General features: G+C 68.4%; 51 protein-coding genes, 2 pseudogenes and 1 riboswitch (1 of these 54 cut by a window edge). Of the genes and pseudogenes, 31 read left to right on the top strand and 22 right to left on the bottom strand.

Features of this window, described 5'->3' with window-relative positions; genetic code table 11:
- The 4 genes from LEL84_RS21055 to LEL84_RS21040 all read left to right on the top strand — a co-directional run.
- Positions 1-500, top strand: the 3' portion of a protein-coding gene (locus tag LEL84_RS21055) for a flavin reductase family protein (protein WP_058251687.1). The gene continues 46 nt to the left of window position 1, outside the view; the window shows 500 of its 546 coding nt (coding positions 47-546); its start codon lies beyond the left edge, outside the window; it ends in the stop codon at positions 498-500.
- A gap of 13 nt (positions 501-513) precedes the next feature.
- Entirely contained in the window at positions 514-1,602 is a 1,089-nt protein-coding gene (moaA, locus tag LEL84_RS21050; RefSeq protein ID WP_165630414.1) for a GTP 3',8-cyclase MoaA, read from the top strand.
- Positions 1,603-1,613: 11 nt separating this feature from the next.
- A complete protein-coding gene (locus tag LEL84_RS21045) occupies positions 1,614-1,862 on the top strand; it encodes a MoaD/ThiS family protein (RefSeq protein WP_165630415.1) in 249 nt (82 codons plus the stop codon).
- Between the two features lie 225 nt (positions 1,863-2,087).
- A riboswitch (cyclic di-AMP (ydaO/yuaA leader) is annotated at positions 2,088-2,304 on the top strand.
- 6 nt (positions 2,305-2,310) lie between these two features.
- The gene (locus LEL84_RS21040; protein ID WP_165630416.1) at positions 2,311-2,931 is read left to right on the top strand and encodes a transglycosylase family protein; all 621 of its coding nucleotides are present in this window, start codon (positions 2,311-2,313) and stop codon (positions 2,929-2,931) included.
- A 167-nt stretch (positions 2,932-3,098) separates the two neighbouring features.
- Here LEL84_RS21040 and LEL84_RS21035 read toward each other — a convergent pair whose 3' ends face one another.
- Genes LEL84_RS21035 through LEL84_RS21020 form a run of 4 tightly spaced genes read right to left on the bottom strand, consistent with a single transcriptional unit; the run spans position 3,099 to position 4,855 of the window.
- On the bottom strand, positions 3,099-3,545 hold the full coding sequence (locus LEL84_RS21035; RefSeq protein ID WP_065631944.1) for a molybdenum cofactor biosynthesis protein MoaE: 447 nt from the start codon (positions 3,543-3,545) through the stop codon (positions 3,099-3,101).
- Entirely contained in the window at positions 3,542-4,033 is a 492-nt protein-coding gene (locus LEL84_RS21030; RefSeq protein ID WP_068971701.1) for a molybdenum cofactor biosynthesis protein B, read from the bottom strand. The genes LEL84_RS21035 and LEL84_RS21030 overlap by 4 nt, the downstream gene beginning before the upstream one ends.
- Positions 4,026-4,577: a cyclic pyranopterin monophosphate synthase MoaC gene (moaC, locus tag LEL84_RS21025; protein WP_058251632.1), complete on the bottom strand. Its 552-nt coding sequence runs from the start codon at positions 4,575-4,577 to the stop codon at positions 4,026-4,028. Before moaC ends, LEL84_RS21030 begins: the two co-directional genes overlap by 8 nt.
- 5 nt (positions 4,578-4,582) lie before the next feature.
- Entirely contained in the window at positions 4,583-4,855 is a 273-nt protein-coding gene (locus tag LEL84_RS21020) for a hypothetical protein (protein ID WP_058251633.1), read from the bottom strand.
- Between the two features lie 101 nt (positions 4,856-4,956).
- Between LEL84_RS21020 and LEL84_RS21015 the strand changes: the two genes are divergently transcribed.
- The gene (locus LEL84_RS21015) at positions 4,957-7,071 is read left to right on the top strand and encodes a protein kinase domain-containing protein (RefSeq protein ID WP_226512707.1); all 2,115 of its coding nucleotides are present in this window, start codon (positions 4,957-4,959) and stop codon (positions 7,069-7,071) included.
- Between the two features lie 126 nt (positions 7,072-7,197).
- Positions 7,198-9,570 (top strand): protein kinase domain-containing protein, encoded by a 2,373-nt coding sequence (locus LEL84_RS21010; RefSeq protein ID WP_226512706.1) that lies wholly within the window; start codon positions 7,198-7,200, stop codon positions 9,568-9,570.
- Positions 9,571-9,580: 10 nt separating this feature from the next.
- Here LEL84_RS21010 and LEL84_RS21005 read toward each other — a convergent pair whose 3' ends face one another.
- Positions 9,581-10,342, bottom strand: a complete 762-nt coding sequence (locus LEL84_RS21005) for an IclR family transcriptional regulator (RefSeq protein ID WP_058251688.1) — start codon at positions 10,340-10,342, stop codon at positions 9,581-9,583.
- 155 nt (positions 10,343-10,497) lie between these two features.
- On the opposite strand from LEL84_RS21005, the gene LEL84_RS21000 reads away from it, so the two are divergent.
- From LEL84_RS21000 to LEL84_RS20965, 8 genes are all read left to right on the top strand, one after another.
- Positions 10,498-11,772, top strand: a complete 1,275-nt coding sequence (locus LEL84_RS21000; RefSeq protein WP_226512705.1) for a DUF6986 family protein — start codon at positions 10,498-10,500, stop codon at positions 11,770-11,772.
- A complete protein-coding gene (locus LEL84_RS20995) occupies positions 11,769-12,584 on the top strand; it encodes a bifunctional allantoicase/(S)-ureidoglycine aminohydrolase (protein ID WP_065631937.1) in 816 nt (271 codons plus the stop codon). Before LEL84_RS21000 ends, LEL84_RS20995 begins: the two co-directional genes overlap by 4 nt.
- 37 nt (positions 12,585-12,621) lie before the next feature.
- The gene (locus LEL84_RS20990; protein WP_226512704.1) at positions 12,622-13,284 is read left to right on the top strand and encodes a response regulator transcription factor; all 663 of its coding nucleotides are present in this window, start codon (positions 12,622-12,624) and stop codon (positions 13,282-13,284) included.
- Between the two features lie 3 nt (positions 13,285-13,287).
- Positions 13,288-14,709, top strand: coding sequence for a sensor histidine kinase (locus LEL84_RS20985; protein WP_226512703.1), 1,422 nt, complete (start codon positions 13,288-13,290; stop codon positions 14,707-14,709).
- A 136-nt stretch (positions 14,710-14,845) separates the two neighbouring features.
- Complete coding sequence (locus tag LEL84_RS20980; protein ID WP_226512702.1) at positions 14,846-16,237, top strand: MFS transporter; 1,392 nt, start codon at positions 14,846-14,848, stop codon at positions 16,235-16,237.
- A gap of 9 nt (positions 16,238-16,246) precedes the next feature.
- Entirely contained in the window at positions 16,247-17,185 is a 939-nt protein-coding gene (locus tag LEL84_RS20975; RefSeq protein WP_226512701.1) for a TAXI family TRAP transporter solute-binding subunit, read from the top strand.
- Between the two features lie 73 nt (positions 17,186-17,258).
- Positions 17,259-17,909 (top strand): LGFP repeat-containing protein, encoded by a 651-nt coding sequence (locus LEL84_RS20970; RefSeq protein ID WP_068972653.1) that lies wholly within the window; start codon positions 17,259-17,261, stop codon positions 17,907-17,909.
- Positions 17,910-17,913: 4 nt separating this feature from the next.
- Complete coding sequence (locus LEL84_RS20965; protein WP_068972646.1) at positions 17,914-18,900, top strand: alpha/beta hydrolase; 987 nt, start codon at positions 17,914-17,916, stop codon at positions 18,898-18,900.
- Here LEL84_RS20965 and LEL84_RS20960 read toward each other — a convergent pair whose 3' ends face one another.
- Positions 18,901-20,295, bottom strand: coding sequence for an HNH endonuclease signature motif containing protein (locus LEL84_RS20960; protein ID WP_226512700.1), 1,395 nt, complete (start codon positions 20,293-20,295; stop codon positions 18,901-18,903). It abuts the gene before it with no gap.
- A gap of 168 nt (positions 20,296-20,463) precedes the next feature.
- Complete coding sequence (locus LEL84_RS20955) at positions 20,464-20,856, bottom strand: winged helix-turn-helix transcriptional regulator (protein WP_137810530.1); 393 nt, start codon at positions 20,854-20,856, stop codon at positions 20,464-20,466.
- A gap of 93 nt (positions 20,857-20,949) precedes the next feature.
- On the opposite strand from LEL84_RS20955, the gene LEL84_RS20950 reads away from it, so the two are divergent.
- Together LEL84_RS20950 and LEL84_RS20945 are read left to right on the top strand one after the other, a co-directional pair.
- Positions 20,950-21,405 (top strand): hypothetical protein, encoded by a 456-nt coding sequence (locus LEL84_RS20950; RefSeq protein ID WP_223258874.1) that lies wholly within the window; start codon positions 20,950-20,952, stop codon positions 21,403-21,405.
- A gap of 86 nt (positions 21,406-21,491) precedes the next feature.
- Entirely contained in the window at positions 21,492-21,902 is a 411-nt protein-coding gene (locus LEL84_RS20945) for an STAS domain-containing protein (protein ID WP_226512699.1), read from the top strand.
- Between the two features lie 10 nt (positions 21,903-21,912).
- Here LEL84_RS20945 and LEL84_RS20940 read toward each other — a convergent pair whose 3' ends face one another.
- Complete coding sequence (locus tag LEL84_RS20940; RefSeq protein ID WP_068970596.1) at positions 21,913-22,677, bottom strand: alpha/beta fold hydrolase; 765 nt, start codon at positions 22,675-22,677, stop codon at positions 21,913-21,915.
- A 94-nt stretch (positions 22,678-22,771) separates the two neighbouring features.
- Between LEL84_RS20940 and LEL84_RS20935 the strand changes: the two genes are divergently transcribed.
- Positions 22,772-23,380: a TIGR03086 family metal-binding protein gene (locus LEL84_RS20935; protein WP_068970588.1), complete on the top strand. Its 609-nt coding sequence runs from the start codon at positions 22,772-22,774 to the stop codon at positions 23,378-23,380.
- Here LEL84_RS20935 and LEL84_RS20930 read toward each other — a convergent pair.
- Together LEL84_RS20930 and LEL84_RS20925 are read right to left on the bottom strand one after the other, a co-directional pair.
- A complete protein-coding gene (locus tag LEL84_RS20930) occupies positions 23,377-24,099 on the bottom strand; it encodes an aspartate/glutamate racemase family protein (protein WP_068970589.1) in 723 nt (240 codons plus the stop codon). The genes LEL84_RS20935 and LEL84_RS20930 overlap by 4 nt on opposite strands.
- A gap of 18 nt (positions 24,100-24,117) precedes the next feature.
- A complete protein-coding gene (locus tag LEL84_RS20925) occupies positions 24,118-25,629 on the bottom strand; it encodes an NCS1 family nucleobase:cation symporter-1 (RefSeq protein ID WP_068970590.1) in 1,512 nt (503 codons plus the stop codon).
- A gap of 246 nt (positions 25,630-25,875) precedes the next feature.
- On the opposite strand from LEL84_RS20925, the gene allB reads away from it, so the two are divergent.
- From allB to LEL84_RS20905, 4 genes are all read left to right on the top strand, one after another.
- Complete coding sequence (allB, locus tag LEL84_RS20920) at positions 25,876-27,249, top strand: allantoinase AllB (protein WP_226512698.1); 1,374 nt, start codon at positions 25,876-25,878, stop codon at positions 27,247-27,249.
- A gap of 42 nt (positions 27,250-27,291) precedes the next feature.
- Positions 27,292-29,640, top strand: a complete 2,349-nt coding sequence (locus LEL84_RS20915) for a helicase-associated domain-containing protein (RefSeq protein ID WP_226512697.1) — start codon at positions 27,292-27,294, stop codon at positions 29,638-29,640.
- Between the two features lie 55 nt (positions 29,641-29,695).
- Positions 29,696-30,625 carry an oxygenase MpaB family protein gene (locus tag LEL84_RS20910; protein ID WP_068970593.1) on the top strand — a complete coding sequence of 310 codons (930 nt, stop codon included), beginning with the start codon at positions 29,696-29,698 and terminating at the stop codon, positions 30,623-30,625.
- A 75-nt stretch (positions 30,626-30,700) separates the two neighbouring features.
- Positions 30,701-32,368, top strand: coding sequence for a DNA repair helicase XPB (locus LEL84_RS20905; RefSeq protein ID WP_321179980.1), 1,668 nt, complete (start codon positions 30,701-30,703; stop codon positions 32,366-32,368).
- Between the two features lie 7 nt (positions 32,369-32,375).
- Here LEL84_RS20905 and LEL84_RS20900 read toward each other — a convergent pair whose 3' ends face one another.
- The 3 genes from LEL84_RS20900 to LEL84_RS20890 form a co-directional block, all read right to left on the bottom strand.
- Positions 32,376-32,774, bottom strand: coding sequence for a type II toxin-antitoxin system VapC family toxin (locus LEL84_RS20900; RefSeq protein ID WP_068970594.1), 399 nt, complete (start codon positions 32,772-32,774; stop codon positions 32,376-32,378).
- Complete coding sequence (locus LEL84_RS20895; RefSeq protein WP_068970595.1) at positions 32,771-33,043, bottom strand: type II toxin-antitoxin system Phd/YefM family antitoxin; 273 nt, start codon at positions 33,041-33,043, stop codon at positions 32,771-32,773. The genes LEL84_RS20900 and LEL84_RS20895 overlap by 4 nt, the downstream gene beginning before the upstream one ends.
- A 141-nt stretch (positions 33,044-33,184) precedes the next feature.
- Positions 33,185-34,861: a serine/threonine-protein kinase gene (locus LEL84_RS20890; protein ID WP_226512696.1), complete on the bottom strand. Its 1,677-nt coding sequence runs from the start codon at positions 34,859-34,861 to the stop codon at positions 33,185-33,187.
- Positions 34,862-34,958: 97 nt separating this feature from the next.
- Here LEL84_RS20890 and LEL84_RS20885 point away from each other — a divergent pair, with 97 nt between their 5' ends.
- A complete protein-coding gene (locus LEL84_RS20885) occupies positions 34,959-36,125 on the top strand; it encodes a pyridoxal phosphate-dependent aminotransferase (protein WP_226512695.1) in 1,167 nt (388 codons plus the stop codon).
- Between the two features lie 435 nt (positions 36,126-36,560).
- On the opposite strand, the gene LEL84_RS20880 is transcribed toward LEL84_RS20885, so the two are convergent.
- The gene (locus LEL84_RS20880; RefSeq protein ID WP_226512694.1) at positions 36,561-37,544 is read right to left on the bottom strand and encodes an LLM class F420-dependent oxidoreductase; all 984 of its coding nucleotides are present in this window, start codon (positions 37,542-37,544) and stop codon (positions 36,561-36,563) included.
- 75 nt (positions 37,545-37,619) lie between these two features.
- On the opposite strand from LEL84_RS20880, the gene LEL84_RS20875 reads away from it, so the two are divergent.
- From LEL84_RS20875 to LEL84_RS20850, 6 genes are all read left to right on the top strand, one after another.
- Positions 37,620-38,201: a TetR/AcrR family transcriptional regulator gene (locus tag LEL84_RS20875; RefSeq protein WP_159370251.1), complete on the top strand. Its 582-nt coding sequence runs from the start codon at positions 37,620-37,622 to the stop codon at positions 38,199-38,201.
- Positions 38,194-39,780, top strand: coding sequence for a flavin-containing monooxygenase (locus tag LEL84_RS20870; RefSeq protein WP_226512693.1), 1,587 nt, complete (start codon positions 38,194-38,196; stop codon positions 39,778-39,780). Before LEL84_RS20875 ends, LEL84_RS20870 begins: the two co-directional genes overlap by 8 nt.
- Positions 39,777-41,495 carry a GMC family oxidoreductase N-terminal domain-containing protein gene (locus tag LEL84_RS20865; protein ID WP_226512692.1) on the top strand — a complete coding sequence of 573 codons (1,719 nt, stop codon included), beginning with the start codon at positions 39,777-39,779 and terminating at the stop codon, positions 41,493-41,495. The genes LEL84_RS20870 and LEL84_RS20865 overlap by 4 nt, the downstream gene beginning before the upstream one ends.
- Positions 41,496-42,229: 734 nt before the next feature.
- Positions 42,230-42,514 (top strand): GIY-YIG nuclease family protein, encoded by a 285-nt coding sequence (locus LEL84_RS20860; protein ID WP_065631742.1) that lies wholly within the window; start codon positions 42,230-42,232, stop codon positions 42,512-42,514.
- A 41-nt stretch (positions 42,515-42,555) separates the two neighbouring features.
- Positions 42,556-43,185, top strand: coding sequence for an alpha-ketoglutarate-dependent dioxygenase AlkB (locus LEL84_RS20855; RefSeq protein ID WP_226512691.1), 630 nt, complete (start codon positions 42,556-42,558; stop codon positions 43,183-43,185).
- Between the two features lie 301 nt (positions 43,186-43,486).
- Positions 43,487-44,005, top strand: coding sequence for a hypothetical protein (locus tag LEL84_RS20850; RefSeq protein ID WP_226512690.1), 519 nt, complete (start codon positions 43,487-43,489; stop codon positions 44,003-44,005).
- A 5-nt stretch (positions 44,006-44,010) separates the two neighbouring features.
- On the opposite strand, the gene LEL84_RS20845 is transcribed toward LEL84_RS20850, so the two are convergent.
- The 6 genes and pseudogenes from LEL84_RS20845 to LEL84_RS20820 all read right to left on the bottom strand — a co-directional run bounded on the left by LEL84_RS20845 (position 44,011) and on the right by LEL84_RS20820 (position 49,136).
- A complete protein-coding gene (locus tag LEL84_RS20845; protein ID WP_226512689.1) occupies positions 44,011-44,370 on the bottom strand; it encodes a hypothetical protein in 360 nt (119 codons plus the stop codon).
- Positions 44,331-44,666, bottom strand: a complete 336-nt coding sequence (locus LEL84_RS20840; protein ID WP_065631740.1) for a hypothetical protein — start codon at positions 44,664-44,666, stop codon at positions 44,331-44,333. Before LEL84_RS20840 ends, LEL84_RS20845 begins: the two co-directional genes overlap by 40 nt.
- A gap of 93 nt (positions 44,667-44,759) precedes the next feature.
- Positions 44,760-45,650: pseudogene (locus LEL84_RS20835) on the bottom strand (oxidoreductase).
- A gap of 90 nt (positions 45,651-45,740) precedes the next feature.
- Positions 45,741-47,456: an adenylate/guanylate cyclase domain-containing protein gene (locus LEL84_RS20830; RefSeq protein ID WP_058253918.1), complete on the bottom strand. Its 1,716-nt coding sequence runs from the start codon at positions 47,454-47,456 to the stop codon at positions 45,741-45,743.
- A 307-nt stretch (positions 47,457-47,763) separates the two neighbouring features.
- Positions 47,764-48,315 (bottom strand): YceI family protein, encoded by a 552-nt coding sequence (locus tag LEL84_RS20825; protein ID WP_065631738.1) that lies wholly within the window; start codon positions 48,313-48,315, stop codon positions 47,764-47,766.
- 125 nt (positions 48,316-48,440) lie between these two features.
- On the bottom strand, positions 48,441-49,136 hold the full coding sequence (locus LEL84_RS20820; RefSeq protein ID WP_226512688.1) for a hypothetical protein: 696 nt from the start codon (positions 49,134-49,136) through the stop codon (positions 48,441-48,443).
- 74 nt (positions 49,137-49,210) lie between these two features.
- On the opposite strand from LEL84_RS20820, the gene LEL84_RS20815 reads away from it, so the two are divergent.
- Complete coding sequence (locus tag LEL84_RS20815; protein ID WP_226512687.1) at positions 49,211-52,426, top strand: BTAD domain-containing putative transcriptional regulator; 3,216 nt, start codon at positions 49,211-49,213, stop codon at positions 52,424-52,426.
- Positions 52,427-52,430: 4 nt separating this feature from the next.
- Here the strand turns inward: LEL84_RS20815 and LEL84_RS20810 are convergent, their stop codons facing one another.
- Both LEL84_RS20810 and LEL84_RS20805 read right to left on the bottom strand, forming a co-directional pair.
- Positions 52,431-53,033, bottom strand: coding sequence for an NUDIX hydrolase (locus LEL84_RS20810; protein WP_226512686.1), 603 nt, complete (start codon positions 53,031-53,033; stop codon positions 52,431-52,433).
- On the bottom strand, positions 53,030-54,076 hold the full coding sequence (locus LEL84_RS20805) for a hypothetical protein (RefSeq protein ID WP_078113514.1): 1,047 nt from the start codon (positions 54,074-54,076) through the stop codon (positions 53,030-53,032). Before LEL84_RS20805 ends, LEL84_RS20810 begins: the two co-directional genes overlap by 4 nt.
- Before the next feature lie 481 nt (positions 54,077-54,557).
- Here LEL84_RS20805 and LEL84_RS20800 point away from each other — a divergent pair.
- Positions 54,558-55,193: pseudogene (locus LEL84_RS20800) on the top strand (DUF222 domain-containing protein); the annotation flags it as partial.
- Positions 55,194-55,529: 336 nt separating this feature from the next.
- Complete coding sequence (locus LEL84_RS20795; protein WP_226512685.1) at positions 55,530-57,014, top strand: PE-PPE domain-containing protein; 1,485 nt, start codon at positions 55,530-55,532, stop codon at positions 57,012-57,014.
- Positions 57,015-57,535: the final 521 nt, after the last annotated feature.

The following is a 57,535-nucleotide window of genomic DNA, read 5'->3' as shown; positions in this document are numbered from 1 at the left end:
ACGGGCGGGCGCTGCGTGACGCGTACAGCTGTTTCCCGTCGGGCGTCGTGGCGGTGTGTTGCGAACAGCGCGACGGGGATTCGACCACGCTGATCGGAATGGCTGCGAGCTCGTTCACCACCGTCTCGCTCGACCCGCCACTCGTCTCGGTCTGCGTCCAGAACACCTCGACGACCTGGCCGCGGATCCGCACGGCTCCGGCCATCGGGGTCAGCGTGTTCGCCGGCGACCAGATCGAACTCTGCAAGCAACTCGCCGGGTCGTCGGAGCACCGGTTCGACGGCATCACGCCGCTGAGCACCGATCGCGGGGCGGTCTTCGTGCCCGACGCGGCCGCCCACCTGTCGTGCACGATCCACAACGAGATCCAGGCCGGCGACCACACCGTCGTGTTGCTGGAGATCGAGACCTTGCGCGCCGATCCCGACATCGAGCCCCTGGTCTTCCACGCCAGCACCTTCCGCGCCCTGGAGGCGCGCACGGACCCGACCCGGAAGTGAGTCGCCCAGCACCATGAGCACGGTCGGCCTCGGACTGCCGCTGCCCCGCTCCCCGCGGGAAGCAGCGACCTCCGACGCGCCCACCGACGGGCCGTTGCTCGACACCTTCGGTCGGGTCGCCAAGGATCTCCGGGTCTCGGTCACCGACCGCTGCAATCTTCGGTGCTCGTACTGCATGCCGGCCGAGGGCCTCGACTGGATGCCCACCGACCAGGTGCTGTCCACCGACGAACTGATCCGGGTGCTGACCGTCGCCGTGCGCGACCTGGGGATCGAGCGCATCCGGTTCACCGGCGGCGAACCACTGTTGCGCCGCGACCTCGAGGACGTCATCGCCGCCGTCGCGGGCCTCCCGCAGTCACCCGAGATCGCGATGACGACGAACGGACTCGGTCTGCCCCGGCGGGTCGACGGACTGGTCGAGGCCGGCCTCGACCGCATCAACGTCTCGCTGGACACCATCGACCCGGTCCGCTTCGCCGAGATCACGCGCCGGGACCGTCTGACGGATGTGCTCGACGGCCTGGCGGCGGCCCGCCGCGCCGGGCTCGATCCGGTCAAGGTCAACGCCGTGGTGCCCGACCGTGGCGATTTACCCGGAGTCCCCGACCTGCTCGCCTACTGTCTCGAGCACGGCTACGAGTTGCGCATCATCGAGCAGATGCCACTCGACGCCGACCATGCGTGGCAGCGAGCGCAGATGGTGACCGCACAGGAGATCCTCGCGACCCTGCGGAAGCGATTCACCCTGCTGCCCGACCCCACGCCACGTGGGAGCGCTCCGGCCGCCACGTGGCTCGTCGACGGCCACCGCGGCACGCACGGCCCGGCACGGGTCGGGGTGATCGCGTCGGTCACCCGGCCGTTCTGCGGGGACTGCGACCGCACCCGGCTCACCGCGGACGGATCACTGCGCAACTGCCTGTTCGCGACGTCGGAAACCGACGTGCGGCACGCGCTGCGCACCCTCCCCGACGACGAGATCGACGCCGCCCTCGCGCGCCTGTGGCGCGCGAACATGTGGGCCAAGGCGGCCGGCCACGAGGTGAACGCGGCGGGCTTCACCCAACCGGATCGGCCGATGTCGGCGATCGGCGGCTAGGCTCGCGTCCGATGCAGCTCACAGTTCGTTTCTTCGCGGCCGCGCGCGCCGCGGCCGGTGCCGAGGAGAAGGTGATCGACGTCGACCCGTCGACCCCGCTCGGCGCCCTCGAGGGCATCCTCGCCGCCGGAAACCCCTCCCTCGCCACGGTTCTCGAACGCTGCTCGTATCTGCGCGACGAGATCGCGTTCTCCGATCGGACGCATGCGCTCGGCACGTGCACGACACTCGACGTCCTCCCCCCGTTTGCCGGTGGCTGACGACACACCCGGCTTGTGACCTTAGTCACATCACGGCGCGGTAACAGGATGGGCACGGGACGGCCACTAACCCGTTGAACTGGGATGACGGCCGAAGTGGGTCGGAAGACCCGGATCCGGGCCGAAAATCGCTTGCGTCCAAGCAGGTGATTCAGTCCAACGAACGACGTACTGTTCGAAGCGTCCTCCTCGGAGGTCACGACACAGCAACCAAGACATAACGTCCCACCGGCCGCGCCGAGCCTCGTTCCGCCGGTGGGAACGACAAGCAATCTAGGAACGAGGACGGGGGACCCAACCTCATCCCCTGAGACCGGGCACCACACCAGGTGTCCTCGGGGTTAAGTCCCGGAAGTCGCGGCGACCACCACGACGACCCGGGACCGAGCACCTCTCGCTCGAACCCGACAGCTGACTTCGTAGGCGCGTGGAGAGAGGAAACACATACATGTCCGGACGTCATCGCAAGCAGACGACCAGCACGGCCGCCAAGACCATCACCAAGGTCGCCCTCACCGGCGCGGTCCTCGGCGGCGGAGCAGCCCTCCTGGGCACCGGTACCGCCAATGCGGCCACCGACGCCGAGTGGAACCAGGTCGCGCAGTGCGAATCCGGTGGCAACTGGGCCATCTCGACCGGGAACGGCTACCACGGCGGCCTGCAGTTCTCCCCGAGCACCTGGACCGGCCACGGCGGCGGCGAGTTCGCCCCGACCGCCGATCAGGCCTCGCGCGAGGAGCAGATCGTCGTCGCCGAGCGTGTGCTCGGTTCGCAGGGCAAGGGCGCCTGGCCCACCTGTGGCACCGGCCTGTCGGGCTCGACCCCGCGCAGCGCGCCGACCGACACCCCGCGTGAGATCGCCCCGGTGCTCCCCGGCGGCAACGGCAGCGTCGATCTGGCGAAGACCACCGAGGACGTCGCCAACCAGGTCACCGACGCCCTCACTGAGGCCGGCGTCAGCCCCGAGATCAAGAACCTCTGGCAGGCGGCCAAGGACAGCGGCGTCACGCTGAACCAGGATCAGATCAAGCTGTTCAACGACAACAAGCACCTGCTGCCCAACCCCTGATCGCCGCTCGACGCCTGATCTGGGACCCAGACGAAGGGCCCCGCACGATGAACCATCCGTGCGGGGCCCTTTTCCATTGGTTTCGACAAGCTCAACCAGCGGGGGGTCAGCTCAACCAGCGGGGGTCAGCTCAACCAGCGGGGGTCAGCTCAACCAGTGGGGCGGGGTCAGGCCGAGTTGACCCATTCGTCGGTGCCGTCGTCGAAGAACTGGTGTTTCCAGACCGGCAGGCGGGCCTTGACCTCGTCGACGAGGCGCGAGCAGGTATCGAACGCCGCCCGACGATGGTCGGCCGCCACCGCGACCACGAACGCGATGTCGCCGATGACGAGGTCGCCGACCCGGTGGGACACCGCGACCGCGCGCACCCCGTCGACCGCGGAGACCTCCGCGACGACCTCGGCCAGGACCTTCGTCGCCGTGGGATGCCCCGAGTAATGCAGCGCGGTCACGGTGCGGCCGCCGTCGTGGTCGCGGACCGCGCCCACGAACCCGACCACCGCACCGGCTTTGCCGTCGGCGGCGTCGATGACCATCGCCTCGTGGTCGGCCAGCGTGATCGGCTCGTCGACGACCGCGGTGTGCACCACGTGCGAGCCGGCCTCTCGGGTCATCGGTGGTCGCCTCCGCGGATCTGATCGAGCGCGTGGTGGACGACCCCGGCGAGGACGCCGAGCCCGTCGCGGACCCCGCCGGTCGAACCGGGCAGGTTCACGACGAGGGTCGTCCCGGCGATTCCGGCGAGTCCACGTGAGAGGACCGCGGTGGGCACCGTCGGCAGCCCGGCCGAGCGGATGGCGTCGGTCAGACCCGGGATCTCGACGTCGAGGAGCGGGCGGGTCTGTTCCGGAGTCCGGTCCGTGGGCGTCAAACCCGTTCCGCCCGTGGTGATGACTAGGTCGACCTCGGCGTAGATCGCGGCGCGGAGGGCCTCGCCGACCGGCGGGCCGTCGGCGACGACGTCGCACTCGTCGACGGTAAAACCCTGCTCGACCAGCCAGGCCTCGATGATCGGTCCGGACCGGTCTTCGTAGACACCGCTGCTGGCGCGGTTCGACGCGACGACGACGCGCGCGACGCGGGAAGGATTCCGGTCAGTCATGAGCCGGGTCAGACGGTTCGCGGTACCAGTCGCCGGATTTGCCGCCGGTCTTGGCGAGGAGGCGGATGCCGTCCATCTGCGCCCGTCGGTCGACGGCCTTGACCATGTCGTGGAGCGTCAGCCCGGCGACTGCGACCGCGGTCAACGCCTCCATCTCCACACCCGTCTGGCCGGAGGTGGCCACGGTCGCGGTGACCTCGATGGTGTCGGCGCCGATCGCGAAGTCGACCTCCACCGACGACAACGCCAGCTGATGGCACAGCGGGATCAGCTCGTCGGTGCGTTTGGCCGCCATGATCCCGGCGATGCGCGCCGTGGCCAGCACATCTCCTTTGGGCAGCCGCGACTCGCTGAGGAGACCGATCACCTCGGCGGTGGTGTGGAACGTGCCGGCGGCGACGGCGCGACGCTTCGTCGTCGGCTTGGCGCCGACGTCGACCATGCGGGCCGTTCCGGACTCGTCCAGATGACTCAGCCGGGAGCCGCCGGCCGGCCCGGTGTCCCGGGCGTCCGACCCACCTTCGTCAGTCCCGGTGGGCGGCATCGACGTCAGCGGTTGACGATGGTCTTCGACTGCACGAACGGCAGGTCGTCGACCGGAAGCGGGAATTCGGTGTCGCCGAACGGCGACAGCGCACCCGAGATGTGGGTCGCGAGTTCGGAGACCGCGTGCTCGGCGGCATCACCGTTCTCGTCCTGCGGCCAGCCGTTGTCGACGTAGTGCTTCTTGCCCTTGGCAGATTCGACGACCTTGCCGGTGCCGGCCCCCGCTTCGCCGGAGGAGGGTGTTTCAGCGCCAGATTTGTTTGCCACGTCGTGCATTGTGCCATGCCGTTCGAATGAACAAGACCCGTGTCCGGGGCGGAAGTCCCGTGCCGGGGCTAAGGTCGTCCCAACACAGGTCACGCCCCCAGGAGGCGCCCATGGTCGCCCAACCGGTCCAGGTCGCCGGCTACCGGGTGATCACACGGCTGGGGAGCGGCGGAATGGGCACCGTCTACCTGGTCGAGAATCCGCAGCTTCGTCGGCGCGAGGCCCTCAAGGTGATCTCGATAGCCGAGACCGTCGACGAGGAGTTCGCCCGCCGGTTCAGTCGCGAGGCACAGACCGCGGCGGCCCTCGACCATCCGTCGATCGTCACGATCTACCACTACGGCGTCGCCGACGGCGACCCCTGGTTCACGATGGCCTACCTCGACGGCCGCGACCTCCGACGCGCCTCGCTCCGCCCGGACGAGGTGGTGGCTGTCGTCTCCCGGGTCGCCGACGCCCTCGACTACGCACACGAGCACGGCGTGATCCACCGCGACATCAAACCGGGCAACATCATGGTCACGCGCCGCGCGATGGACAACGCCCTCGACCGCGTCGTCGTGCTCGACTTCGGGATCGCGAAGCTCACCACCGCGACCACCTTGACGGCGCCGTCGTCGTTCGTGGGCACCCTCGTCTACGCCGCGCCGGAGATCCTCGACGGCAAACCCGCGGGCCCCGCATCGGATCAGTACGCGCTGGCCTGTACCGCCTACGAATTGCTCTCCGGCGCAACCCCGTTCGATGCCGACACGCAGACCCGTCACATCGTCGCCAAGCTCACAACACGCCCGGCGCCGATCAGCACCCACCGCCCCGAGCTCGCCGCCCTCGATCCCGTCTTCGACCGTGCGCTCGCGCGCGGCCCCCTCGACCGGTACCCCACCTGCGGCGCGTTCGCCGCGGATCTGCGCGCGGCGCTGGGGCGAACCCACTCCGACAACCGGCCACCCGCGCCCGTGGCTGCGACCCAGGTCATCACCCCGCCTCCACCGGCGAAACCGACCCAACCGTGGGTCTCCCCATCCCCCGCGCCCCCGACGCCCTCCCACCGGCGACGGTGGCCGCTCGCCCTCGCCGCGGTCGCCGCGGTCGCGGTGCTGGCCGTCGTCGTCGCGATCGGGGTCCTCACCCTCGGCGGCGGCGATGGCGGGGACGCGTCCGACGCCCCGTCGTCGCCGATCGCGGCGGCCGATGCCGGCGCCCAGCTCAGCGCCGGACTCGGGGCCACGTGTTCGATCCGGGACGGAACCGCCTATTGCTGGGGCGACAACGCGGCCGGCCAACTCGGCGACGGCACGACCGACACCCGCCAGACGCCCACGCCGGTCGCCGATCTCAGCGGCGTCACCGCGATCAGCACCGGTGGACCCAACAGCTGTGCGATCGCCGAGGGACTCGCGTACTGCTGGGGGAACAACGACTACGGGCAGATCGGCGACGGCACGACCGACGCGCGGCTGACGCCGACCCGGGTCGCCGGTCTCGCCGATGTCACCGCCATCTCGACCGCCAACTGGGCCACGTGCGCGATCTCGGCGGGCTCGGCGTACTGCTGGGGCACCAACGACTTCGACCAGCTCGGCGACGGTTCGACCGCAAATCAGTACCGGCCGGTCCGGGTCGCCGGGCTCGACGACGTGACCGCCATCAGCGTCGGCGTGAACTTCACATGTGCCGTCGCAGCCGGCGACGCCTACTGCTGGGGCCTCAACGACAACGGACAGGTCGGCGACGGCACGACCACCAACCGGTCCCGCCCGACCCGGGTCGCCGACCTGGACGGCGCGACGTCGGTCTCGGCGGGCGCCGCGACCGCCTGCGCGATCGCCGGGGCGAGTGCATATTGCTGGGGTGACAACGCGTTCGGCCAACTCGGTGACGGCACCACCTACGGCCGCCGCACGGCCACCCCGGTGTCCGGCCTGGACGGAGTCGAGGCCATCAGCACCGGCACGTCGAACACCACCTGCGCACTCGCGGCCGGGGTCGCGTACTGCTGGGGCGCCAACGCCTGGGGCTCGGTCGGCGACGGCACCCTGACCGACCGGCCGGCACCCACCCGGGTGAACGGATTGTCCGATGTCGGTGCGGTGTCCACCGGCGAACGGACCACCTGCGCGCTCGCGTCGTCATACCTGTGGTGCTGGGGTTTCAACGCCACCGGACAGCTCGGCGTCGGGGGCACCGACGACCGTCTGACCCCCACTCAGGTCACGTTCTAGCGTCGGCTCCGTCATCCGGTTGAAGGGTGCCCCGGACCTTTCCCGGTTCGGTATCGTCCCTGCATACGTCTGCGAGAGCAGCCATTTGGCAGCCGCTCTCCCGCCAAGCCAGAAAGAGGTGACGCCGTGCCGTTGAGTCCCGGCACCCACATCGCCGGTTATCGCGTGGTCTCCCAGCTCGGCGCGGGCGGTATGGGCGAGGTGTACCTCGTCGAGAACCTGCAACTCGAGCGGCGGGAGGCCCTGAAGGTCATCTCCACGGCGGTCAGTGCCCAGCCCGGGTTCAACCAGCGCTTCACCAACGAGGCCCGCACCACCGCGAAGCTCGACCATCGCAGCATCATCACCATCCACCAGTACGGCATCGAGGACGGCTCGCCCTGGTTCTCGATGAGTTACGTCGAGGGCAAGGACCTCACCGAGGAACGTCTGACGCCGGCGGAGGTGTCGACGGTCGTCGGACAGGTGGCCGACGCCCTCGACTACGCGCACCGCCACCACGTGGTGCACCGGGACATCAAGCCCGCCAACATCCTCGTCACGCGCGATCCGGCGACGAACGCCGTCGAACGCGCCCTCGTGCTCGACTTCGGCATCGCCAAGCTCGCCGGCTCGGCCAACCTGACCGGCACCCATTCGTTCATCGGGACGGTCGCCTTCTCGGCCCCGGAGACACTCGAGGGCGCCGACGCCACGGCCCGGTCGGACCAGTACTCGCTGGCCTGCACGGCCTACGCGATGCTCGCGGGGCAGCCGCCCTTCGTCGGACAGTCCGAACCGTCGGTGATGCTGGGCCACATCCAGCGCCCGGTTCCCCACATCGGCCAGCTGCGCGGCGACCTCGCGCACCTCGACCCGGTGTTCCAGCGCGCCCTGTCGAAGAATCCCGCGTCCCGCTACCCCGACTGCCGCAGTTTCGCGGCCGCCTTGAATTCGGCGCTCGAATCCCCTGCTGCACAGGGCAACACGATGATCGCGGGTTCGGTTCCGCCGCCCACCCTCGTCGGCGGTGGCACCGGCGGCCCGTCCACGGGTCACCCCTCGGGGCCCCAGCAGCAGTTCGGCCCACCCCATGGCCAGTACACCCCGCCACCGCAGCCGACGATGACCGGACCGTCGGGCCCGCAGCCGCTGATGAACAAGCCGTCGGGACCCCAGCCGATGTACTCCTCGGCCCCTCACCTCTCGGGCCCGCACGCGCAGCCCGGGCATCCCCAGGTCGGATACCCGGGTATGCCGCCGGTCCCGCCGAAGAAGAAGAAGCGGACCGGCCTCATCGTCGCCGGCGTCCTCGGCGCCGTGTTGCTGCTGGTGGTCGCCGCCGTCGTGGGACTCGCCGTCCTGGGCAGTACCGTCGCCGACCCCGAGAAGGCGACCGTCGCGCAGCCGGTGGTGAGCACGAACTTCGGCAGCAGCTGCGCAGTGGTCAACGGCAGCGTGCACTGCTGGGGCGACAACGACTCCGGTCAGCTCGGCGACGGTTCCACGACGCCGCACACCCGACCGGTGGCGGTGACCGGGGTCGCCAACGCGACCGCGGTCACCACCGGCGGCTACCTCACCGGCGAGAACGCCTACGTCTCGACGGCCTGCGCCATCGCCGCCGGCGACGCATTCTGTTGGGGCAACAACCATTATGGCGAAGTCGGCAACGGTTCCAGCGGTTCGACGGTGGACTCCGCGACCAAGGTCGGCGCCATCTCCGACGTCAAGGCGATCTCCACCGGCTGGGGCACCACCTGCGCGGTCGCCGGCACCGACGCCTACTGCTGGGGCAACAACGAATACGGCCAGCTCGGCACCGGCGGCGGCACCGACCCGGTCTCGGCACCGACGAAGGTCCCCGGGCTCGGCGTCGTCACCGACATCACCACCGCCTACGGCACCACCTGCGCGGTGTCGGACGGCTCGGCGTTCTGCTGGGGCGCCAACGACAACGGGCAGATAGGTGACGGCAGCACGACGGCGCGCTCGGCGCCGGTGAAGGTCGGCGCGCTGACCGACGTCACCGACATCACCGTCGGCGGCTATCACGAGGCATCCGACGACGACGATCCGAACACGAACACCAGCACGTACTTCCAGACGACCTGTGCGGTCGCCGGCGGGGACGCGTGGTGCTGGGGTTCCAACGCCTACGGCCAGATCGGCGACGGCACCACCGAGACCCGCCAGGCCCCCGTTCAGGTCGGCAATCTGAGCGGCGTCTCGGCCATCTCCACCGACTGGGGCACCACCTGCGCGGTCTCCGACAACCGGGCCTTCTGCTGGGGAGACGACGACCGCAGCCAGCTCGGCTCGTCCGGCGGGTCGGTGAAGATCCCCCGCGAGGTCTCGACGCTGACCGACGTCACCTCGATCTCGACCGGCAACGGGACGTCGTGCGCGATGGCGGCCGCGTCGGTGTACTGCTGGGGATTCAACAACGACGGTCAGGTCGGCGATGGTTCCAGCGGCGACGGCGCCAACCGCACGACGCCCACGAAACTGACCATCTAGCCGCCCGCCCCTAGGACTCGCGCGACCCGATCAGCGCCTCGGACACGGTCTCCGCGGCCGTGCGGAGCGCCCCGACCGCGCGGGCCCGGAGCCCGTCGTCGAATCGGGCGACCGGCCCGGAGATCCCGACCGCCATGGGCGTGGGCGCACCGGGGACGGCGACCGCCATCCCGCAGACGCCGACCTCGTGTTCCTGTTCGTCGGTGGCGACCCCGCTCGCCCGTACCTGCTCGACGGCCGCGAACACACCCGACAGCGACGTGACGCTCCACTGGGTGGCGGGGGTGAGCCCGGCCTGCGTGACGTGTTTGAGGATGCGCGCATCGTCGAGTTCGGCGAGCACGGCCTTGCCGACCGCGGTGTTGTGCATCGTGACCCGCCGGCCGACCTCGTTGTTGGTGCGCATGCTGTGCGGGGACGGAACCTGCGCCACGTAGATGACCATGTCGCCGTCGAGGACGGCGAGACTGGCGGTCTCGCTGAGTTCGCCGACCAGGGAGGCGAGGACGGGTGCGGCGACCGCGCCGAGCTGCCGGTTGGCCACCTCGCCGAGTCGGATGAGCCGGGGCCCCAGGGCGTACGACCGGTTCGGGAGCTGCCGGACATAGCCGATTCCCACGAGTGTCCGCAGCAGCCGGTGGATGGTCGGGGGCGGCAGCGGGGATTCCGCCGACAGATGGCTCAGTGAGCACTCGCCGCCGGCGCGGCCGATGAGCTCGAGCAGTTCGAATGCGCGCTCGACGGATTGCACACCGCCGGAGTTCCCCGCCATCACCACCTCCACAGTCCGACATCACGCTACGTTCCATGATGTGAAACCACAATCCGGGTCCGTCAGCTCACACGGGTGGCCGCATCCAGCAGTTCTGGAGTAAACTCCGCTCTGCGGAATTAGATTTCCATTGTTTCGACATGAAGGGGGCGCCCGTGAGCGTGCAACCCGGTCGCCTCGGCGCGGCCTTCCTCGCCGATATCGAGGCCGCCCTCGCACCGTCGGACGCGGTGCTCTCCGATCGGTACCCGGGCGACGACGGGAGCCGGCAGCCCGTCCACACGGTCTACGTCCCCGCCGACCGGTACACCGCCGACCTCACGCGGGAGTGGGGACGCTCGGCGCTCGACGCAGCCGCCGACCACGGCGGCCTCGCCACGATCGCCCGCTCGACCGTCGCCCGGACCGACTCGGCGGCCACCGCACTCGCAGATCTCGTCGAGAACAAGCTGCGCACCGAGCCCATCGAGGACCTGCGCATCGACTTCGAGGACGGATACGGTGTCCGCGCCGATGACGAGGAGGACGCCCACGTCGGCGCCGCCGTCGCCGCGATCCGGGCGGCGGGCGACGCCTCACCGCCGTTCCTCGGCATCCGCTTCAAGTGTTTCGAGGCCGATGTGCGCGCCCGCGGCCTGCGCACCCTAGACCTGTTCGTCGCCGGCCTCGCGGACACCGGGGACCTCCCGGCGGGTTTGACGCTCACGCTGCCCAAGGTCACCTCGACCGATCAGGTCGTCGCGATGGTCGCCGTCGCCCGCGAACTCGAGCGAGTCCATGGACTCTCCGACGGCCGCATCGGTTTCGAGATCCAGGTGGAGACCCCGCAGTCGGTGATGAGCGCCGACGGCACCGCGGCCGTGGCGGCGATGATCCAGGCCGGCGAGGGCCGGGTGACCGCACTGCACTACGGAACCTACGACTATTCGGCGTCCCTCGGCATCGCCGCGGCGTATCAGTCGATGGAACATCCCGTCGCCGACCACGCGAAGGCCGTGATGCAACTCGCCGCGGCCGGCACCGGTGTGCGGTTGTCGGACGGATCGACGAACATCCTCCCCGTCGGAGACGCCGAGGCCGTCGAAGCCGGCTGGGCGTTGCACGCGCGACTGGTCCGGCGCCACCTCGAGCGCGGCTTCTATCAGGGGTGGGACCTCCACCCCGCGCAGCTCGTCACCCGCTTCCTGGCCACATACGCCTTCTATCGCGACGGATTCGATTCCGCCGCAGTGCGTCTGCGCAACTACGCGCACAAGCTCGAGTCGTCGGTGCTCGACGAACCGGCGACGGCCCGCGCACTCGCCGGCTTCATCCGACGCGGCGAGGTGTGCGGCGCGCTGACCGTCGACGAGGTCGAGACCGCGACCGATCTGCCCATCGAGAAGGTGCGCGACTTCGCACTCCCCCACTCACAGAGGACAACCCGATGAACGCGACGCCGTACTACACCCCCGCCGGTGGACTCCCGCCGCAGACCGACCTGCTGAGCGACCGCGCGGTCGTCACCGAGGCGTACACGGTGATCCCGCGCGGCGTGCTCCGCGACATCGTCACCTCGGTCTTCCCGGAGTGGACCGACACCCGCGCCTGGGTGCTCAACCGCCCGGTACCCGGTGGCGCGCAGACCTTCGCCCAGACCATCGTCGAGGTCGCCCCGGGCGGCGGATCGGCTGCGCCCGAACCGCAGTCGGAGGTCGAGGGTTTCGTCTTCGTCACCGCCGGATCGCTGACTGTGAGCATCGCGGGCGAGGAACACGTCCTGACCGACGGCGGCTTCGGCTACCTGCCCGCGGGCACACCGTGGTCGGCACACAACCGCGGCGACGTCCCCGTCTCCTTCCACTGGATTCGTAAGCGTTACGAGCCCATCGCGGGTCACGAGCCGGCCCCGAAGTTCGGCAACGAGCGCGACATCGAGCCCTCCCCGATGCCCGACACCGACGGCGCCTGGCGCACAACACGAATGCTCGATCCGCTGGATCTCGCCTACGACATGCACGTCAACATCGTGACCTTCGAGCCCGGCGCGTCGATCCCCTTCGCCGAGACCCACGTGATGGAACACGGCCTCTACGTCCTGGAGGGCAAAGCCGTCTACCGGCTCAACGAGGACTGGGTGGAGGTCCAGGAGGGCGACTACATGTCCCTGCGCGCCTTCTGCCCGCAGGCCTGCTACGCCGGCGGGCCGTCGAACTTCCGGTACCTCCTATACAAGGACGTGAATCGGCAGATCGTGCTCTGAGAGGTCGCCTCCGGTTCCTGTCGTACCGTGAGAGACGATGCGTATCGCGGTGGTGGAAGACGACGACGGGGTCGGTGACGCACTCGTCGACGCCCTGAACGAGGTCGGCCACGAACCTCGTCGGATGCGCCGCGGTGCCGATCTCCTCCTCGGTCACCGGGACTTCGACCTCGCGCTTCTCGACCTGGGGCTGCCCGACGAGGACGGGCTGACTGTGCTGCGCAGGCTGCGGGCGGTGAGTGAGATGCCGGTCGTGGTGCTCACCGCGCGGCAGGACGAGAGGTCGGTGGTGCGTGCGCTCCGCGGGGGCGCCGACGACTATGTGGTGAAACCGGCGCGCCTCGGCGAGCTGATGGCCCGCCTGGAGGTGGTCGCCCGTCGGCGCACCGCCGACGCACCGGCACCCGCGGCGCGACAGATCGCCACCGGCGACATCGTCGTCGATCTCGACGCGCGACTGGTGACCGTGGCCGGCACCGACGTCGCCCTCACTCCCAAGGAGTTCGAACTCCTCGCGCACCTCGTCACCCGCCGGGGGGAGGCGGTGAGCCGCGAACAGTTGATGGACGCGATCTGGGGCGACGCCTACGTCGCCATCTCGCGCAGCCTCGACGTCCACATGACCGCGCTCCGGGCCAAGCTCGGCAGGCCGGGCGTGATCGAGACGATCCGCGGGTACGGCTACCGCTGGGGTTCCTGAACGATGTGGCGCCGCGTACTGCTCGTGCTCGTCGTCTATTCGGCGATCGTGGTCCTGGGCCTGGCGGTACCTCTCGCGACGACGGCGAGTCGTGAACGGCTGCAACGGTTCACCGAGAGCCGGACCGCGTCCGCGGTCTATTTCACCGACCTCGCGGATCGAGACCCGGAGATGCGGGGTACGGAACTCCAGCGGGCCGCCGAGCGCTACCGCGACCTCTACGACGAAGGTGTCCTGGTGGTCGATCGAGCCGGCACGACGCGCGCCTCGGCCGGCCTCTCGGCCCGGTCACCCGAGGTCGCCGAGGCCGTCTCCGAGGCACTGCGCAATCAACGCACCCGGATCGCGTCGGGGTTGACACCCTGGTCGCCCGACTCGGTACTCGTGGCCATGCCGATCGGCACGGGCACCCAGGTCGACGGCGCGGTCGTCATCGAGGCATCGACGACGGCGGCGAAACGCGATGTCGTCGGAACGTGGGCAGTGATCGCCGCCGGGGCCCTCGCGATGCTCGTGATCGGGTCGATGATCGCGGTTGCGTTGTCGCGGTGGACGGTTCGCCCACTCACGGCGTTGTCGGCACGGGTGCGCTCGCTGCGCGCCTCGATCATCGACAGCGGCCCGTCAGCGCACGACACGCCCCTGGGTGGGCCGCCCGGTCAACGGCACACCGGCCCACCGGAGGTCCGCGAGCTGGCCCGGATCTTCGACGCGATGGCGGACGACGTCGAGAACGCCACCGCCGCCCAGCGCCGCCTGGTCGCCGACACCGCGCACGCACTTCGTAATCCCTTGGCAGCGGTCCGCTTTCGCCTCGACACCCTCGGCCTCGGATTGGCCGGCCGCTCGCTGGAATCGCATCAGAAGACCATCGTGGAGATCGACCGGCTCGACCGCATCGTCGACGACCTCCTCGTCCTCGCCACCGCCGAGTCGCGGCCCGCCGGTTCCACCACAGGGGTCTGCGACGTCGCCGCCGTGCTGGTCGAGCGCCACGATTTCTGGGCGGACGCGCTCGCCGACGCGGGGATGTCGGCGTCGATCACTTCGCCGCCCCGGCCCGGGTCGGTGATCGCCGCGCTCGACGAGGACGACCTCATCCGGGCGATGGACGTCCTGATGAGCAACGCGGTCAACCACGCCGGGGAAGGTGCCCACGTAGAGCTGGGCTGTCGATCCGAGGGAGCGCGTATCCGGGTCTGGGTCGCCGACACCGGACAGGGCGTGACGGCCGACGACTTGCCACGGATCACGGAGCGGTTCTTCCGCGCGTCGTCCGGCAGCGGGCCGGGCTCCGGACTCGGATTGGCCATCGCCGCGGCCCTTGTCGAAGGAGCCGGCGGCGAACTGGAGGTGACCGCCGGACGCCCCGCGGGACTGCGGGTGGACCTCTGGATCCCGGCGGCCGACGTCCCGTTCCACTAGGCCGTGGACGACCTGTCCTAAGGGACTGTTAGGAAACGGCGATCGGCTTCCGTTCCGCCTGTGACTGCGTTCACAGTATTAGGGGCACCGACGCCGGACCGGGTCGGGTGCACGTTCGACGACCTGGAGGACCCTGATGACCGACTCGCCCACCCGGCAGCCCGCGAACGCCCGGAGCGCACCGCCGACGTCGTCGGCCGCGGCGACGCGTCGTGCCGTGCTCAACACCCTGCGCGGGTCCTCCGGCAACCTCGTCGAGTGGTACGACGTCTACGTCTACACCGTCTTCGCGACGTACTTCGAGAGCCAGTTCTTCGACTCGGCCGACAAGAACTCGACCGTCTACGTGTACGCCATCTTCGCCGTCACCTTCCTGATGCGGCCGGTCGGCTCCTGGTTCTTCGGTCGGTACGCGGACCGTCGGGGCCGCCGGGCGGCGCTGACGTTCAGCGTGTCGTTGATGGCGGCGTGCTCCCTCGTCATCGCGCTGACACCGGGTCGCGAGTCGATCGGCGTATGGGCGGCGGTCGTCCTGGTGCTCTGTCGACTGGTACAGGGGTTCGCGACCGGCGGTGAGTACGGCGCGTCGGCCACCTACATGTCCGAGGCGGCCACCCGCGAGCGTCGCGGCTTCTTCTCGTCGTTCCAGTACGTCACACTCATCGGCGGACACGTACTGGCGCAGCTCACCCTGCTGGTGATGCAGGGCTTCCTCGACAAGGACCAGATCTCCGACTTCGGTTGGCGCATCGCGTTCCTCATCGGCGGCGTGGCCGCCGTGGTCGTCTTCTGGCTGCGCCGCAGCATGGACGAGTCGCTCACCCCGGAGCAGTTGGAGGCCGTCCGCAGCGGGGCCGACTCCGAGTCCGGCTCGATCCGCGAACTCGTCCTGAACTACTGGCGACCCCTGCTGGTCTGCTTCCTGGTCACCATCGGCGGCACCATCGCCTTCTACACCTACAGCGTCAACGCACCGGCCATCGTCAAGACCGCCTACGAAGACCACGGTCGCACCGGGACCTGGATCAACCTCATCGGTTTGATCTTCCTGATGGTGTTGCAGCCGATCGGCGGGATGATCAGCGACAAGGTCGGACGCAAACCCGTCCTCATCTTCTTCGGCGTCGGCGGTGTCCTGTACACCTACGTCCTGATCACCTACCTGCCCCAAACAACCTCGGTGGCAACGTCGTTGACCCTGCTCGCCATCGGCTACATCATCCTCACCGGCTACACCTCCATCAACGCGATCGTGAAGGCGGAGCTCTTCCCCTCTCACGTCCGCGCGCTGGGAGTGGGTCTGGGCTACGCGCTCGCGAACTCGGCGTTCGGCGGCACCGCACCGCTGATCTACCAGGCCGCCAAGAACGGCGGTCATGTCCCGTGGTTCATCGCCTACGTCACCGTCGTGATCGCAGTCTCGCTGATGGTCTACATCTTCGTCCTGCGCAACAAGGCGGAGACCCCGCTCGATCGCGAGCAGGGGCGGGCCTTCCTCGACGCAGAGGCCGTTGCCCGGCGGGCCTAAGGTGTCACCATGTCGTTCGCGCGCGGGCCGGTGGACCGGCGGATAATGCTCCGCGGGGCCACCGGCCTGGGCGCGCTGCTTCTCCTGACCGCGTGCGGAACCGAACGCGGCGCACCGGTACGCCTCGCGGCGGGAGAGCCCGGCGGGTTCTTCTGGGAGTTCGCCGGTCTTCTCGCCGCGGCGGCGGACCGGTCCGGCGCGCCGGAGATCCGCCCGCGGCAATCCGGCGGCTCTGCTGAGAACCTCGACGCCCTGGCGGACGGTTCCGCGGAACTCGCCATCAGTCTCAGCGACACGGCCATCGAGCGCGCGGGCCCACAGCTGACGGCGCTCGGATGCGTGTACGAGAACTACTTTCAGGTGGCGGTCCGCACCGGGTCCGGGATCGCGACGGTCGCCGACCTGCGCGGGCGGTCGGTGAGTGTCGGAGCACCGGGGTCCGGCGCCGCCGGACTCTCCGAGCGGGTACTCGCCGCAGCCGGCCTCGATGCCGGCCGCGACATCCGCCCGGTCCAGCAGACGATGGCCGACGCCGGCGCCGCCCTTGCCGCGGGAGAGGTCGACGCCGTCATGTGGGCGGGCGGTCTGCCGACCCCGGCGTTCACCGACTTGCGCGTGCCGATCGTCCTGCTCGACCTCGGTGGCGTAGTCGCGGGCCTACGACAGCGGTTCGGACCCGCATACGAGCCCGTACGCATCCCGGCCGACATCTACGGCCGGCACCCCGCGGTCACCACCGTCGGGATCGCGAATCTCCTGCTCGCCCGTCGGGATGTGCCGGATGCGACCGCCGCGGCCATCGCCGACGTCCTGCTCGACCAGGCTGCTCACCTCGTGCCCGCCCAGGCGATCGGCAGCCAGTTCCTCGACGCGCAGTCGTTGATCCTCACCGGACCCATCCCCCTGCATCCGGGTGCCGCGGGCGAGTACCGCCGTCGGCACGGGTGAACCGCAGCCGCTCGGCGACGGGTCGCGGTCCGTGATACACCTAGGCCGACGAGTCGAGGGTCGAGAGGATCACATGAAACTGGTGGCATCCCGCCGCTCCGAGTTGGTCGCCGGATTGTTCGCGATCACACTGATCGCCGCCGGTTGCGGCACGTCAGACGCCGACGAGTCACCCTCCGGAGCCTCGACGACCGGGGGTTCGACGACGACCTCAGCGGCCGGCGACACGACGGGCCCCGTTCCTGTCGTGGAAAACGCGAAGCCCACCGAGACGACGGTCATGGGCGAGGACGATGTCGAGGTGACCCTCACCGGTCCGATCGCAACGAAGTACGCGTCGGCGACCGAGGCACAGCGGGCCGCCCTGGGCAAGCCGTTGACCGGGGATCACAACGCGGGGACACGAGAGAGTGGCGTTGTCTACCAACAGTTCCGCGGTGGCGTGATCATCGCGAGGGACAGCGACCCCGCAACGCCCGGGTACATCGTCACCTCCGGCAAGATCCGGGACGCCTGGAACACCGAGCGCGCTCCGGACGGCACCCCGTTGCTCCTCGGCACCAACGGCTCGGCCGGGCCGCTCGGTGTGCCCACGAGCGACGTGACGGTCGACGGTGACCTCGAGGTGGTCACCTTCGAGCACGGCGAGATCTCCGAGAACACCGAGACCGGCGAGGTGACCGTCACGGTCAACGGCAAGATCGTGCCCTCCGGTTTGCGGTGAGGCGATGAGACGTCGGATTGTCGCGGTGGCTGTCAGCGTGATCGCGCTCGTGGCCGGTGGTTGCTCGACTCCGCCGGACCAGCAGTCGTCAACGCCATCACCGTCTTTCGGTACGCCATCGGCTGCGCACGGACCCGCGACGGCTCCCCCGGTCCCCGCGGGGACCGAATCCTTCGACGTCGTCCGCGTCGAGTATCTCGATTCCGACGATGCCGACCCCGCCGAGAACTGGGCCGATCTGTACCTGCCTGCGGGCGCCCGCGACGACGACTCGCTGCCGCTGGTGACGATCATCCATGGTGGCGGTTGGGAAAGCCGGGCCGGTGCAGAGCAATTCGACGAGATGGCCAGAGACCTCGCCGACCGGGGGTTGGCCGTCTACAACGTGGAGTACCGACGTCTGGGCACCGGCGGAGGGTGGCCCACGACCTTCCACGACGTGGCCCGAGCACTCGACCATGTGCCCGCGATGGCCGAGACCTACCCGCAGTTGCGAATCGACGACGAGCTGGTGGTCGGTCACAGCGCCGGTGCGCAATTGGCCGTGTGGGGCGGCACGCGCCATCGCCTCACCGATGACGAAGTGGGTTCGCGTCCGGCCTTCGTTCCATCCCGGGCGGTGTCCATCTCCGGCCCGCTCGACATGCGCTACGCCGTCGGCCACGGCAACAACCGGGTGATCACCCATGTCCTGGGTGGCACACCACGACAGGTCCCCGCGCGCTATGACTCGGTCGACCCTATCCGCAATCTCGATCCGGCGCTACCGGTCACCTTGTTCCACGGACTGGCCGACGACGACGTCGATCCGACCAACTCCCGCCGCTACGCGACCGCCCTTGACGCCGCCGGCGGCTCGGCCGAGCTGCACATGTTCGACGGCGAGACCCACACCTCCCTCGTCCACCGCCAGTCCCCGTCCTACACCCGAATTCTCGACCGGCTCACCGAGATCACGCGGACCGACATCGATGAGCTGCGCGACGAATAGCTACGCCGCCTCTCGGACGACTGGTGCTGAGCGAGTCTCGTTGCGCTGCTTCCATTCCCACACCGCGTAGAGCACCTCGGTGGTGTAACCCAAATCCATCCGACCCCCACCGATCGGCACCGTCGCCTCTGTATCGATTCGAGGGTTCGGCTGCCACTCCGGCGGCTTCGAAGTCTTTGGCGCCGCTTCGATCTCGGCACCGTCCGGGCGATGAAAGCTGAACCGCTGCTCACCGTGTGCGGTGATCGCAAACTCGCCCTGATGCAACGCCCGATGACACGACCCACACAACGAGATCAGATTGTCCGGATCCGTCCGCCCACCCGCCGACCACAACTGCACATGATGGGCATGCAGATGACGCGTCCGACCACACCCCGGCACCTGACAACACCGATCCCGCACGAACAACGCCCTGATCAGGGCTTTGTTCGGCACCCGCTTCCGACGCCCCACCCCCAACAACGCCAGCTTGCCGGGCTGCCCGGGAACCCGGCGACTCACCACATCCCGAGTCGACGCCCCGCACCGGGCTTCGTCCACCTCGGCCTCCGACAACGCCGGACCGTCATCGAGATGAGCCGACTCCACCCCGTCACCGGCATGAATCAGGATCTCCGCACCCGGCGCAAGATCGGGCATCGCGATCCCGTCATGCACCATGTCGGCCATCGCCACCACCGCCGGCGCAACATTCGACGGCACCTGCCGCCACAGATCCCGACGCCGAGACGGAACCACCTCCGAATCCTCAGGTGCCGAACCGGCGTCAGTGTTCCGCGGAACACTCTCAGCCGACGGTAGATCCGGATCATCGCAGGTCCGGGTGCGTTCATACTCCGCACGCACCGTCCCGGCCAAAAACCGCGCCCCATCCAACGGACTCAACCGCAGCGACACCGACAACGACCCGTCATCGTTCCACTTCCACCGGCCCGTCGACTCCACCGGCGGCCGGCTTTCCTCTTCGACGCCACAGTTGCGGTCGACCTGGCCCATCGCCCGTACCGCCCGATCCAACTGACTCGCCGTGCACGACAACGCCAGATTCACCAACTCCGCCTCCCGCTCCGGCGTAGCCACCCGTGTCAGGGCGCGGACCTTCGAATACGTCAGCCGACCCTCGCGAAACGCCGTGCGGATCGCCGGCAATTCTCGTATCGCCTTGGCGACCCTCAACTGCTCATGCGCCGTTCGCGGTGCAATGCCGGCCTTCCACGACAACCAGTGCGCCAGCGAATGAATCCCCGGCCCCCGCCACGACTCCCGCCCATCGAGTTCTGCCACCAACTCAAGAAAGTCCGCTGTCAGCGCAGTGATCTGCGCGGCATACCCCAGCACACGGCCCTCGAGCACCTCATCCGTCAGCGACTCCGGATCCGCACCGTCGAACATCGACGACACATCCCCACCGGAACGAAAAGCACTGACCCCCACCGCAACCCCCAGAACCGAGCGAGAAGTACAGCAACAAGATATCGCCCGGCACCGACAAACGCGCGCGCCTCAACCCGAGGTCACAGTGTTCCGCGGAACAGTGCGCCGGCTGGCGGCGACCTCGACTCAGCTCGCCGCACTCTCCCGCTGCGCGACCTTGGGTTCGATCACCTCGGTCGCGTAGGTCTTACCCCACTCGTTGAGGGCGGTGACGAAGGGGCGCAACGCCCGTCCCTGTTCGGTGAGCGAGTACTCAACTCTCGGTGGGACTTCGGGATAGGCCGTGCGCTGCACGATGCCGTCACATTCGAGTTCACGTAGCTGGCGGGTGAGCACTCGTGGCGTGACCGGACCGACTGCCCGCCCGAGGGCGCCGTATCGCATCGGCCCCTCGAGAAGGTTCTTGACGATGGTCATCTTCCAGGAACCGCCGAGCACGGCGACGCTCACCTCGACCGGGCACACCTCGTAGGCGCGTCGAACCGGGTCGCGCAACACGGGATCATCCTGGTTCTCCATCGCACATCCCTGCCATCGCCGTGGACATTCTCGTCCATATGGACAATATTGTGCATACTACCGCCGACGTGCATCAGGCGTTAGACAGAAGTCATGTACCTTTCCGTCGACAACCCCGAGAACTCTGTAGACCAGGACTTCGCGCGCTTCACCTCCCCGACGGTCGGAGCAACCCTCGGCTCGGTCGCGATTCTCGCGACCGTCGCGACTGCGGTCCTCTCCGACACCGGAACACTGTCGGGGTTGCTCGGGATGGCCGGCGCCGGGGCGCTCCTGGCCCTGATGCAGATCGCCGTGCAGTGTCAGGCGGCGATACTCGTCCTGCGAGACAGACGATGGCTTCCGGCACTGCCGCCCGCGGCGATCTGCGCCGCGACACTGACCGCGCTCTACCTGCTGGCCTTCGATCACGCTGCCGGCTGGTACCTGCTCCTCATCAGCGCAGTAGCTGTCGCCGGGTATGTCGCGGTGCTCGGGGAGGGGCACGCAGCCATCCGCGTCTTCGACGGCGCCGAACGTCATATCGAGGACACACCAAGGCACCGGTGAAGCCAACTGCCGACGCCACCAGGCGGACCTCGAGGCGCTGCCATCTCACGGACGGGCGACTTCGAGCGAACAGGGAGGCAGGCTACATGAGGACAGACAGCTTCGAACCGGTGGTCGTCGACGATGACCAGGACGCGTCCCGGGCAGGTCGCGCGCTGGCAGTGATCTCGACGCAGCGCGATCAACTCATAATCCTGACCGTGCACGGCAGCATCGACCTGCTCACCGTCCCGCAGTTGGGTGCCGCAGTTCTTGAAGCAGTGAGCGAGCAACCCCGGGGGCTGATCGTCGATCTCACCGCCACCGACTTCCTCGCGTCGTCCGGCATCGCCGCGCTCCTCGCCGCACACGCGGCCGTAATCCCGGCTGGCGGCCGGTTCGGCGTCGTCGGCGGGCATCCCGCCATCACTCGGCCCCTGCGGCTGACGGGCCTGGATGACACTCTCGACCTCTACCCCACCCTGGCCGACGCGTTCTCGGCGATGGTCCCGGACTGAGGGCGCCGGCTCACTCCGCGCCGAGAAACTGGACGAGGACCGCGTTCACCGCCTGCGGCGCCTCGATCGGGATGAGGTGCGTCCCGGGGATCACGGCCAGCCGGGCACCCGGAATGGCGGCGACGACGTCGCGGCTGTGCTCGAGCGTCACCTCGTCGCGGTCACCCTGCATGACCAGCGTCGGTGCGGTGATCGCGGCCAGATCACGGAGATCGATTTCGGGTTCGGAGTTGATCATGGCCATCGTCTTGTCGAAGATGACCTGGAAATGTTCTGCCCCGTCCGGGGATTCGGACGCGTAGTCCGCAGCGAAGAACTTCATCAGCTCGTCATCGGCGGAATCGAGCGCGTCGAGGATGCCGCCGACCGCCCGGCCCGAACTGTTGTAGTACTGGCCGATCAGTACCAGATGCCGGACCAGGTCGGGCCGGCGCAGCGCGACCAGCACACCCACCACCGCGCCATCGCTCCACCCGACGATCTCGGCGGGACCACCGACCACCTCGTCGAGGTAGGCGATCGTCTCCTCGGCCATGTCCGCGTAGTGGAACTCGTCGGTCACGTCCGGGCTGTGTCCGTGACCGTGACGCTCCGGACAGAACACCTTCCACCCCGCGTCCACAAGGGCCGGCACCTGCCCGCCCCACGACGATGCACCCGAGAAGGCGCCGTGGAGCAGCACGAGCGGCTGCCCGGCGCCCTGGATCTCGTGCCAGACACGGGTATTCGGCGTCGGATGACTGATGGTCGTGTACTCGCGGATCGGAGAGGTCACGTGACCACCGTACGGGGGCATCGGTGCGGCCGATGAGAAACCGGCGTCGAGCGGGTCAGCCTTGTTGAGTGCACACACGACGAGAGGGAGTCCCATGCCCACCGACACCACGCAGGCACGATCGATATCGGCGGCCGCCGATCACATGCTCGCTCTGACCGCCACAGTCGCCGACGCCGACCTGGGCCGTCCGACCCCCTGCGGCGACATGGACCTCGCCGCGCTGGTCGCCCACGTCGACGGCCTGTCCCAGGCCTTCGCGGCCGCGGCGCGGAAGGACTTCGGACCGCTGACCTCGACGCCGCCGGACCCAGCGCAGAGTCAGCTCTCGACGCAGTGGCGCGACGACCTGCGTCGCCACGTCCACGACCTCGCCGACTCCTGGGATGACCCCGCCGCCTGGGACGGCATGACCCGGGCGGGCGGTGTCGAACTGCCGGCCGAGATCATGGGACTCGTGGCGCTGTCGGAACTCGTGCTGCACGGATGGGACATCGCACGTGCCATGGGCATCCCGTTCGACATCTCCGACGACATCCTCCAGGTCGTCTTCGACCTCCACTACCCACCCCAACCGCAGGAAGAGCGCGACGGCATGTTCGGGCCGGTGGTCGAGGTACCCGACGACGCACCCCTCGTCGACCGCCTCGCCGCCTTGACCGGACGGGATCCCCGGTGGCCGCAGGCGGCGAAGGCGGACTAGCGGTTGAACGGCCAGCCGGTGATCTTCTTCTCCCGCGGCGGGGCGTAGGTCCGTATCTTCGACGTCGAGAGCCCCATTCGGACAAGACCTTCGGCGATCGTGACCGCCGCCCGCACACCGTCGACGATCGGCACTCCGGTCGCCTCACGAACCTGCTCCTCGAGTTCGGCCATGCCGCCGCACCCGAGGCAGATCACCTCGGCGTGGTCGTCGCTGACCGCACGCGTGGACTGTTCCACGATCGCCTTCACGGCCCGCTCCGGGTCCGACTCGAGTTCCAGCACACCGAGTCCCGACGCCCGCACCGATGCGCACCGCTGGTCGAGGCCGGCGAGCTTGAGCCGGTCCTCGATGAGCGGGACCGTCCGGTCCAGGGTCGTCACCACCGAGAAGCGGTGTCCCAGATACATCGCCGTCGACGCCGCGGCCTCGGTGATGTCGACGACCGGCACCTCGAGGAGCTCCTGGAGTCCCTCTCGGCCGTGTTCGCCGTAACCGGCCTGGATGACCGCGTCATACGGTTCGGGGTAGGCGAGGATCGCGTCCATCACGGCGATCGCGGCGAGGTAGGACTCGAAATTCCCCTCACACGAGTCGGCGCCGAAACGCGGTGTGATCCCCACGATCTCGGTCCCCGGGGAGGCGACCGAGCGGGCCGAGTCGGCGATGGCCTCGGTCATCGACACGGTGGTGTTGACGTTGGCGACCAGGATGCGCACGGTGATGTCCTTTGTGGGTCAGTGAGTGCTGGCGACGGAGATCGACTCGCCCGACACCTCGGCGAACGGACCGCGACGGTCGGCGACCGCCAGGTACACGATCGCACCGAGACCGGCGCCGATGAACCAGGAGAACTCCGAGATCACCTCGAAGGCCGGGACGAAGGCCATCACCAGGGCGATGGCCGCAGTCGGGACGAGCGCGAGGATCGCCCGCATGTTGACCCCGTTCCGGTAGTGGTAGGCGGCGCCCGGTGCCTCGGTGAACAACGCGGGCACGTCGATTCGCGAACGGCGGACGAGCCAGTAATCGGCCATGACGATACCGAACAGCGGGCCGAGAAGGGCACCGAGTCCGCCGAGGAAGTAGTTGATCACCGCCGGCGAGTTGTAGAGGTTCCACGGCAGGATGACCAAGCCGATGATCGCGGCGACGAGCGCCGCGCGCCGGAAGTCGAGGTGGCGCGGGAACAGGTTGGACAGCGCGTAGATCGGCGCGACGAAGTTGGCCATGAGGTTCACGGCGACAGTGAGGATCAGCAGCGCGAGGCAGGCCAGCACCAGCAGGAACGTGTTGGGAACGGTCTGGACGATGTCCGACGGCGACTCGATGACTGTGCCGTTGATGCGGAACTGCGCTCCGGCGAGGGTGATCACGATGGCGCCGAAGAGCAGCATGTTCAGCGGGATGCCCCAGAAGTTCCCGCGCACGATCGCTTTTCGCGATTCCGCGTTGCGGGTGAAGTCACAGAAGTTGAGGACGAAGGTCCCGTAGATCGCCACCCACAGGCTCGCGCCGCCGATGATCTGGAGCCACATGTCCACGCCGGTCAGCGAATCGGGCGTCGACCACGCGATGGTCCAGTCGGCGTTGCTCAGCATCCAGACGGCCAGGGCGACCATGGTGACCAGGATGACCGGACCGGCGAAGGCCTCGTAGCGACGGATCATCTCCATGCCGTAACTGACGATGATCACCTGGATCACCCACAGCGAGACGAACGAGATCCAGCCCAGGGTGGAGAGCCCGAGGAAACGATTGGTGTCCAGGTCGGCGGCGCCGGGGAACAGCGCCACCAGCATGATTCGCAGGACGACCGACGCGAGGTAGGTCTGGATGCCGAACCACGCGATCGCCACCCCACCGCGGATGAGGGCGGGGATCTGGGCGCCGCGGAACCCGAACGAGATGCGGCTCATGACCGGGAACGGCACGCCCGTCTTCTCCCCCATGAAGCCGGAGAGATTCAGCAGCAGGAAGAGGAACACCCCACCCAGCACCAGGGCGGTCAGGATCTGCCACCCGCCGAGCCCGAGCGCGAACAGACCGATGGCGAAGGCGTAGTTGCCGAGACTGTGTACGTCGTTGGCCCACAACGTGAAGATGTTGTAGGTGTTCCAGCGTCGTCCGACGCGGCTGGTCGGTGCCAGGTCGTCGTTGTACAGCTTCGGACTCAGCCCGGCCGGGACGGTGCCGGTGACCTCCGAAACCGGTCCGTCGACGGGGGCTGTGTGCTGCTCAGTGCTCATGTCTGCACTTTCGGTCGGACGGTCATCGATGACCGCGCTCCTACACTCGCGGAGTTCCGTGATGTGGAATGAATTTTCCGCGTTCGTGACAGTTAGCCTGACGATCGAGGCCGTTGTCAATAGCACGACACCGGCCTACTCGCGAGTTGAGTTCCGAAATGACGCAGCTTCATTCCATGATGAGGAATAACCTGGGTTAGTCTCTGGAACGACACCGGACACGGCACCAGCAAGGAGTCCCGCCCCATGACCGCAACACCCGATGCCCCGGCCGCTACTTCCGACGCACCGTTCGACCTGGTCGTGCGGGGTGAACAGACTCTCACCACGGCCGGCATCGTGGCCCGCGAGATCGGTATCCGCGACGGTCGGATCGTCGCGATCGAGCCCCTCGGCAGCGGACTGACCGGGGCCGAGGTCATCGAGCTCGCCGACGATCAGGTCATGATCCCCGGACTCGTGGACACCCACGTACACGTCAACGAGCCCGGGCGCACCGAGTGGGAGGGTTTCGACTCGGCCACCCGGGCGGCGGCCGCGGGTGGTGTCACCACGCTCATCGACATGCCGCTCAACTCGATCCCGCCGACCGTGAACGTCGACGCGTTGGCCGAGAAACGTGCTGCGGCACAAGGTAAGACACACATCGACGTCGGATTCTGGGGCGGCGCCATCCCGGGCAACGAGGACGATCTGCGCGGCCTGCACGACGCGGGTGTGTTCGGCTTCAAGTGCTTCCTGCTGCATTCGGGAGTGGACGAGTTCCCGCACCTGACGGCCGACGAGATGGAAGCCGACATGGCCAAACTCGCCGAATTCGACTCGCTGATGATCGTCCACGCCGAGGACTCCCGCGCCATCGACAAGGCCCCCTCCCCCGAGGGCGATGAGTACACCCGCTTCCTCGCGTCCCGTCCGCGCGGCGCCGAGAACCTGGCGATCGCGGAGGTCATCGAGCGGGCGCGCTGGACCGGCGTCCGCGCCCACGTCCTCCACCTGTCGTCGTCGGACGCGCTGCCGATGCTGGCCAGCGCGAAGCGCGACGGTGTGAAGATCACTGTCGAGACCTGCCCGCATTACCTCACCCTGCTGGCCGAAGAGGTACCCAACGGCGCGACGGCCTTCAAGTGCTGCCCGCCCATCCGCGAGGCCGGCAACCGTGAACTGCTGTGGGAGGGGCTGCTGGCCGGCACCATCGACTGCATCGTCTCCGACCACTCGCCCTCGACCGTCGACCTCAAGGACCCCGAGAACGGCGACTTCGGCGTCGCATGGGGTGGGGTCGCCTCGCTTCAGCTCGGGCTGTCGCTCATCTGGTCCGAGGCAAAGAAGCGCGGCATCGACCTGCCGCAGGTCATCGAGTGGATGGCGTCGAAACCCGCCGACCTCGCCGGTCTGCCGACGAAGGGCCGCATCGCCCTCGGTTGCGACGCCGACTTCGCGATCTTCGAGCCGGAGTCCGCGCAGATCGTCGACGTCAACCGCCTCCACCACAAGAATCCGGTGAGCCCGTACGACGGCCGTGCGCTCGCCGGCGTGGTCAGGGGCACCTGGGTTCGCGGGCAGAAGGTGGACTTCGAGACCGCCCGGGGCCGGATGCTCCGGCGCGGCGACGTCTGAGCCCCGGTCCCCGCTGCCTGAGCCCCCGGTAAGCTGGGCCGAATGAGTTCGGATGACCAGCACACCGGCCTGGCCGATGAGTTGGCCGCGCGTTCCGACGACGCGCTGACCGAGCTCCTCCTCGAACGCCCCGACCTCGCCTCACCGACGCCGTCGGGGACGCGGGTACTGGCGCAACGGGCGCTGTCGGCGGCGTCGTTGGCCCTGGCCGGCGAGGATCTCGACGTCCTTGCCGTCGCGGTTCTGGAAGAGGTCGCCGCCCGCCACAGCCGCAGCCCGAAGAAGTCGCGGCGTCCGTCGGTCACCACGATCGTCAAGGCCCTGTCCAGCCGCGCCGATGCGGCCGCCGTGCGCGCCCGCCTCGATCTCCTCCGACACCGCGCGATCCTCTGGGGCGACGACTCGTCGCTGTGCGCCGGTGAACACGTCGACTCCGCGATGCCGTGGAAGGCCAAGCACCTCAGCGGTCCGCTCGTCGGGCGGTCGGGCGAGGAGATCGCGGCGATGATCGCCGATCTCGACGAGCGACCCCTCGGTCTGCTGCACACCCTCGCCCGCGGTCCGGCCCTGGGCCGCAGTCGTGATGCGGCCCACGACGCCGACCCGTCCTCCCCGGTCGCCCGACTGATCTCGTCGGGCCTCCTCGCGCGCATCGACGATCAGACCGTCGAGCTACCGCCGATGGTGGGCGCCGTGCTCCGCGAGGAACCTGCTTGGCGCACAGACGTGTTGGAGCCGCCACCGCTCCACGAACCCGGCGCGAAGCCACGTTTCGGGGCCAAGGCGGTCGACGCCGCAGCCGGCGGCGAGGCACTCGAACTCATCCGTCACCTCACCCAGCTGATCGCGGTCCTCGGCGCGACGCCGGCGGCGGTGCTCCGCTCCGGCGCGCTCGGCGTCCGCGAGCTCCGTCGTCTGGCGAAGCTGACCGGTCTCGAGACACAGCGGGTCGCGTTCCTCGTCGAACTCGCCGCCTATCTCCGGCTCATCGACGCGGGCTTCCCGGATCCCCCGCCGCCCAACGATTCCGGCGAGCAGTCCTTCGCGCCCACCTCCACCGCCGACACCTGGTTGCACCAACCGCGCGAACGCCAGTGGCTCGCGCTGGCCGACGCCTGGATGCACATGCCGCGCCGCGCCTGGCAGGTCGGCGAACCCGATCGCGACGGCAACGCGCTGCCGACGCTGGGCTCGGACCTCCACGACGCGTACGCCCCGGTGCAGCGTCAGCTCATCCTGTCCACCCTCGCCCACGCCGACCCCGCGGTGGGCGTCCCCGCCGACACCCTCCTCGCGAACCTCCATTGGCACCGCCCCCGTCAGATCCGGCGCTTCAGCCACCGCGTCGTCGCCGAGACCCTGCGTGAGGCACGGGAATTGGGCCTGGTTGCGCATGACGCTCTGACCACCGTCGGTCGTGCGTACACCATCGAGGAGTCACCGGACTCCGACCCCGCCGACGTCGACGCCGCGGTGCTCGCCGCGATGCGCAAGGCCCTGCCCGAACCGGTGGACCACTTCCTGACCCAGGCCGACCTGACGCTGACCGTACCCGGCCCGATGACGCCCGAACTCGCCGAACAGGTGGAGCTCGTCGCCGATCTGGAATCGGGCGGTGCGGCATCGGTCTATCGGGTCTCACCCGAGAGCGTGCGCCGAGCGCTCGACGCGGGCCGCAGCAGCAACGAATTGCTCTCGATGTTCACGAAACACTCGAGAACCCCGGTGCCACAGTCACTCACGTATCTCATCGACGACGTCGCACGACGCCACGGCCAGTTGCGCGTGGGCGTCGCGTCGGCGTTCATCCGCTGCGAGGACCCGACGGTGCTGGCCGCCGTGCTGCGCAGCGCAGCCGCCGAACCGCTCGCGCTTCGCGCGCTGGCCCCCACGGTCGCGGTGTCGCCGTCGGAGGTCCGCGACGTGATCGATCAGCTGCGGGCGGCGGGATTCGCTCCGGCGGGCGAAGATTCGTCCGGAGCCCTGGTCGACCTCCGCGAACGCGGCAGCCGGGTTTCGGTGTCACGGGCACGTCGGCAGGCCCAGCCACGCCGGAACGCGCCGTCGGAGGCACAGCTGCGGTCGGTGGTGACCCGCATCCGCTCGACCGACCGGGCGGCGGCGGCGACCCCGGTGCGCGGCGCCGTCACGACGACCCCGGTGCGGGCGAGCGGCGGAGGCGAATCCGCCACCGCGCTCATCCAGCTCGCACTGCGCGCCAACCGCAGGCTGCGCGTGGGATACGTCGACGCACAGGGATCGGCGAGCCGGCATGTGGTGACCCCGAAAATCCTCGGCGCCGGCCAGCTCGTGGCCGTCGAGGAGGGCAGTAATGACGAGCAACGGTTCTCGCTGCACCGCCTCACCAGCGTCGAGCTGCTCGACGCCTGAGTCCAGCGGGTAGAGACATCATGTGAAAGACGTCTCATCCTTGGTAGCCTCGGGTATGACCGCGGCACCGAAACTCCCCGCTCGCGAACATCTCGGCCTCGTCGCCGACACCTACCAGCACGACCTCGTCGCGCGGATGAAACCCGCGCCGAAGCGTCGCCGGGTGAAGCGGCCGGTCGATCTGGTCACCGCCATCGGGCCTTCTCTCGCCGGCACCAACGTGATCATGCAGCTCGCCAATCCGAAGGTCGGGTACGGCGTCCACGAGAGCCGTGTGCCGTCGGGCAATGCGATCAAGCGACCCATCAAACGGGGGCGCACCACCGGCACATTCCTCGCCGTCGCACTGATGGGCTCCGACGACGACAAGGCCTACATCCACGAGGCCGTCGGCCGCATCCACGACGAGGTGTACTCCACCCAGTCGAGTCCCGTCCGCTACAGCGGGAACGACTCGCGTCTGCAGCTGTGGGTCGCGGTGTGTCTGCTCAAGTACTTCATCGACCAGTACGAACTGCTTTACGGTCCGCTGAGCGCCGAGGAGAAGCAGATGGTGCTCACCGAGGCGCACCCGCTGGGCACCGCACTCAACGTTCCCCGGGACAAGTGGCCGGCGACCTACGACGATCTGCTCGTCTACTGGAACGCCGAACTGTCCTCGCTGCGCATCGACGACCCGGTGCGCGACGAGCTCCGCAGCCTCGCCGACCTGTCCTTCCTGGAGTACCGCGTCGGAAAGCTCGGCACGCTGCTCCACGCCACGATCGGGCCGTCGCTCGCCTACGCGATCAAGGCCGGGCTGCCGCCGGAGTTCCGCACGATGATGCGGTGGCGGTGGACCGAACGCGACGAACGCCGCTATCAGCGGGCGCTCGCCGGCTTCCGCCGCGTCGACCCACTGGTGGCACCCGTACTGCGCGGAATCTTCCGGCTCAACATCATCGATCTGCGGGTGCGCCGCAAGCTCGGTATCCCCGTCTTCTGACTTCGCCGAGGTCACTCTCGTCACAGCGCAGGCCCGACGCTGACAATCGTCGGTGCGATCTGGACAATGGAGCGGGTGACCGATGGACCCCTGATCGTGCAATCCGACAAGACGCTGCTGCTCGAGGTGGATCACCCCGACGCCGCGGCGGCGCGCGCGGCGATCGCACCCTTCGCCGAACTCGAACGCGCCCCCGAGCACGTCCACACCTACCGGGTCACCCCGCTCGCACTGTGGAACGCCCGCGCCGCAGGTCACGACGCCGAACAGGTCGTCGACGCACTCGTGACATACTCGCGCTACGCGGTGCCCCAGCCGCTGCTGATGGACGTCGTGGACACCATGGGCCGGTTCGGCCGGCTGCAACTGGTCAAGCATCCCGCCCACGGGCTGACCCTGGTCAGCCTCGACCAGGCCGTCCTCATCGAGGTGATGCGCAACAAGAAGGTCGCCCCGATGCTGGGTGCCCGCATCGACGACGACACGGTGATCGTCCACCCGTCCGAGCGGGGTCGCCTCAAGCAGGTGCTGCTGAAGGTCGGCTGGCCGGCCGAGGACCTCGCCGGATACGTCGACGGCGAGGCCCACGCCATCGACCTCGCCCAGGACGACTGGCAGCTGCGTGACTACCAGGAGATGGCAGCCGACTCGTTCTGGGCCGGCGGCTCGGGCGTGGTGGTGCTCCCCTGCGGTGCCGGCAAGACGATGGTCGGCGCGGCGGCGATGGCCAAGGCCGGCGCGACGACGCTGATCCTGGTGACCAACACGGTCGCCGGCCGCCAGTGGAAACGTGAACTCATCGCACGCACGACGCTCACCGAGGAAGAGATCGGCGAGTACTCGGGCGAGCGCAAAGAGATCCGTCCCGTCACCATCGCCACCTACCAGGTGATGACGCGGAAGTCGAAGGGCGAGTATAAGAATCTCGACCTGTTCGACTCCCGCGACTGGGGTCTGATCATCTACGACGAGGTCCATCTCCTCCCCGCACCCGTCTTCCGGATGACCGCCGACCTGCAATCGCGTCGTCGACTCGGCCTCACCGCGACCCTGGTCCGCGAGGACGGCCGCGAAGGCGACGTCTTCAGCCTGATCGGACCCAAGCGCTACGACGCCCCGTGGAAGGACATCGAGGCACAGGGCTGGATCGCCCCGGCCGACTGCGTCGAGGTCAGGGTGACCCTGACCGACGAGGAACGCCTGCAGTATGCGGTGGCCGAACCCGAGGAGAAGTACAAGCTCTGCTCGACGGCCCACACCAAGGTCAACGTGGTCAAGGCGATCCTCGACAAGCACCGGGGTCAGCAGACCCTGATCATCGGCGCGTACATCGATCAGCTCGAGGAACTGGGCCGCGAACTCGACGCCCCGGTGATCCAGGGATCGACGAAGAACAAGGAACGCGAGGTCCTGTTCGACCGGTTCCGCTCCGGCGAGTTGCAGACCCTTGTCGTGTCCAAGGTGGCGAACTTCTCCATCGACCTCCCCGAGGCGTCGGTCGCGGTGCAGGTGTCGGGGACGTTCGGGTCACGCCAGGAGGAGGCCCAGCGCCTCGGCCGGCTGTTGCGCCCGAAACGCGATGGCGGACAGGCGCATTTCTACTCGGTGGTGTCGCGCGACACCCTCGACGCCGACTACGCCGCGCACCGCCAACGGTTCCTCGCCGAGCAGGGATACGCCTACCGCATCACCGACGCCGACGACCTCCTCGGCCCGACGATCGGTGAGGGTTCAGCCGGCTGAGTCACAACTAGGCGCCTGGAGCGACCACCGGATAACCGAGCGCAGACGCACCCGCCGTGAGTCGCTGGTCGTAGGCGACGAACGCGGTCATCTCGGCGCGGATCACGGTTGCCGAGGCCAAGTGCAAGGCGTCGAGCGAGCGCAGCGAGGACGGGCCGATCGATTCGGCGATGTCGATGACGGCGGCGCTCAGCGGGATCACGTCCAGAGCATCGAGGAGATCACGCGCTCGCTCATGAAGGCCCGGGCTGCCATCACGCAACGCGGTGCGCATCAATTCGACTCGTCCCAGCGCACTCGTCACCGTCGGGACCCCTGGATGCAGCGCGAACCACTCGATCAGCGGTGCGGTCTCGGCCTCGCGCACCACGAGTTTCACCATCGCTGAGGTGTCGAGATAGATCAACGATCCTCGCGAACCTGGTCGAGGACTTCAGTGAGCGCGCGCGTCGGCAACGTCTCGGGGTGCAGTCCGGTTATGCCGCCCGCACGGCGGGCCGGCACGAGTATCCCGGCCTCGATGAGCGCGTCTCTACTTCTTTCCCCCGCAGACACCGGGACCAACCGCGCAACCGTGCGGCCTCGGTTGGTGATGGCCAACTCTTCCCCGGCCTCGACTTGCGCCAGATACTGCGAGGCGTGCTGCCTGAGCTCGCGGATACCGATCGTCCTCATTCCTGCAGGGTAGCACCTGAAGTGCTACTTGACCCCGTGCTTCCGGAGGAGCCTCACCTTCCGCTCCCTGATCCGGAAGAACGACCTGCCCCCTGCTCCCTGAGGAGCGCCCGGAGCTTGCGGAGGGCGCGTCACGAAGGGTCAGATCTCTACGAGGCAGTACCCGATCGACTCCGGCTCGTAGAAGACCCATGTCGTCTCCTCGCCCGCGCAAGTCACCGACGCATCCGACCGCGTCGTGACACGGGCGAGGACGGTCTGCGCCGTTGCGGCGCTCGTACAGGAGGCTTCCCGGTAGTCGGCGAGGGAGCCGCCCGACAGCGGCACCAGATAGCACAGATTCTCGTAGAAATTCGGTGTGAGACAGACTTTGTCGGAGCTGCCCGGGAAGGTGAGCGTCGAGTTCTGCGGGCTCGCACACGACGACGACGCGGCGATCTTCGACGCGGTGTAGAAGTTGAGACCGGCCGAGTCGCAGTCGACTTTCGACGCGTTCACGCTCGTCGCCGACCCGGAGTCGGTCGCGATGCCGATGCACTCGCCGACCTGCACGTCACCCGGTCCGTTGACCGGCGACGTGGAGGAGTCGGTGGTGCGGGGAGCAGACGTGCCGGCGCCGGAGGTCGGGGTCTGCGGTCCAGCGGCCGTGGTGGACCGCGACGTGGAGGTGTCGCTCGCGGTCGGGGCGCTCGACACCTGCGTCGCGACGTAGACGACCCCGGCCGCGATCGCGAGAACGAGGACGGCCGCGAGTGACCCCAGTGCGATCAGCAGCCCGGACCGCTTCTTCGGTGGTGGTGGCGCGTAGCCACCCTGCGAGGGGAACCCGCCGAGGTAGGTCCCCGGTTGCGACTGGTAAGGCGAATACTGCTGCGGCCCTTGCGGATAGGACACGGGGTTCACCGGAACGGGCGGGGCCACCGGAACCGGCGGCACGGGCGACGGTGCGCGCACCGTCGGCTCCTTGGACAGCTGAGGAACGGTGAGCGCGCGTTCGAGGTCGACGGCGAAGTCGCGGCACGACCCGTACCGGCGGTCCGACTCTTTCGCGAGGGCGCGACCGAACACTGCGTCGACATCGCCCGAGATACCCGGACGCAGGGTGGACGGTCGCGGCGGCATCGCCTGCAGGTGGCCGGCGATGATCGACGCGGTGCCGGCACCCTGGAACGGCGGCCGCCCGGTGAGCAGTTCGAAGACGGTGGCCGCGAGCGCGTACTGGTCGGCGCGGCCGTCGACCGGATCGCCGAGCAACTGTTCGGGTGAGGCATACGCGACGGTGCCGAGGAAGACGTTGGTCGAGGTGAGATGACTGACGTCCTGCTCCGACTTGGCGATTCCGAAGTCCGCGAGCAACACTCGCGGCTCCGGACCACCCGCGCCCTGCAGCAGGATGTTGGCCGGCTTGACGTCGCGATGAAGCAGCCCCGTCGCGTGGGCCCGGTCGAGCGCGGCGCCCACCGCGCGCACGATCGCGATCACCGTCGCGGTGTCGAGTCCCCGCGGGTTCTGCCGAAGCAGCTTCAGCGCGTCGATGCCGTCGATGTACTCCATCGCGATCCATAGGTGGCCGTCGTACTCACCGGAATTGAAGATCGTCACGATCGACGGGTGGACGACGCTCGAGGCGTGCTCGGCCTCTTTGACGAACCGCTGCCGGTACATCGGGTCGCGACTGAGATCGGCGGGCAGTACCTTCAGCGCCTCGTTCCGTGGCAGGTGCGGGTGCCGCGCAAGGTAGATCTCGCCCATGCCACCCCGGCCGACGAGTCGGATGATGGTGTAGCCGGCGAAGTGCTCGCCGGGATTGCGCGGCATCGCTCCTCCTCACCCGTGTCGGCGACTGGGGTCAGTCTGTCACCCCCGCAGCGCCCACCGCGACCGTTGAAGAGAGGACCTGTGCCACTGTTGGAACATGTCATCCGCGAACCGGACAGTCGACCGCCTGCGTCCGTTCACCACGACGATCTTCGCCGAGATGTCGGCGCTGGCCGTCGAGCACGACGCCGTGAACCTCGGACAGGGCTTTCCCGACACCGACGGGCCGGCATCGATGCTCGATGCCGCGCGCGAAGCCATCAGTGACGGTCGCAATCAGTACCCGCCGGGTATCGGTGTGCCGGAGTTGCGGCACGCGGTCGCGCGGCAGCAGCGTGACCGGTACGGCCTGGACTACGACCCCGACCGCGAGGTGTTGATCACGGTCGGCGCGACCGAGGCGATCGCCGGTGCCGTCGTCGGTCTGGTGGAGCCGGGTGACGAGGTCATCATGATCGAGCCCTACTACGACGCCTACGCCGCCGCTGTCGCGATGGCCGGGGGTGTGCGGCGCGTCGTGCCGCTGGTCCCCGACGGCGACGGCTTCCGTCTTGATCGCGAGCGGCTCGCCGCGGCCTTCGGGCCGAAGACGTCGATGGTGGTGGTGAACAGCCCGCACAATCCGACGGGGACCGTGCTGTCGACCGACGACCTCGCCGAGATCGCACGGCTGTGCGTCGAGCACGACGTCATCGCCGTCACCGACGAGGTCTACGAATACCTCGTCTTCGACGGACGGACGCACACCCCGCTCGCGGCGCTACCGGGTATGCGGGAACGCACGCTGCGTATCTCCAGCTCCGGCAAGACCTTCAACTGCACCGGCTGGAAGGTCGGCTGGGTGAGCGGTCCGCCCGAGCTCGTCGGCGCGGCGCGGACGGCGAAGCAATACATGTCCTATGTCGGCTCCGGGCCGTTCCAACCCGCGGTGGCACACGCGCTGGAGCACGAGTTGGACTGGGTCCGCGAGTCGGCGCGGGGGCTGCAGGCCAAACGCGACCTGATCTCGACCGCGCTGTCCGACGCCGGTTTCGCCGTACACCGTAGCGAGGCAACCTATTTCGTCTGTGCCGACCCTCGTCCCCTCGGCGTCGACGACGGCATCGAGTTCTGCCGAACGCTGCCCGAACGCATCGGCGTGGCCGCGGTGCCGGTCTGTGTGTTCACCGACGACCGCGAACCCTGGCACCACATGCTCCGGTTCGCCTTCGCCAAACGCGACGAGGTGATCGCCGAAGCCGCCGAGCGGTTGCGCCGGCTCTGATTCCCGCTGCTTGAGCCGGCACCGAGCGGAGCCGCCGGGCCGAGCAAGCGACGAAGGAGCGCGTCGAGGTCGAGGCGCCGAGTCGAAGCCACCTGGCGACCACCCCCGCTGGTTGAGCCGGCCCCGAGCGCAGCTGCCGGGCCGAGCCAAGCGACGAAGGAGCGCGTCGAGGTCGAGGCGCCGAGTCGAAGCCACCCCCGCTGGTTGAGCGGCCCCGAGCGGAGCGAGGCGCCGAGTCGAAGCCACCTAGTGACCACCCCCGCTGGTTGAGCCGGCACCGAGCGGAGCGAGGCGCCGAGTCGAAGCCACTTGGTGACCACCCCCGCTGGTTGAGCCGGCCCCGAGCGCAGCGAGGCGCCGAGTCGAAGCCACTTGGTGACCTCGACAAGCTCGGCCAGCGGAAGGAGGCTCGGCCAGCGGGCGGGGCAATGCGGCTCAGCGCAGCGCCGGGATCACCCGCTGCTCGAACATCTCGAGGTCCTCACGGTCGCCGGCGATGTTCGGGAAATAGCAGATCCCGTAGGACATCCCGGCGTCGGCGAGCCCGCGAAGGTTCTCGGCGACCTGTTCAGGCGTCCCAACCGCGGGCATCCCCCGGAACGCGCCCAAACTGCCGGAGGCAGCGTCGGGCCCGACGATCTTGCTCAGCCGGGCTTCGAGGTCGGTGAGCTTGCGCTCCACGTCGGCCTCGGTCTCGCCGAGCATCACGTTGTAATTGGCCGAGCGGGTGATCGACGCGAAGTCGCGTCCGAGGTCGGCGCAATGTTGTTGCAGGACGGACGATTTGTGCGCGAACCCGTCCGGCGTGCCGTCGAAGTTGGTGTAGTCGGCGTACTTGGCCGCGATACGCAGCGTCTTCTTCTCCCCGCCGCCGGCGATCCATAGTGGCAGCCGCCCGGCCGTGGGCTGCGGGGCGCAGATGGCGTCGTCGACGTTGTAGTGCTTGCCGTCGAGCGTCGCCCGTCCGGTCTCCCAGGCCTGCTTCATGATCTGCACGCCCTCGTCGAGCCGCGCCAGCCGCTCACCCGCCGACGGGAATCCGTAACCGTATGCACGCCATTCGTGTTCGTACCAGCCGCCACCGATGCCCATCTGCACGCGACCGCCGGAGATCAGGTCCGCGGTGGCGGCGACCTTCGCGAGGTACATCGGGTTGCGATAACCCATCGCGGTGCACATCTGGCCGATCTCGACCCGACTCGTGGTGGCGGCCAGGGCGGCCACGAGAGTCCACGCCTCATGCGTGGCCTCGTCGGTGGGCAGCGGGACGGTGTAAAAGTGGTCGTACACCCAGATCGAGTCCCAGCCGCCCGACTCGGCGCGGTCGGCGACCGACGACATCACCCCCCACTGGTCCGCGGGTTCCACACCCACGAGATCGAGACGCCAGCCCTGGGGAATGAAGAGTCCGAATCGCATGAGGTCCAACGTACCGGTGGAAAACTCTTCCGAAACTTACAAGCAGTCCGGACTGTTTGTGCTATCGTCGCTGATGTGACCGAACCCACCCGAGCCCCACGTCGTCGTACGCAGGCCGAACGCACCGCGACCACCCGTGCGCTCATCCTCGACGCGACCGTCGACGCCCTCGTCGACGTCGGCTACGCAGCCACCACCACGCAAGAGGTGAACCGCCGCGCCGGCATCTCCCGCGGGGCGCTCCTGCATCACTTCCCCACCCGGGAATCACTGGTGGTCGCCGCGGTCGGGCACCTCGTCGAACGGCGACTGGCAGAGATCCTGTCTCGGCCCCGCACGGGCGACGAGGGACTCGAGATCCTCGTCGAGGCGTTCAGCGGCCCACTGTTCGACGCCGCTCTCGAGTTGTGGGTCGCCGCCCGCTGCGACGTCGGGCTACGAACCGCGATCATCCCGCTCGAACAACAGGTCTCCGACGCCCTCGCCGTCGGTTGTGCCGAGTTGTTCGGCGACCGGTACACCGCCGCGGAACTCGAACTCTCCATCGAACTCGCACGCGGACTCGCGGTGTCGCGCATCCTGCGCTCGCCCGACGCCGACCGCGCGCTGCTCGACCGACTCCTGCCCGTATGGAAGGAACTCCTGTCTCATGACTGAACCCAGTCCGACTCTCCCGCAGCAGAACACGCTGCCCCGGCGCGTCGACGTCCTCGTCGTCGGCGTCGGATTCGGCGGCCTCGCCGCCCTGCATCGTCTGCGCAAGGACCATCCGCAGCTGCAGACCCTGGCAATCGAGCGCGGCGACGGCGCGGGTGGCGTCTGGCGCGAGAACGACTACCCGGGCGCGGCCTGCGACGTCCCGACGTCGCTGTACTCGCTGTCGTTCGCGCCGAACCCGGAGTGGTCGCACACCTACGGTCGTCGCGACGAGATCCATCGGTATCTACGCTCGGTCGCAGTCGATTTCGCCGATCAGATCCGATACAACTGTGCGCTGACGTCGGCGCGCTGGGACGGTGGCACGCAGGAGTGGGTCGTCGACACCACCGACGGTGAGATCCGGTGCCGCTACCTGGTCGCGGCGCCCGGTGCGCTGTCCGAACCCGGCCTGCCGACCGTCCCCGGCGCCGACGAGTTCACCGGCACGATGTTCCACTCCGCCGACTGGGATCATTCCCACGACCTGCACGGTCGACGCGTCGCAATCGTGGGCACCGGCGCGTCGGCGATCCAGATCGTGCCCGAGATCGTGGACGAGGTCGGGCATCTCACGGTCTTCCAGCGCACCCCCGCCTGGGTCGTCCCGCGTCTGGACCGCAACATCGGCACCCTCGAACGCGCGCTCTATCGTCGGGTTCCCGGTATCCACCGCCTGGTCCGGCGGATGGTGTGGACCTATCGCGAGGCCTACGTCCTCATGATGGCCCGCAATCCCAAGCTGCTGCCGATCGCGAAGACCATCGCGCTGGCCCAGCTGCGTGTCCAGGTCCGCGACCGTGCGCTACGCCGTCGGCTCACCCCCGACTACACCATCGGCTGCAAGCGGATGTTGTTGACCAACAAGTGGTTCCCCGCACTCCAGCGTGACAACGCGACCGTCACCGGCGCGATCACCCGTCTCACCGCACGCGGCGCCGTCGACGATCAGGGTCGCGAGCACGAGGTCGACACGGTCGTCTTCGCGACCGGGTTCACCCCCACCGAGCCGCCCATCGCGTCGGCGATCACCGGGCGCGACGGCCGCACGCTGGCCCAGGCGTGGAAGGGTTCACCGCGCGCCTACCGCGGGGTCGAGGTCCACGGCTTCCCCAATCTGTTCTTCCTGTACGGCCCCAACACGAATCTCGGTCACAGCTCGATCGTGCTGATGCTGGAGCCGCAGGCGTACTACATGAGCAAGGCCCTCGCCGAACTCTCGCGTAGCGGCCGGTCGACCTTCGAGGTCACCGAAGACGCGCAGGACCGCTACAACTCCGAGCTCGATCCCGAACTCGAACGCACCGTGTGGAATTCGGGTGGCTGCTCGAGCTGGTATCTCGACTCCACCGGTCGCAACTCGGTGATGTGGCCGAAGTTCACGAGCGACTTCCGCCGGATGATGTCGTCCTTCGAACCCACCGACCACCGCTTCGACGCCGCGATCCCCGTCGCACCCGTCGACCAGGCCGTCACCACCGGATCAGACGCTGCATCCGACACCACCGAATCCGACACCGAGAGGACCGTCGCACCGTGAGTTCCACCCCTGACCATTACGACGCCATCGTCATCGGCTCCGGTTTCGGCGGATCGGTTGCGGCCCTGCGACTCACCGAGAAGGGCTACCGCGTCGCGGTCATCGAGTCCGGTCGGCGTTTCTCCGACGGCGACCTGCCCAAGACGAGCTGGCGCCTCAAGGACTACGTCTGGGCACCCGCGCTCGGATTGTTCGGGGTGCAGCGCATGCACCTGCTGCGCGACGTGCTCGTGATGGCCGGTGCGGGCGTCGGCGGTGGATCGCTAAACTACGCGAACACCCTGTACCGTCCGCTGCCGGCGTTCTTCGACGACCCGCATTGGGGATCGATCACCGACTGGGCATCCGAGCTCGACCCGTATTACGACCAGGCCTCACGCATGCTCGGCGTGACCACGTATCCGAAGGTGACGCCCGCCGACCGCGTGATCCGCAAGGTCGCCGAGGAGATGGGCGTCGGCGACACCTTCGTCCACACCCCGGTCGGCGTGTTCTTCGGCGAGGCGGGCAAGACGGTCGACGACCCGTTCTTCGGCGGCGCCGGCCCGGCACGCACCGGGTGCACCGACTGCGGCGCCTGCATGACGGGATGTCCGGTGGGAGCGAAGAACACGCTCGTCAAGAACTACCTCTACCTGGCCGAACAGGCCGGTGCCGAGATCATCCCGATGACGACCGTGGACACCGTCCGGCCGCGTTCCGGCGACGGGTACGTCGTGGAGTCGCACCGGTCGGGCCGACGCTGGTCGCGCCGTGGGCGCCGCACCTTCACCGCTGATCACGTGGTGTTCGCCGCCGGCACCTACGGCACCAACAAGCTGCTGCTGGACATGCAGCAGGGCGGCCACCTGCCCGGGCTGTCGTCTCGCCTGGGCAAGGTGGTCCGCACCAATTCCGAGGCGGTCCTGGCCGCCACCGCACGCGACCTCGACATCGACTACACCGAGGGTGTCGCAATCACGTCGTCGTTCCATCCCAACGACCACACGCACATCGAACCCGTGCGATATGGCAAGGGCAGCAACCTGATCGGCATGCTGCAGGCCATCCTCGTCGACGGGGGTGGTCCGCTGCCGCGACTGCTGCAGGCGCTGATCGAGATGGTCCGTCACCCGGTGATCACGCTGCGCGGCCTCTCGGTACGACGCTGGTCGGAGCGCACCATCATCGCACTCGTCATGCAGACCGCCGACAACTCGCTCGAGTTGTTCTCCCGCCGAGGTCGTTTCGGCCCGATGCTGCGCAGCCGGCAGGGCGAGGGCGATCCCCCGCCGACGTGGATTCCGGAGGGCCACGAGGCGGTGCGCGCCGTCGCACGCGAGATCGACGGCGACGCCGGCGGTTCCATCGTCGACCTGCTGAACATCCCGATGACGGCCCATTTCCTGGGCGGCTGCTCGATCGGACGGTCGGCGGCCGACGGCGTGGTGGACCCGTACCACCGGGTGTTCAACCACCCGGGGCTGCACATTGTCGACGGTGCGACCGTCTCGGCCAACCTCGGCGTCAACCCGTCGCTGACCATCACCGCGCAGGCCGAACGCGCCCTGGCGATGTGGCCCAATGCCGGCGAGGCCGACCCGCGGCCCGAGCTCGGTGCGGCGTACCGGCCCGTCGAGCCGGTGGAGCCCCACCACCCGACGGTCCCCGCCCACGCGCCCGGCGCGCTGCGCCTCCCGATCACGCCGGTCTCCGACGCCACACGCGCCGGCTGACCCGACCCCTCGCTGGTTGAGCCGGCACCGAGCGAAGCCGCCGGGCCGAGCAAGCGACAAAGGAGCGCGTCGAGGTCGAGGCGCCGAGTCGAAGCCACTCGGCGAGCAGAGCCCACCCCCGCTGGTTGAGCCGGCACCGAGCGAAGCGAGGCGCCGAGTCGAAACCACCTGGCGACCGATCATGCGAGGTGACCTCAACGCACGCGACCTCCCCGCGACGCTCGGCCAACCCCCGCTGGTTGAGCCGGCACCGAGCGAAGCGAGGCGCCGAGTCGAAGCCACTTGGCGACCGATCTGCGAAGTGACCTCAACGCACGCGGCCTCCGCGCGACGCTCGGCCCACCCCCGCTGGTTGAGCCGGCACCGAGCGAAGCGAGGAGCCGAGTCGAAGCCACCTGGCGACCGATCATGCGAGGTGACCTCAACGCACGCGACCTCCCCGCGACGCTCGGCCAACCCCCGCTGGTTGAGCCGGCACCGAGCGAAGCGAGGCGCCGAGTCGAAGCCACTTGGCGACCGATCATGCGAAGTGACCTCAACGCACGCGACCTCCCCGCGACGCTCGGCCAACCCCCGCTGGTTGAGCCGGCACCGAGCGAAGCGAGGCGCCGAGTCGAAGCCACTTGGCGACCGATCTGCGAAACCTGCCAACGACCCTGTGGACAGACTCATCACGATCCGCTGGCTGTGGAGGCATCGACCGATTTGTCGCAGCAATCCTCGACAGTCACACCATGAGTGGCTTTCTCTACATCCTCGAATGTTCCGACGGCACGCTGTACGTCGGGAGTACTCGGAACGTCGAGCATCGAGTCGACCAGCACCAGACCGGAAACGGCTCGCGCTACACGCGTCCTCGTCGGCCGGTCCGGCTCGTATTCCAGCAGGAGTTTCCCAACATCGGCGAGGCTTACGCGGCCGAGCGCCGTGTCCACGGCTGGTCTCGCGCGAAACGGTCCGCCCTCGTCGCAGGACGGTTCGACCTGCTTCCGGAACTGTCGCGCACGAATCCTGGATAAGGCGCTCGAACACACGTGCGACCTGGGTGTAGCCTGAAGTCATGTCTCTCGGCACCCAGGGCTCTTTGTTCTCCGAGCAGGCTGCAGAGCCGACGCTCGGCGACCTGTCGACATCGATCTCGCGCCGTCCGCTGACCGAGGGGGCGTGGGTCGACCTGTGTCCCGGTTGGATCAGTGGTGCCGACGAGCTCTTCGACCGCCTCCTCGAGTGCGTCCCCTGGCGGGCCGAGCGTCGTCGTATGTACGAGCGGGTGGTCGAGGTCCCGCGGCTCGTCTCGATCTACCAGGCCGATGACCGATTCCCCGACCCGATCATCACCGGCGCACGCGCCGCATTGACCGAGCACTACCGCGCCGAACTGCCGGAGGGATTCGCGACTGCCGGGATCAGCCTCTATCGCGACGGCAATGACTCGGTTGCGTGGCACGGCGATCGCATCGGCCGGGCATCCACACACGACACGATGGTCGCCATCATCTCGCTCGGTTCACCTCGGCCATTAATGCTCAGACCCCGCGGTGGCGGGCGGTCACTGAAATTCACGCTGTCGTCGGGCGACCTACTCGTCATGGGCGGCAGTTGTCAGCGCACCTGGGAGCACGCGGTTCCCAAGGTGCGCGGCGTCGGTGCCCGGATCAGCATTCAACTGCGGCCGCCCGGGGTGTGGTGACCTGGGCCGCCCTCCGCTGGCCGAGCAGCGTCGACCGAGCGCAGCGAGAACGCCGCGCCCGTCGAGGTCACCAAGTGGCTTCGACACGGCGCCTCGCTCCGCTCGGAGCCGGTTCAACCAGCAGGGGCGGTCACCAAGTGGCTTCGACACGGCGCCTCGACCTCGACGCGCTCCTTCGTCGCTTGCTCTGTCCAGCAGATCCGCTCGGGGCCGGCTCAACCAGCGGGGGCAGTTGTCTACGCACACGCCGATCCTCGTGCTTTAATCATTTCGTTATAAACGTGAGGACCGAGAGAAGTCGATGAAGCGCACCCGTATCGCCGCCGCCCTGCTCGCCACCGCCGCACTGGCACTGCCCGTCGCACCGGCGACCGCCAACCCGCTCGACACACTCTTCGGAAGCGCGAGCGGCAGCCTCGACTCCGGCAGCGCCGCGCTCGGCTCGTCCGGCGGCGACAAGGTCACGCACTACGGCAAGCTCGGCCGCCCCGGCGCACCGAACGGCATCAAGTCGATCAACGTCTGGGTGTACACGCCGAACAACACCGCGGCCGTCGTGCCCAACACCTATCCGAAGAACTCGCGTCTGGGCGTGCGCTGGAACTCGATCATCGACGCCGGGCCGATCGTCGACGGCAACGAGTGCCGTATGGAGGTCCGCCTGTCCGGACCCAAGGTCCCCAAGCAGGCCTCGCTGTTCAAGACCCAGGACTGCACCGCGGTGAAGTCCTGGGTCTTCAGGGGCGCAGGCGATTTCACGATCCGCGTCACCGACACCATCTCGGGCGCGTCGAACAGCATCGCGTTCAGCGTGCAGTAGTCGCCTCAGCGCACCCCGACGAAGACCTGAATGGGGAGAATGCACTCCCCTGCTCGCGTGGGCGCCCCGATGGTCACGACCGACAGTTGGCCAGGGCTTCTCCAGGGCCCGTACGCACCGAAGGTCGTGGCGGCGAGCGACGGAACGATGCAGCCCGCCTTCACCCGGTGCTCACCGGTACCACCATTGCAGTACGACGCCGAGACGACGATCGCCGACCCCGCCACGCAACCGGTGGGTTCGGCCGATGCCGAGGACGCGGACACCGCCGACAGCGCAGCACTGCCGACGCACAGGGCGCCGGCAACCAGGGTGCGCGCCAGGATCACCGCACGCCCGTGATCGCGATGACGGGGAGTATGCACTTCCCGACGTTCGTCTGAGCGCCGATGGTCACGACCGACAGCTGCCCCGGTGCGCGCCAGGGGCCGTTTGCGTTGGTGAGTGTCGCGACCATGGTCGAGTCCAGACATGCAGCCTGCACCCGATGCTCCCCCGTACCACCACTGCAGTAGGACGCGGCGACGACGACGGCCGCCCCGGCGACGCAACCGGTGGGTTCGGCCGATGCCGACGGGGCCGCGACGGTGGAGAAGGTCGCGCCGGCAACGCATGACGCTCCGGCCAGGACGATGCGCAAGGAACGTTTCGAGAGAGTCATGCCGAGAAATCTAAGGCACGCAAGCGTCCGAAGTTCTCTATCTCGAACATCATTCGTCCGATCATGGGAACGGACGAGGCGGTGACTCGGCTCTCAGCCGACGGCCCCGACGTCGAACTTCTCCCCCGTGAGCCGCTCCGATTCCTCCCAGAGCGCGGTCCGGAACTCGACGTCGTCGGCGGCCTTCTTGTAACCGCTGCGTCCGGGGGCGCCGCGCATCCCGAAGAACTGCGTCGGCCCGTAGAACGTCCCGGATTTCGCATCCGGCAGGGTCGCCGCGTACAGCTGGGGCAGCGCCCCGTCGGCCGCCGGCTGGGCGATCGGCAGCTTGTTGCCCAGCTTCGCGAAGAAGTCGAAGAAGTTCTCGCTTCTGCCCTGCAATTCCGTTGAGGCGTAACCCGGATGGGCGATCAACGACTTCTTCGACGACCCGGCCGCCGCCAGCCGTGCGGCGAGCTCCTTGCCGAACATCAGGTTGGCCATCTTGGAGTCGCCGTAGGCCCGCCAGCGCCGGTAGCGGCGCTGTTCCCAGTTCAGGTCGTCGAGTTGGATGTCGCCGATCTGGTGCATCGTCGACGACACGGTGACCACCCGTTCGGTGATCTTCGGCAGCAGCAGCGCCGTGAGAGCGAAATGCCCGAGATGATTGGTGCCGATCTACATCTCGAAACCGTCGGTGGTGCGTCGAAACGGGACCGCCATCAGTCCCGCGTTGTTGATCAGCACGTCGGCGCCGGTCACCCCGGCGGCGAAGGCTCGCACGGATTCGAGGTCGGCGAGGTCCAGTTTGGCGACGGTCGCCTTCGGCCCCAGCTCCGACGCCACGGCATCGGCCTTGGCGGTGTTCCGGCACGCCAGCACCACCTCGGCACCGGCGCGGACGAGCACCTTCGCGGTCTGATACCCGAGACCGCTGTTGGCGCCGGTCACCACGAACGTCCGGCCCGTCTGGTCCGTCACGTCCGCTGTCGTCCAACCACTCATCGCGACCCCCTGGGATGCGTTGTCTCGCCCGGCACCGACGCCGGGCTCGTGCGACCCACGCTATTGACACACCCGGAAGGCGTCAACGAGTCACCCGCCGAAGAATGTGGTCAGCCGCAACGGGTTGGCGCCGACGATGCGACGCGCGGGCCGTAGCAATTCCGCGATGAGGTTGGTCGACGTCCCCAACCGCTCGACGAGTTCGATCGGCGCATGGAAGGCGGTGGGCTCGGAACGCCCGCGCATGATCCGCGTGCCGAGCAGCTTCCACTCCTGCGCTTCCTCGCCGGCGGCGTCGATGGCCGCGCCGCTGGCCAGAGCCGGGATGCGTCCGGTCTTGGCCATGTCGGACAGCCGAGCGCACTCGTTGACCGGGTCGCCGATGACGGTGTACTCGTAGCGTCGTTCGGCGCCGATGTTGCCGGCGAACGCCTCCCCGTAGGAAACGCCGATCCCCCAACGGATGTCGAGGCTGCTGGCGAGCCGGTCCGCGAGGTCGCGGGCGGCGCCGAGCGCGGCGCCCGCGGGGTCGTCGATCTCGACGGGCGCGCCGAAGACGGCGAGCGCGGCGTCGCCCTCGAATTTGTTGACGAAGCCCGAATGTTGATCGACGACGTCGGCGACGATGCTGAAGAAGGCATTGAGCAGGGCGGCGGTGTCGTCCGGACTACGCTGCTGCGCCAGCCCCGTCGATCCGACGATGTCGACGAACAGGACGCCGACGCGGGTGTTGGTGCCGTGCATGCCGACACCGTCGGAGATCGCGAGCTCGGCCACGGTGTCGCCGACGTGTCGCGCGAATATCTCACGCATGCGGTCCCGTTCGGCGAGACCCTCGACCATCCTGTTGAAACCGTGTTGCAGCACACCGAGTTCCGAGGAGTCGTACACGGGCACGCGAGCCTTGTAGTCGCCGTGGTCCACGCGGTGCACCGCCCGGCGCATCTCCGTCAGCGGATCGGTGATCGCCTGCCCCACAAGCGCGATGACACGGGCTCCGGATGCGAGGCCCACCAGGCAGAGGATCACGGTCGTCCAGTCGACCGCGCCGTAGACATCGGGCAGCAGACCGGTCCAGCGCCCCGCGTTGACCGTCAACAAACCGACCATCGGCACCGCCGAGCTCACCGCCCACACGGCCAGCATCCGCACGCGCACACCGTTCATGACGTGGTTCGTGGGGAAGTCCTCGAGGACGACGACGGCCAGGGGGCGGGCGGCGCGTTCGGCGAACAGATAGGTGAGACAGGCACTCGACATACCGGCCAGCGCGAAGGCCACGGCGACGCCCGCCACGGTCGCGGTCGTGAGCTCTTCGGCGATGAACACGTAGAACAGCGCCGCCGCGCTCCAGGAGACGACCGTGACTCCGAGCTGCACGATCGGTATCCGCTGTACGGCGCGTCGACGGGCATGGTCGGCGGGTTGACAGCTGATGAACCAGCGCAGCTGGGGCCGGACCGCCAGCATCCCCAACAGCAGATTCGTGAGGATGCCGACGATGATCGCACCCACGACCACGGGAAAATTCGGCGCGCCCAGCGTCTCGTCGAAGGTGAGTTGGCCGCCGTTGAAGGCGAGTTGGACGAGCAAGAAGGTCTCGACGCCGATCACTGTATTGCTGGCGATCACGGCGGTCATCGCGGTGACGGTGGCGTGCAGGGCGATCTTGCTGCGCATGGGCGGGCCGATCCGGGCCCATCCCCGGGGGCTCGGAACCGTCGAGGTGCCCCACAAGAAACCCGCGGTGCGTCGGCGCAGACGTGTCCACGGCACACCACGACGGGTCCGGCGTGGTCGTCCCATCGGCTTCTCCTGCCTGACGGCGTTCCCCGAAGCCTACCCAAGGGAGAGCCGACCATCCCGCTGGTTGAGCCGCCACGCGGACGCGAAGCGGCCACACGGCCATCCCCCGCGGGTTGAGCCGCCACGCGGACGCGAAGCGGCCACGCGGCCATCCCCCGCTGGTTGAGCCGCCACGCGGACGCGAAGCGGCCACGCGGCCATCCCCCGCTGGTTGAGCCGCCACGCGGACGCGAAGCGGCCACGCGGCGTGTCGAAACCACAAATGGACCGGCACCTCACGGTGCCGGTCCATCGGGGATCGTGCGGATCAGGCCTGCAGGGCCTCGATCTCGAGCGTGATGGTGATCTTGTCGCCGACGACGACGCCACCACCCTCGAGCGGCATCTCGATGTCGATGCCGAAGTCCTTGCGGTTGATGACGACCTTCGCCTCGAAGCCGGCGACGGCGCCCTGGCCCATGCCGGGGTTGGTGCCCTCGAACTCGAGCTCGAGCGTGACGGGCTTGGTGACGCCCTTGAGGGTGAAGTCGCCGTCGAGGAGGTAGTCGTCGCCGTTCTGGCGGACGCCGGTGGAGACGAAGGTGGCCTTCGGGTACTTCTCGGCGTCGAAGAAGTCAGCGGACTTGATGTGGCCGTCGCGCTGCTCGTTGCGGGTGTTGATGGAGGTGACGTCGATCTCGGCCTGGACGGCGGGGGTGCCGTTCTCGTCGACGGTGATGGTGCCGGAGAAGGTGTCGAAGCTGCCGCGGACCTTGCTGACCATGAGGTGCTTCACGGAGAAGTTCACCGCGGAGTGCACGGTGTCGATGGTCCAGGTGCCGGCGGGGATGGGTGCCTTGACGGTGGTGGCGGAGGTCATGTCGTGGTCCTTCCAGAAATTTTCGGTTCGGGTCTCGATCGATGGCTGGTGGGCCTTCGCGACCCATCACCAGACACTAACCGGACCGCGGTCCGATTTCATCCCCACCGGCGTTGTGATCTACATCACCGACGAACCATCAGTGCTCCGATCGCGGCGATGGCGATTCCACGCGGCGCCTCGTAGATGAATCCCGAGATCCCGGCGACCGCGGGAATCGGCAGCATGAAACCGACCATGCCGACGACGGTGAGGATGCCGATCCAGAGCGGGACCGCCCGGTTGCGGATGAGGCTGGCGCCGAACATCCCCATACCGACCAGCATCACGAGCCCGCCGACCGTGTTGAGTAGCTCGAACGCGGTGGTGCCCAGCATCGAGTCGTCGGCGGCGATGAGCGCGGCCTTGTCCGGGTCATGCGCGAACGGGTACGCGACGAACAGCTCGACGATGAGGTGCCCGGTCGCGGTGACGAGATTGCCGACCGCGTAGGCGACGAGGCCGATCAGCCCGGCGATCCCGATCCGGGGTGCCAGCCACGCGTACATCCCGGGCAGGCCGAGCAGTAGCAGCGTCGTGCCGACGGCGAGCAGGATCTGCGCCCACGGTGAGCCCACCGCTTGCAGCGCCTCCACGGAGTGGGCCTCGCCGTCGACGATGGGATGCAACGTCCCGCCGGCGATGCAGGCGACTCCGCCGAGGGTCAGGGCCCCGCCGCTGAGATGGCGTAGGACCGGCCAGCTCGGGCTGCGGAACGGGCCGGGTGTGTCGCCATCCGACGCGTCGTGGTTCTGGTTCTGGGTGTGTGCAGTGGTTGTCATGACGGCAACGCTGACAACCCGCGCTGGTGTTAGCCTTGTGCGCGACTGGTGCGACCCGACGAACGGCGCGTGAGTTGGCTTCTGAACCACATCTGGCGATCCGGGTCCTGGGTCCACTGTCGGTCACGGCTGCCGACGGGTCGCCGATCCCGATGACAGCCCGCAAGCACGCCGAGTTGCTTGCCATCCTCGCCGCGGAACGGACCGCGTGCTCGCCTGAGCGGGTGACCGAGCTCCTGTGGCGTGGTCGTCCACCGGCGTCGGCGGCGAGCACACTGCACGGATACGTGTCCCGGCTTCGACGCTCGCTCGCCCCGACCGGCGTCGTCCGCATCGACACCGTCCCCGCGGGATACCTACTGCACTGCGACGGCGCAGTCACCGACCTCGATCTGCTGGACCAGTTCGGCCAGGAGGGATTGCAGCTCGTCCGGTCCGACCCCCGGGCCGGCGCAGAGGTGTTGTGCCGAGCGCTCGAACTATGGCGGGGCGAACCGCTTCCGGAGATCGCCGACATCGCCGACATCGCACCCGAACTCGTCCGGCTCGCGGAGATACGTGCCGAGTTCACCGAGACCGCAGCCGACGCGCTGCGCACGGTCGGCGAGTACCGTCGCTCGGTCGCGTTGCTGACGCCGCTGTGTCAACGGGACCCCTACCGCGAGGGCGCCGCGCGGACCCTTGCTCGTGCGCTGCACGACGACGGACGCACGGTCGACGCCCTCGGCGTACTGCGCCGACTCCGGCAGGCCCTCCGTGACGACCTGGGTCTCGATCCGCATCCCGACACGGTCGCGCTGGAAGACGACCTGCTCGACCCGTCTCCCGCGGTCTCGCCGCTCTCCGCCACCTCCGCCACGCCGCAGCCGGTACGCGAACTCATCGGCCGAGTCGCCGAACACGCAGTGCTCGAACAGGTCTGGCAAACCGGCGCGGACCGTCCCGCGGGTGTGGTCCTCCTCGGCCCGTCGGGCATTGGGAAGACCGCGCTGGTCGAGCACCTCATCGCACGGCACAATGCCGCGGCCCGCCGTTTCATCGGCCGACCCGGCCCGCCCGGACCGACGTTCGGCGGCCTCGAGGAACTCTTCGGCGAGTCCCCGGTCTCCGTACCGACGACGCGAATCGTCGCCGACCTCACCGCCCGCATCTGGTCCGACGTCGCCGAGCACGGGCGATCGGTGTTACTCGTCGACGACGCCCAGTGGCTCGACGCCGACTCGGCTCTTGTGCTGGGACGCGTGCTTGCAGGTATCGGACAGGCACCGATGACGGTCCTGGTCACCTGCCGCGACCCCGACGCCGAGCCCGTCGAGATCCTCCGGTCGACACTGAACCGGCACGGGCCGGTCGCCGAGGTGCGTCTGACCGAACTCGGCTCCGACGACATGCGCGCGTTGATCGTTCGGCGTCTCGAGCAGCTCGGCGACACGGGCCGGGTCGACGCGGACGCGCTGGTCGCGCAGTCATTCGGCAATCCTGGTGTGGCGCAACAACTGTGCGCCATCGCCTGGACCGGGGCGCCGCCGGAACGGGACCATCCGGCCCGATCGATGTACTCGACGCGGTTCGGCGATCTCTCCCCTGGCGCCCGTGCGCTCGTCACGGCCGTGACGATCGCAGGCGGCGATCTCCCCGACGATGTGTTCACCGAGGTGGCCCGCACCCTCGGTCAGGGCGTGGCCGACGAGGCAGTGCGCAGCGGGCTCACCAGCCCCCTGAGGAGCGAGCTTGCGAGCATCACCACCAGCCCCCTGAGGAGCGAGCTTGCGAGCGTCACGAAGGGGCTCGCCGACCACCTCTCGCGCGAGCAACGGATCGAGGCGCACGCGCGGCTCGCCGCTGCGTTCGAAGCGGTGCGTCCCGACGATCTCGAGTCACTGGCCGTGCACCGCGTCGAGTGCGCCGTCGACGAGGACTCGACCGCCGTCGCCGCTCGCACATGCATCGGGGCGGCCCACCGCGCACTCTCGGCTACGGCCGATCATCGCGCGCTCGACCTGGCACGACGAGGGCTCGGTCTGCCCGGACTCGACTCCCACTCGACCGTCGAATTGCGCCGGATCGCCGGCACCGCCGCGCTGCGCATCGGGGAGTTCGATTCGGCTGCGGACTCTTTCGAATCGGCGGCGACGGTGAGTCGGCTGACGCGGGATTGGCCCGCGCTCGCCGAGACCGCACTGCTGTCGGCACCGAACGGGGTCGCGGGCTACTGGTCCGGTTACGGCGTCGTCCAGACCGACCATGCCGCTCTCGCCCGCGAGGCACTGACGCACGGCGAGGCCTTGGACCCCGAAGTGGTTGCGCGCCTTCACGCATCGGAGGCAGCCCGGTTGACCGTCCTCGGCTTGCCGGGCGCCGACGACCATCTCGGTGCCGCACGTGTCGTCCACGACAGCGGTGCCGTGGATTTCGAGATCGACCTCGCCGAGTTCCTCGTCCGGTGGGTTCCCGACCGTCTGGCGGATCGACGCAAGATCGCCCGGGAGCTGTATGAACTGTCGGCCGGCGACCTCCACAGACGCGCCACCGCGCTGCATCTGCAACGTGTCTGCGCGTTGGAGGCGGCTGATCTGCGTCTGGCGCGACGCCTGTCCACCGAGTTCACCCGGCTCGCCGGACGTATCGGCGGTACCGATGTGGAGACGATGCAGTTGTGGTGGCAGGTGATGATCGCGCTGTTACGTGGCGACTACGACACCAGCACGGCACTGACCGAGAGGTTCGCTGCGACGGTCGGCGGGCTGTCCGACCGTGCACGACTTCTCGCCGAGTCGTCGATGGCGACCAGCGCGTCGATCGCCGCGTGGCACCGCGGCGAGCTCGCCTCGGCGTTGCCGCCGTTCGATGCGCTCGCGGAAGAGGTGGACGAGGATTTCGCCCTGGTGATCGCACTGGGCGCCGCCGAGAGCGGCGACCTCGACCGTGCCCTCGAACTCGCGACGGAGCTGACCGCGGACGTCGACCAGTGGGCCGGTTCGCGCGTGGTGGCGCGCGTTCCACTGCTCATCGAGACGCTCTACGCGGTGTCTCGCGATTCCCGTCACCGCGACGCCGCTGGTGAGATCTGCCGCCGCATCGAGCCGTTCACCGCCGACTGGTCGTCGGGCCTGGTGGTGCAATGGCCCGGACTCGTGTGTCTGGGACCCGCGACGCTGTACCGCGGAACCGCGCGCGAGGTCGTCGGGCTGGATGGAACCGCCGACCTGCAGGATGCCGTCCGGGTGGCCCGCGACACGGGAGCCCGGCCCTACGTGCGTCGGGCCGAGCAGCGACTCGTCGCCGGCTGAGTGGCTATTTCCAGGCGAAGACCGGCTGCTCGAAGCCGTCGACCCGTGTCTGCCGGTTCCGCAGGACCACCTCGGCGAACTGGTAGATCACCGCGGCTGTCGGGGCGTGGACGAGGGAGCCGACGATGGGCAACTGGATGACCGGGAGATCCGACTGCGGGATCGTGAGGAACCGCGGTTCGACGAGAAGTTCCTCGAAGGTGACGAAGAACAGCAGCGCCACCTCGTCGGGGTTGGGCGTCGGCTCCTGGTATTCCTCGGCCCAGCAGACGATCGGGGTGATCACGAAACCCGAGCGCGTCGGATAGTCGTCGAGCGCCCCGAGCACCGAGCTCGGCGGCAGCTGGATGCCGAGTTCCTCGTCGAGTTCGCGCAGGCCGGCCGTGATGTAGTCCTCGCCGGGGTCGAGCCGGCCACCGGGGAGTGCGAACTGGGCGGCGTGGCGTCGCATCGTCGTGGGACGCTTGCACAGCCAGATCCCCTGACGGCCGTCCTTCTCCGCTACCGCGAGGACGACCGAGGCGGCCCGTGCGCCCGGGACGTCCGCGGTCCGCCGGTCGAAGCCCTCGACACGCGCGGCAGCCACAGTCCGATCGAGATGAGTCACACCCTCAGTTGATCACGACTGCCGTCCGACGCGACGGACGCCTGCGCGAGGTGGTAACTCACGATGCTGAGGGCGAACAAGCCCAGGGCGAGGTTGAACAGGGCACCGAAGCCCTCGAGCGCGAAGTCGACGAGAGCGTTCGACAGCATGAACACCAGGGCGGCGATACGGAGCCCTCGTAGCGGCCCGGCCGGCTCCACACCGCGCCGGCGCGCGACCATCGCCGGAAGCGCCAGGGCGAGTGTCGCGATCCCGCTGATCAACAGAATCCAGGTGGCGGGCGTGCTGCCGGTGAGTTCGATGTAGATGTCGAGTTCTTCGCTGCGGTCTCCGGAGAAGTAGAAGCTCAGCACGCCGACGATGACGGTCAGTGCGGACGCGATGACCAACCCCCACCCGACGACCGGAATCCATCGGGGACTGCGGAAGAAGTCCGGGATCAGGGCGACCGCCCGGTCGCGGAGTCGCATCAACCGGTCCGGCGTACCCTCGCTGGATTCGAGGAGCGCTCGGATGTGACCGATCGTCTCGACGTCGAGCCCCTTGCCCTCGGCCACCACGAGAAACTCTTCGGCCTGGCGTCGACGACGTTCCGGAAGCCCGTGCGCGACACCGTCGGCCGCGATGACCGCCGCATTGGCGAGCGCCTCGGCGCCGGTGGGCCGCTTGACATCCCGAACGACGCGGCTGATCAACAGGATCATCACGACGAGCACGTACATGATCTCCGCCGACGGCCCGTAGAAGTAGTCGTTGGAGCGGGTGACGAACTTGCCGACCTCGTCGAGAAACAACCCGAAACCTATACCGCCCAGCACGATCGCGATGATCCGCGCCGTCGCCCCGAGGAACAACCATCCGGTGATGAGCGCCAGCATCATCAGCGCGCCACCCCACAGCGCGTGCGCGATGTGCAGTGTTCCGCTTCCGACCTGCGGATACCCGGTGAGGTGCAGATACAGGCGCGTGACGATGATCGTCGCGATCGCGAGGATCAAGAACCATTCGACGGCGGCGGTGCCGTACACGCTGCGGACGACCACCCTGGTCGTGCGAGTTCTCATCGAATGAGTATGGCCGGTCCGACGAACGGAAGCGGCACGATTGCGCCGTTGCAGCAGGTTGAGCCGGCACCCCTCCGCTGGTTGAGCCGGCCCCGAGCCGCCAGGCGAGTCGCCCACCCCCGCTGGTTGAGCCGGCAACGAGCCGCTAGGCGAGTCGCCGTGTCGAAGCCACCTGGCGACCACCCCTCCCCCCGCTGGTCGAGCCGGCCGCCCCCCCCGCTGGTTGAGCCGGCAACGAGCCGCTAGGCGAGTCGCCGTGTCGAAACCACCTGGCCACCCGAGGAACTCAGCCATCGGCGAACTCGGACGGCACCATATCGCTACTCGCAGAGTCCATTTCGTCTACGACGATGATGCGCCGTGGAGACTCATCCGGAATTGTCGGTGGTCGGGTTTAGATTGGTCTGTAACAGAACACGCCCCGGTCACCGGGGCGACGAAACAGGCGTCGGGGGGCGTTGTGAAGGCGTGGACCGATCTACCGGGCGAGTACATCGCCGGGTCGATCCTGCCCACGCCGCCGAGACCGACATGGTGATGTTGATGGCCGGTCTCGACGCCACCCGACGAGGCGAGTCCTATCTGGCCTGGCACCGCTATCAGACGATCGCGGTGATGACCGACCGCCTGATCACCACCAGCGCGTCGGGGTTCGTGATGGACGGCCACGCTGACTGCGCCGCCCGCATCGCCCGCCAAGCCGGGGTGTCGCGACGCCGCGCCGAAACCCTGATCGACGAGGCCGTCGCACTACGTGACCGGCTCCCCGAGGTTGCCGACACCCTGCGCGACGGGATTCTGTCGCAAGGGCAGATCCGGTTGGTCATCTCCCGCACCGAACTGATCCCCACCGACGACCCCATCACGCCCGCGTTGGATGCCTAGATCGCCGATACTGTGCGCCCGCAAGGGTGTGTGGGACCGGGCGCGCCTGCGGGACATGGTCGACCGCCTCGTCTTCCGCCACGATCCGGACGCGGTACGCCAACGCCGCAAAGACGCGATGGATCAGCGTGGGGTGTGGACCCACGAACTGCCCGACGGCACCGCCGAACTCACCTCCGTCATGTCGGCGGAGAACGTCCCAGTCACCTCCTCAAAACCACGGGGACTGGGTCGATGTGCAATACGCGACGAAGACGGACACCTGGTCACCGAATACGAGACCCCCGAAGGAGTCACCCTGCCCGGGGACGCCGAAACGCTGGAAGACACTTTCCGCAACAAGCAAGCCCGCGAAGATCTCGACCGCCTCGACCCACCACCCTTCTGAAGACACGTCGTTCCCCTGAACGGGTGAAAACCGGTCGGTAAGTTGCTGTAGCGTCGCGCGGCCATGGACACTTGACCGGATTTCATGATTCTTGAAACCAAATCAAGCATGCCGATGGCCGGTGGCCAGCTTGGCGGACTGCCAGTGGGGGCGAAACACATGAACGGTTTTCGACGGACGCTGCGCGCGTCCACAGTGGGTTGTGCGCTGTGCCTCGGCATGGTCGTCCCGATGGCCCTGCCCGCGACCGCTGCGGCCGCACCGGCCCTTTCGGCCGAGACGCTCGACACCATCGACGAGCTGAACGACGACGGTGTGTTCCGCCCAGCAGAACCCGACGACGGGCTCGGTCCTGACTGGTTATCGACGACGTTCCCCCATGTCAACGGTGACACAATCGTGGTGGTGACCCCAGGAACCGACGACGGCTCCATGTATCCGCGCATCAGGGGCCTTCGTGCGGGTCGTCAGACGCTGGTCATCGACTATCCAGAAGCACTCGGCCCGTTGATCTCCGGCCGGTCCGGCGCAATCCTGCCGTTCTTCGCCCCAAGTTACGACGCCTCTCGGGACGTCGCCGTCGACAACAATCTCAAAGTAATGCGGGCGTTTGCACAGCAGACCGACGGGCCGCCTTACATCGTCTACACCGGCTACTCGCAGGGAGCTGAAGCTCTGGGCAATGCTGCGGAGGTCGCTGTCGGTCAGCCCAACGGGATCGACGTCGACAACTCGATGATCCTGCTCATCTCCGACCCGCGGAGCCCGTGGGGCCTGAAGGCGTGGGCCGACAACAACGTCGCCGGTTCCGTGTTCGAGCTGTTCGGCGCCGAGAGCAACGGAGCCCGCGATCCCGGTGCCACCGGCGACGATCTCCCCGTGGTGTCCGTCATCGTGGTCGGCGATCCGGTTGCCAACTTCCAGTGGCGAACGCTCAGGCCGGTGAGTTCGCTGCTCGTGAACGCGGCGGGATTCATCGCGATCCATTCGGGCCTGGGCGAAGAGAATTACGGCAATCTCATCGACTACACCACAGCGCCGACGACGATGAAAAGCCGCGACGGCAATACGACTTACGTCGTCTATCAGCCGAAACACCACCCGCTCACGCTGGTCGCGATGATCCTCAACGATGCGGTGGGCATCAAACCGAGCGAGGCCGATCTCGAGCGATGGGACGCGGTCAACAACGCTTTCTACCCGCTGGTGACGCCGACCGAGTCGAACGCCGCGGTGCCGGTCGAGTCGTCGTCTGAGGACGACCTACCAACCGTCGCCCGTCTTGTGGACTCTGCCGACTCCGAAGATCCGCCAACCGAATCGCCGGCGCCGGCGCCCACTGTTGGCGCTGACGTCCCGGCCTCTGACGCCGAAGTCTTGTCAGGCGGTCGTCATCGCGCGCCTGAGACTGCCGACGCTGACACGCCAACCCCCGAGGCGACCCCATCAGAGGGCGGCCGGCATCGCCTCACGGGCAGCGGGCGGCACGCAGCCGACACCGATGCCGCTGACACCGATTCTGCCGACGGCGCTTCCACCGACACGTCCACATCCGAGGAGGACTCGTCAGACGTGTCGAACACGGAGACCGAGAGCAATTCGTCGTCCGACTCGGGCGACGGCGAGTCCACCGCAGCAGCCTGACAGCCGACACCCACCGCGCAACGCAGCGTTCGGCGTCAACGAAGAGACCACTCTGGCGGTATCGCCGCTCCCCCGCCTCCGGAGGGACCGGCTACGAGACCCGGCGCGGGGCCGAGTCAACTCACCCCCTCGGCCCCGCGGCGGGCTCTATTCGTCGAGCAGAGCCGCGCCCTGCAAAGACCCCATCACCCCTGTTCGATGAGGAACGCTGCCACCGCAAAGGCGATGAGCACCAACGAGATCGCGCACCCGAGCACCACTTGCTTGGCGGTCGACATGGGTGCGTACGGGTCTTTGTACTCGTACCGGTAGGTCGGTGGACTGGAACTCGCGGCGGCAGCATGCCGCGCCGAGCCGTGGCTGGGTTGTTCCGGGAATTGGTCATGTGAGGGCAGACGCGGCGTACCCCCGGTATCGCGTTCACGCGACCATCATGCAAGGTAGATCACGGTTCGCAGCCCGCCGACGGTCGTCTGTTCGGGTGAATCCGTTGTCGCCGTGAGTGATTCGGCCAACACAGC

The sequence above is a fragment of the Gordonia sp. WA4-43 genome (assembly GCF_020520305.1).
Classification (GTDB): Bacteria; Actinomycetota; Actinomycetes; order Mycobacteriales; family Mycobacteriaceae; genus Gordonia; species Gordonia hongkongensis.
The sequence above is the reverse complement of the archived record's forward strand: the minus strand, read 5'-3'. Positions and strand labels throughout refer to the sequence as shown.

Excerpts from the sequence above, each read along its gene's own strand:
- LEL84_RS20895 (WP_068970595.1), bottom strand. The coding sequence starts at position 33,043 with ATGAGGACGATCGGTATCCGCGAGCTCAGGCAGCACGCCTCGCAGTAT.
- LEL84_RS20910 (WP_068970593.1), top strand. The coding sequence starts at position 29,696 with ATGACCGCGGCACCGAAACTCCCCGCTCGCGAACATCTCGGCCTCGTC.
- LEL84_RS20955 (WP_137810530.1), bottom strand. The coding sequence starts at position 20,856 with ATGGAGAACCAGGATGATCCCGTGTTGCGCGACCCGGTTCGACGCGCC.
- LEL84_RS20925 (WP_068970590.1), bottom strand. The coding sequence starts at position 25,629 with ATGAGCACTGAGCAGCACACAGCCCCCGTCGACGGACCGGTTTCGGAG.
- LEL84_RS20915 (WP_226512697.1), top strand. The coding sequence starts at position 27,292 with ATGAGTTCGGATGACCAGCACACCGGCCTGGCCGATGAGTTGGCCGCG.
- LEL84_RS21020 (WP_058251633.1), bottom strand. The coding sequence starts at position 4,855 with ATGCACGACGTGGCAAACAAATCTGGCGCTGAAACACCCTCCTCCGGC.
- allB (WP_226512698.1), top strand. The coding sequence starts at position 25,876 with ATGACCGCAACACCCGATGCCCCGGCCGCTACTTCCGACGCACCGTTC.
- LEL84_RS20870 (WP_226512693.1), top strand. The coding sequence starts at position 38,194 with ATGACTGAACCCAGTCCGACTCTCCCGCAGCAGAACACGCTGCCCCGG.
- LEL84_RS20945 (WP_226512699.1), top strand. The coding sequence starts at position 21,492 with ATGAGGACAGACAGCTTCGAACCGGTGGTCGTCGACGATGACCAGGAC.
- LEL84_RS21035 (WP_065631944.1), bottom strand. The coding sequence starts at position 3,545 with ATGACCCGAGAGGCCGGCTCGCACGTGGTGCACACCGCGGTCGTCGAC.
- LEL84_RS20960 (WP_226512700.1), bottom strand. The coding sequence starts at position 20,295 with ATGTTCGACGGTGCGGATCCGGAGTCGCTGACGGATGAGGTGCTCGAG.
- LEL84_RS20830 (WP_058253918.1), bottom strand. The coding sequence starts at position 47,456 with ATGGGACGACCACGCCGGACCCGTCGTGGTGTGCCGTGGACACGTCTG.
- LEL84_RS20975 (WP_226512701.1), top strand. The coding sequence starts at position 16,247 with ATGTCGTTCGCGCGCGGGCCGGTGGACCGGCGGATAATGCTCCGCGGG.
- LEL84_RS20935 (WP_068970588.1), top strand. The coding sequence starts at position 22,772 with ATGCCCACCGACACCACGCAGGCACGATCGATATCGGCGGCCGCCGAT.
- LEL84_RS21015 (WP_226512707.1), top strand. The coding sequence starts at position 4,957 with ATGGTCGCCCAACCGGTCCAGGTCGCCGGCTACCGGGTGATCACACGG.
- LEL84_RS20990 (WP_226512704.1), top strand. The coding sequence starts at position 12,622 with ATGCGTATCGCGGTGGTGGAAGACGACGACGGGGTCGGTGACGCACTC.
- LEL84_RS20965 (WP_068972646.1), top strand. The coding sequence starts at position 17,914 with ATGAGACGTCGGATTGTCGCGGTGGCTGTCAGCGTGATCGCGCTCGTG.
- LEL84_RS20995 (WP_065631937.1), top strand. The coding sequence starts at position 11,769 with ATGAACGCGACGCCGTACTACACCCCCGCCGGTGGACTCCCGCCGCAG.
- LEL84_RS20890 (WP_226512696.1), bottom strand. The coding sequence starts at position 34,861 with ATGCCGCGCAATCCCGGCGAGCACTTCGCCGGCTACACCATCATCCGA.
- LEL84_RS20850 (WP_226512690.1), top strand. The coding sequence starts at position 43,487 with ATGAAGCGCACCCGTATCGCCGCCGCCCTGCTCGCCACCGCCGCACTG.
- LEL84_RS20855 (WP_226512691.1), top strand. The coding sequence starts at position 42,556 with ATGTCTCTCGGCACCCAGGGCTCTTTGTTCTCCGAGCAGGCTGCAGAG.
- LEL84_RS20885 (WP_226512695.1), top strand. The coding sequence starts at position 34,959 with ATGTCATCCGCGAACCGGACAGTCGACCGCCTGCGTCCGTTCACCACG.
- moaC (WP_058251632.1), bottom strand. The coding sequence starts at position 4,577 with ATGCCGCCCACCGGGACTGACGAAGGTGGGTCGGACGCCCGGGACACC.
- LEL84_RS20795 (WP_226512685.1), top strand. The coding sequence starts at position 55,530 with ATGAACGGTTTTCGACGGACGCTGCGCGCGTCCACAGTGGGTTGTGCG.
- LEL84_RS20840 (WP_065631740.1), bottom strand. The coding sequence starts at position 44,666 with ATGACTCTCTCGAAACGTTCCTTGCGCATCGTCCTGGCCGGAGCGTCA.
- LEL84_RS21030 (WP_068971701.1), bottom strand. The coding sequence starts at position 4,033 with ATGACTGACCGGAATCCTTCCCGCGTCGCGCGCGTCGTCGTCGCGTCG.
- LEL84_RS20980 (WP_226512702.1), top strand. The coding sequence starts at position 14,846 with ATGACCGACTCGCCCACCCGGCAGCCCGCGAACGCCCGGAGCGCACCG.
- LEL84_RS20985 (WP_226512703.1), top strand. The coding sequence starts at position 13,288 with ATGTGGCGCCGCGTACTGCTCGTGCTCGTCGTCTATTCGGCGATCGTG.
- LEL84_RS21040 (WP_165630416.1), top strand. The coding sequence starts at position 2,311 with ATGTCCGGACGTCATCGCAAGCAGACGACCAGCACGGCCGCCAAGACC.
- moaA (WP_165630414.1), top strand. The coding sequence starts at position 514 with ATGAGCACGGTCGGCCTCGGACTGCCGCTGCCCCGCTCCCCGCGGGAA.
- LEL84_RS20970 (WP_068972653.1), top strand. The coding sequence starts at position 17,259 with ATGAAACTGGTGGCATCCCGCCGCTCCGAGTTGGTCGCCGGATTGTTC.
- LEL84_RS20880 (WP_226512694.1), bottom strand. The coding sequence starts at position 37,544 with ATGCGATTCGGACTCTTCATTCCCCAGGGCTGGCGTCTCGATCTCGTG.
- LEL84_RS20825 (WP_065631738.1), bottom strand. The coding sequence starts at position 48,315 with ATGACCTCCGCCACCACCGTCAAGGCACCCATCCCCGCCGGCACCTGG.
- LEL84_RS20860 (WP_065631742.1), top strand. The coding sequence starts at position 42,230 with ATGAGTGGCTTTCTCTACATCCTCGAATGTTCCGACGGCACGCTGTAC.
- LEL84_RS21005 (WP_058251688.1), bottom strand. The coding sequence starts at position 10,342 with ATGGCGGGGAACTCCGGCGGTGTGCAATCCGTCGAGCGCGCATTCGAA.
- LEL84_RS20950 (WP_223258874.1), top strand. The coding sequence starts at position 20,950 with ATGTACCTTTCCGTCGACAACCCCGAGAACTCTGTAGACCAGGACTTC.
- LEL84_RS21045 (WP_165630415.1), top strand. The coding sequence starts at position 1,614 with ATGCAGCTCACAGTTCGTTTCTTCGCGGCCGCGCGCGCCGCGGCCGGT.
- LEL84_RS20820 (WP_226512688.1), bottom strand. The coding sequence starts at position 49,136 with ATGACAACCACTGCACACACCCAGAACCAGAACCACGACGCGTCGGAT.